Source organism: Candidatus Saccharibacteria bacterium oral taxon 955 (assembly GCA_010202265.1).
GTDB lineage: Bacteria > Patescibacteriota > Saccharimonadia > Saccharimonadales > Saccharimonadaceae > Saccharimonas.
Genome location: CP047918.1, coordinates 115,344 through 173,014, shown reverse-complemented (window position 1 = coordinate 173,014; position 57,671 = coordinate 115,344). Strand labels below are relative to the sequence as shown.

General features: G+C 46.4%; 52 protein-coding genes, 3 tRNA genes, 3 rRNA genes, 2 other RNA genes and 1 pseudogene (2 of these 61 cut by a window edge). 14 read left to right on the top strand and 47 right to left on the bottom strand.

Translation table 11 applies throughout. From position 1 onward, the window contains the following. The 21 genes from GWK75_00910 to GWK75_00810 form a co-directional block, all read right to left on the bottom strand. Nucleotides 1-612 carry the 5' portion of an AAA family ATPase gene (locus tag GWK75_00910; GenBank protein ID QHU91022.1) on the bottom strand. 153 nt of this gene lie to the left of the window's left edge, so 612 of the gene's 765 nt are visible here — the first part of the coding sequence; its start codon is at nucleotides 610-612; its stop codon lies beyond the left edge, outside the window. 89 nt (nucleotides 613-701) lie between these two features. After that, complete coding sequence (rplU, locus tag GWK75_00905) at nucleotides 702-1,007, bottom strand: 50S ribosomal protein L21 (GenBank protein QHU91021.1); 306 nt, start codon at nucleotides 1,005-1,007, stop codon at nucleotides 702-704. 68 nt (nucleotides 1,008-1,075) lie between these two features. Beyond that, a complete protein-coding gene (locus GWK75_00900; GenBank protein ID QHU91020.1) occupies nucleotides 1,076-1,321 on the bottom strand; it encodes a hypothetical protein in 246 nt (81 codons plus the stop codon). A gap of 143 nt (nucleotides 1,322-1,464) precedes the next feature. After that, entirely contained in the window at nucleotides 1,465-1,635 is a 171-nt protein-coding gene (locus tag GWK75_00895; GenBank protein ID QHU91019.1) for a PspC domain-containing protein, read from the bottom strand. A gap of 50 nt (nucleotides 1,636-1,685) precedes the next feature. After that, entirely contained in the window at nucleotides 1,686-2,846 is a 1,161-nt protein-coding gene (locus GWK75_00890) for a hypothetical protein (protein QHU91018.1), read from the bottom strand. A gap of 62 nt (nucleotides 2,847-2,908) precedes the next feature. Then, nucleotides 2,909-5,785 (bottom strand): isoleucine--tRNA ligase, encoded by a 2,877-nt coding sequence (locus tag GWK75_00885; GenBank protein QHU91017.1) that lies wholly within the window; start codon nucleotides 5,783-5,785, stop codon nucleotides 2,909-2,911. Between the two features lie 83 nt (nucleotides 5,786-5,868). Next, nucleotides 5,869-6,708 (bottom strand): glutamate racemase, encoded by an 840-nt coding sequence (murI, locus tag GWK75_00880; GenBank protein QHU91016.1) that lies wholly within the window; start codon nucleotides 6,706-6,708, stop codon nucleotides 5,869-5,871. A gap of 274 nt (nucleotides 6,709-6,982) precedes the next feature. Then, nucleotides 6,983-7,591 carry a vitamin K epoxide reductase gene (locus GWK75_00875; protein ID QHU91015.1) on the bottom strand — a complete coding sequence of 203 codons (609 nt, stop codon included), beginning with the start codon at nucleotides 7,589-7,591 and terminating at the stop codon, nucleotides 6,983-6,985. Beyond that, entirely contained in the window at nucleotides 7,575-7,850 is a 276-nt protein-coding gene (locus GWK75_00870; protein QHU91014.1) for a hypothetical protein, read from the bottom strand. Before GWK75_00870 ends, GWK75_00875 begins: the two co-directional genes overlap by 17 nt. A 6-nt stretch (nucleotides 7,851-7,856) precedes the next feature. Beyond that, on the bottom strand, nucleotides 7,857-8,306 hold the full coding sequence (nrdR, locus tag GWK75_00865; GenBank protein QHU91013.1) for a transcriptional repressor NrdR: 450 nt from the start codon (nucleotides 8,304-8,306) through the stop codon (nucleotides 7,857-7,859). A gap of 25 nt (nucleotides 8,307-8,331) precedes the next feature. Continuing rightward, entirely contained in the window at nucleotides 8,332-9,525 is a 1,194-nt protein-coding gene (ftsZ, locus tag GWK75_00860; GenBank protein ID QHU91012.1) for a cell division protein FtsZ, read from the bottom strand. Between the two features lie 77 nt (nucleotides 9,526-9,602). Then, nucleotides 9,603-10,838 carry a cell division protein FtsA gene (ftsA, locus tag GWK75_00855; GenBank protein ID QHU91011.1) on the bottom strand — a complete coding sequence of 412 codons (1,236 nt, stop codon included), beginning with the start codon at nucleotides 10,836-10,838 and terminating at the stop codon, nucleotides 9,603-9,605. Between the two features lie 35 nt (nucleotides 10,839-10,873). Continuing rightward, nucleotides 10,874-11,638: a type I methionyl aminopeptidase gene (map, locus tag GWK75_00850; protein QHU91010.1), complete on the bottom strand. Its 765-nt coding sequence runs from the start codon at nucleotides 11,636-11,638 to the stop codon at nucleotides 10,874-10,876. Beyond that, nucleotides 11,626-12,177 carry an AAA family ATPase gene (locus GWK75_00845; protein ID QHU91009.1) on the bottom strand — a complete coding sequence of 184 codons (552 nt, stop codon included), beginning with the start codon at nucleotides 12,175-12,177 and terminating at the stop codon, nucleotides 11,626-11,628. Before GWK75_00845 ends, map begins: the two co-directional genes overlap by 13 nt. 19 nt (nucleotides 12,178-12,196) lie before the next feature. After that, complete coding sequence (locus GWK75_00840; GenBank protein QHU91008.1) at nucleotides 12,197-12,652, bottom strand: GatB/YqeY domain-containing protein; 456 nt, start codon at nucleotides 12,650-12,652, stop codon at nucleotides 12,197-12,199. Between the two features lie 3 nt (nucleotides 12,653-12,655). After that, complete coding sequence (locus GWK75_00835) at nucleotides 12,656-12,871, bottom strand: 30S ribosomal protein S21 (GenBank protein QHU91007.1); 216 nt, start codon at nucleotides 12,869-12,871, stop codon at nucleotides 12,656-12,658. 104 nt (nucleotides 12,872-12,975) lie between these two features. Then, the gene (locus GWK75_00830) at nucleotides 12,976-13,353 is read right to left on the bottom strand and encodes a hypothetical protein (protein QHU91006.1); all 378 of its coding nucleotides are present in this window, start codon (nucleotides 13,351-13,353) and stop codon (nucleotides 12,976-12,978) included. Between the two features lie 278 nt (nucleotides 13,354-13,631). After that, on the bottom strand, nucleotides 13,632-13,967 hold the full coding sequence (locus GWK75_00825) for a hypothetical protein (protein ID QHU91005.1): 336 nt from the start codon (nucleotides 13,965-13,967) through the stop codon (nucleotides 13,632-13,634). 94 nt (nucleotides 13,968-14,061) lie between these two features. After that, nucleotides 14,062-15,747 (bottom strand): single-stranded-DNA-specific exonuclease RecJ, encoded by a 1,686-nt coding sequence (gene recJ, locus GWK75_00820; GenBank protein QHU91004.1) that lies wholly within the window; start codon nucleotides 15,745-15,747, stop codon nucleotides 14,062-14,064. After that, nucleotides 15,747-16,058, bottom strand: coding sequence for an ArsR family transcriptional regulator (locus GWK75_00815; GenBank protein ID QHU91003.1), 312 nt, complete (start codon nucleotides 16,056-16,058; stop codon nucleotides 15,747-15,749). Before GWK75_00815 ends, recJ begins: the two co-directional genes overlap by 1 nt. A gap of 90 nt (nucleotides 16,059-16,148) precedes the next feature. Next, nucleotides 16,149-16,805, bottom strand: coding sequence for a hypothetical protein (locus tag GWK75_00810; GenBank protein ID QHU91002.1), 657 nt, complete (start codon nucleotides 16,803-16,805; stop codon nucleotides 16,149-16,151). Nucleotides 16,806-16,856: 51 nt separating this feature from the next. Here GWK75_00810 and priA point away from each other — a divergent pair, with 51 nt between their 5' ends. From priA to fmt, 3 genes are read left to right on the top strand one after another with little or no spacing between them, the layout of a single operon-like run. Next, a complete protein-coding gene (gene priA, locus GWK75_00805) occupies nucleotides 16,857-18,797 on the top strand; it encodes a primosomal protein N' (GenBank protein ID QHU91001.1) in 1,941 nt (646 codons plus the stop codon). A 28-nt stretch (nucleotides 18,798-18,825) separates the two neighbouring features. After that, a complete protein-coding gene (gene def / locus GWK75_00800) occupies nucleotides 18,826-19,401 on the top strand; it encodes a peptide deformylase (GenBank protein QHU91000.1) in 576 nt (191 codons plus the stop codon). A gap of 2 nt (nucleotides 19,402-19,403) precedes the next feature. Continuing rightward, on the top strand, nucleotides 19,404-20,279 hold the full coding sequence (fmt, locus tag GWK75_00795; GenBank protein ID QHU90999.1) for a methionyl-tRNA formyltransferase: 876 nt from the start codon (nucleotides 19,404-19,406) through the stop codon (nucleotides 20,277-20,279). Between the two features lie 50 nt (nucleotides 20,280-20,329). Here the strand turns inward: fmt and GWK75_00790 are convergent, their stop codons facing one another. The 7 genes from GWK75_00790 to GWK75_00760 form a co-directional block, all read right to left on the bottom strand. Beyond that, the gene (locus GWK75_00790) at nucleotides 20,330-20,776 is read right to left on the bottom strand and encodes a hypothetical protein (GenBank protein QHU90998.1); all 447 of its coding nucleotides are present in this window, start codon (nucleotides 20,774-20,776) and stop codon (nucleotides 20,330-20,332) included. Between the two features lie 28 nt (nucleotides 20,777-20,804). After that, nucleotides 20,805-21,107, bottom strand: coding sequence for a hypothetical protein (locus GWK75_00785; protein QHU90997.1), 303 nt, complete (start codon nucleotides 21,105-21,107; stop codon nucleotides 20,805-20,807). A 31-nt stretch (nucleotides 21,108-21,138) separates the two neighbouring features. Beyond that, entirely contained in the window at nucleotides 21,139-25,836 is a 4,698-nt protein-coding gene (locus GWK75_00780) for a hypothetical protein (protein QHU90996.1), read from the bottom strand. Nucleotides 25,837-25,844: 8 nt separating this feature from the next. Beyond that, a complete protein-coding gene (locus GWK75_00775; GenBank protein QHU90995.1) occupies nucleotides 25,845-26,156 on the bottom strand; it encodes a hypothetical protein in 312 nt (103 codons plus the stop codon). A gap of 99 nt (nucleotides 26,157-26,255) precedes the next feature. Then, entirely contained in the window at nucleotides 26,256-28,034 is a 1,779-nt protein-coding gene (locus GWK75_00770; GenBank protein QHU90994.1) for a translation initiation factor IF-2, read from the bottom strand. 59 nt (nucleotides 28,035-28,093) lie between these two features. Continuing rightward, entirely contained in the window at nucleotides 28,094-29,161 is a 1,068-nt protein-coding gene (locus tag GWK75_00765; protein ID QHU90993.1) for a S1 RNA-binding domain-containing protein, read from the bottom strand. Nucleotides 29,162-29,300: 139 nt separating this feature from the next. Further along, the gene (locus GWK75_00760) at nucleotides 29,301-29,783 is read right to left on the bottom strand and encodes a hypothetical protein (protein ID QHU90992.1); all 483 of its coding nucleotides are present in this window, start codon (nucleotides 29,781-29,783) and stop codon (nucleotides 29,301-29,303) included. A 91-nt stretch (nucleotides 29,784-29,874) separates the two neighbouring features. On the opposite strand from GWK75_00760, the gene GWK75_00755 reads away from it, so the two are divergent. Together GWK75_00755 and GWK75_00750 are read left to right on the top strand one after the other, a co-directional pair. Further along, complete coding sequence (locus tag GWK75_00755; GenBank protein QHU90991.1) at nucleotides 29,875-30,702, top strand: ROK family protein; 828 nt, start codon at nucleotides 29,875-29,877, stop codon at nucleotides 30,700-30,702. Beyond that, nucleotides 30,662-31,150, top strand: coding sequence for a hypothetical protein (locus GWK75_00750; GenBank protein ID QHU90990.1), 489 nt, complete (start codon nucleotides 30,662-30,664; stop codon nucleotides 31,148-31,150). Before GWK75_00755 ends, GWK75_00750 begins: the two co-directional genes overlap by 41 nt. Before the next feature lie 31 nt (nucleotides 31,151-31,181). Here the strand turns inward: GWK75_00750 and GWK75_00745 are convergent, their stop codons facing one another. The 6 genes from GWK75_00745 to GWK75_00720 all read right to left on the bottom strand — a co-directional run bounded on the left by GWK75_00745 (nucleotide 31,182) and on the right by GWK75_00720 (nucleotide 36,167). After that, nucleotides 31,182-31,379 (bottom strand): hypothetical protein, encoded by a 198-nt coding sequence (locus tag GWK75_00745; GenBank protein QHU90989.1) that lies wholly within the window; start codon nucleotides 31,377-31,379, stop codon nucleotides 31,182-31,184. A 471-nt stretch (nucleotides 31,380-31,850) separates the two neighbouring features. Further along, nucleotides 31,851-31,960 (bottom strand): 5S ribosomal RNA (rrf, locus tag GWK75_00740). Nucleotides 31,961-32,133: 173 nt separating this feature from the next. After that, a 23S ribosomal RNA gene (locus tag GWK75_00735) occupies nucleotides 32,134-35,350 on the bottom strand. A gap of 446 nt (nucleotides 35,351-35,796) precedes the next feature. Then, nucleotides 35,797-35,873: transfer RNA gene (locus tag GWK75_00730), tRNA-Ile, on the bottom strand. A gap of 32 nt (nucleotides 35,874-35,905) precedes the next feature. Then, nucleotides 35,906-35,982: transfer RNA gene (locus GWK75_00725), tRNA-Val, on the bottom strand. Between the two features lie 108 nt (nucleotides 35,983-36,090). Next, nucleotides 36,091-36,167 (bottom strand) — tRNA-Ala (locus GWK75_00720). A gap of 97 nt (nucleotides 36,168-36,264) precedes the next feature. Here GWK75_00720 and GWK75_00715 point away from each other — a divergent pair. Then, nucleotides 36,265-36,501 carry a hypothetical protein gene (locus GWK75_00715; GenBank protein QHU90988.1) on the top strand — a complete coding sequence of 79 codons (237 nt, stop codon included), beginning with the start codon at nucleotides 36,265-36,267 and terminating at the stop codon, nucleotides 36,499-36,501. Nucleotides 36,502-36,739: 238 nt separating this feature from the next. Here GWK75_00715 and GWK75_00710 read toward each other — a convergent pair. From GWK75_00710 to gyrB, 4 genes are all read right to left on the bottom strand, one after another. Further along, nucleotides 36,740-38,216 (bottom strand): 16S ribosomal RNA (locus tag GWK75_00710). The 16S, 23S and 5S rRNA genes sit together here with 3 tRNA genes alongside, the layout of an rRNA operon. A 219-nt stretch (nucleotides 38,217-38,435) precedes the next feature. Beyond that, nucleotides 38,436-38,873, bottom strand: a complete 438-nt coding sequence (locus GWK75_00705; GenBank protein ID QHU90987.1) for a divergent PAP2 family protein — start codon at nucleotides 38,871-38,873, stop codon at nucleotides 38,436-38,438. Nucleotides 38,874-38,879: 6 nt separating this feature from the next. Beyond that, nucleotides 38,880-41,417, bottom strand: coding sequence for a DNA gyrase subunit A (gene gyrA / locus GWK75_00700; protein ID QHU90986.1), 2,538 nt, complete (start codon nucleotides 41,415-41,417; stop codon nucleotides 38,880-38,882). Next, nucleotides 41,410-43,398 carry a DNA topoisomerase (ATP-hydrolyzing) subunit B gene (gyrB, locus tag GWK75_00695; GenBank protein QHU90985.1) on the bottom strand — a complete coding sequence of 663 codons (1,989 nt, stop codon included), beginning with the start codon at nucleotides 43,396-43,398 and terminating at the stop codon, nucleotides 41,410-41,412. Before gyrB ends, gyrA begins: the two co-directional genes overlap by 8 nt. 155 nt (nucleotides 43,399-43,553) lie before the next feature. Between gyrB and GWK75_00690 the strand changes: the two genes are divergently transcribed. Together GWK75_00690 and GWK75_00685 are read left to right on the top strand one after the other, a co-directional pair. Further along, nucleotides 43,554-45,197: a DUF11 domain-containing protein gene (locus tag GWK75_00690; protein QHU90984.1), complete on the top strand. Its 1,644-nt coding sequence runs from the start codon at nucleotides 43,554-43,556 to the stop codon at nucleotides 45,195-45,197. 16 nt (nucleotides 45,198-45,213) lie between these two features. After that, a complete protein-coding gene (locus tag GWK75_00685) occupies nucleotides 45,214-45,783 on the top strand; it encodes a hypothetical protein (GenBank protein ID QHU90983.1) in 570 nt (189 codons plus the stop codon). 35 nt (nucleotides 45,784-45,818) lie between these two features. Here the strand turns inward: GWK75_00685 and GWK75_00680 are convergent, their stop codons facing one another. The 3 genes from GWK75_00680 to GWK75_00670 are packed head-to-tail and all read right to left on the bottom strand — an operon-like array spanning nucleotide 45,819 to nucleotide 49,518. Beyond that, complete coding sequence (locus GWK75_00680; GenBank protein QHU90982.1) at nucleotides 45,819-48,698, bottom strand: TraM recognition domain-containing protein; 2,880 nt, start codon at nucleotides 48,696-48,698, stop codon at nucleotides 45,819-45,821. Nucleotide 48,699: 1 nt separating this feature from the next. Further along, nucleotides 48,700-49,110: a hypothetical protein gene (locus GWK75_00675; protein ID QHU90981.1), complete on the bottom strand. Its 411-nt coding sequence runs from the start codon at nucleotides 49,108-49,110 to the stop codon at nucleotides 48,700-48,702. Between the two features lie 42 nt (nucleotides 49,111-49,152). Further along, nucleotides 49,153-49,518 (bottom strand): hypothetical protein, encoded by a 366-nt coding sequence (locus GWK75_00670; GenBank protein ID QHU90980.1) that lies wholly within the window; start codon nucleotides 49,516-49,518, stop codon nucleotides 49,153-49,155. 933 nt (nucleotides 49,519-50,451) lie between these two features. Between GWK75_00670 and GWK75_00665 the strand changes: the two are divergent. Continuing rightward, a pseudogene (locus GWK75_00665) lies at nucleotides 50,452-50,664 on the top strand (RND transporter). A gap of 575 nt (nucleotides 50,665-51,239) precedes the next feature. Here GWK75_00665 and ssrA read toward each other — a convergent pair. Further along, nucleotides 51,240-51,634, bottom strand: a transfer-messenger RNA (tmRNA) gene (ssrA, locus tag GWK75_00660). 66 nt (nucleotides 51,635-51,700) lie between these two features. Between ssrA and GWK75_00655 the strand changes: the two genes are divergently transcribed. The 4 genes from GWK75_00655 to rplT all read left to right on the top strand — a co-directional run bounded on the left by GWK75_00655 (nucleotide 51,701) and on the right by rplT (nucleotide 54,349). After that, on the top strand, nucleotides 51,701-53,221 hold the full coding sequence (locus tag GWK75_00655) for a YifB family Mg chelatase-like AAA ATPase (protein QHU90979.1): 1,521 nt from the start codon (nucleotides 51,701-51,703) through the stop codon (nucleotides 53,219-53,221). A 78-nt stretch (nucleotides 53,222-53,299) separates the two neighbouring features. Further along, nucleotides 53,300-53,806 (top strand): translation initiation factor IF-3, encoded by a 507-nt coding sequence (locus GWK75_00650; GenBank protein QHU91697.1) that lies wholly within the window; start codon nucleotides 53,300-53,302, stop codon nucleotides 53,804-53,806. Further along, nucleotides 53,806-54,000 (top strand): 50S ribosomal protein L35, encoded by a 195-nt coding sequence (gene rpmI, locus GWK75_00645; GenBank protein QHU90978.1) that lies wholly within the window; start codon nucleotides 53,806-53,808, stop codon nucleotides 53,998-54,000. Before GWK75_00650 ends, rpmI begins: the two co-directional genes overlap by 1 nt. A 4-nt stretch (nucleotides 54,001-54,004) precedes the next feature. Continuing rightward, complete coding sequence (gene rplT / locus GWK75_00640) at nucleotides 54,005-54,349, top strand: 50S ribosomal protein L20 (GenBank protein QHU90977.1); 345 nt, start codon at nucleotides 54,005-54,007, stop codon at nucleotides 54,347-54,349. Between the two features lie 46 nt (nucleotides 54,350-54,395). Here the strand turns inward: rplT and rnpB are convergent. Next, nucleotides 54,396-54,751: RNase P RNA component class A (gene rnpB, locus GWK75_00635), an RNA gene on the bottom strand. Nucleotides 54,752-54,959: 208 nt separating this feature from the next. Beyond that, nucleotides 54,960-55,610, bottom strand: coding sequence for a site-2 protease family protein (locus GWK75_00630; GenBank protein ID QHU90976.1), 651 nt, complete (start codon nucleotides 55,608-55,610; stop codon nucleotides 54,960-54,962). Between the two features lie 93 nt (nucleotides 55,611-55,703). Here GWK75_00630 and rpmB point away from each other — a divergent pair, with 93 nt between their 5' ends. Continuing rightward, nucleotides 55,704-55,907: a 50S ribosomal protein L28 gene (gene rpmB / locus GWK75_00625; GenBank protein ID QHU90975.1), complete on the top strand. Its 204-nt coding sequence runs from the start codon at nucleotides 55,704-55,706 to the stop codon at nucleotides 55,905-55,907. 75 nt (nucleotides 55,908-55,982) lie between these two features. On the opposite strand, the gene GWK75_00620 is transcribed toward rpmB, so the two are convergent. The 3 genes in view from GWK75_00620 to GWK75_00610 are tightly spaced (at most 32 nt apart) and all read right to left on the bottom strand, a layout consistent with a single transcriptional unit that may run on beyond the window. Beyond that, on the bottom strand, nucleotides 55,983-56,618 hold the full coding sequence (locus GWK75_00620; protein QHU90974.1) for a Zn-dependent hydrolase: 636 nt from the start codon (nucleotides 56,616-56,618) through the stop codon (nucleotides 55,983-55,985). A 13-nt stretch (nucleotides 56,619-56,631) separates the two neighbouring features. Then, on the bottom strand, nucleotides 56,632-57,231 hold the full coding sequence (locus GWK75_00615) for a transcriptional regulator (GenBank protein QHU90973.1): 600 nt from the start codon (nucleotides 57,229-57,231) through the stop codon (nucleotides 56,632-56,634). A 32-nt stretch (nucleotides 57,232-57,263) separates the two neighbouring features. Beyond that, nucleotides 57,264-57,671, bottom strand: partial view of a tRNA (adenosine(37)-N6)-dimethylallyltransferase MiaA gene (locus GWK75_00610; GenBank protein ID QHU90972.1) — the 3' portion only. It continues 474 nt past the right edge of the window; the window shows 408 of its 882 coding nt (coding positions 475-882); its start codon lies off the right edge, out of view; it ends in the stop codon at nucleotides 57,264-57,266.

The window sequence follows — 57,671 nt, the reverse complement described above, 5'->3', positions numbered from 1 at the left end:
AAAATGCTTCTGGATCTCAGCCAGTACCTGACCAGACAGAGACGTACGATTATCAACCATCGTTGCAAGCACGCCGACGAGATCGAGTGTTGGATTGAGCTTCTGGCGCACTAATTTCATCGTTTCAAGCAGCTGCCCAAGCCCTTCAAGAGCATAAAACTCTGCCTGAACTGGCAGGAGCACGTATCTAGCTACGATTAGCGCGTTAACCGTCAAGAGACTAAGGCTCGGCGGACAGTCAATAATAATATAGTCATACTCTGTTTGTAGCGCCTGAACCGCATACTTTAGGCGACTAAACCGATGTTCAGCCTGCGCCAACTCCACCTCAGTGTTGGCCAGTGTTGGTGTAGCTGGCGCGATTCGTAGGTTCTTAAATTCGGTATCAACAATTACCTCGGCTAACTTCTTCTTGCCTAAAATAACTTCCGCCATCGTAAAATCAAGGCCCTGCTTATCTATACCAAGCCCACTTGTAGCATTACCTTGCGGATCAAAGTCGATTAGTAGCGTGCGATTTCCAAACTTTGACAGATAATAAGCTATGTTGATAGATGACGTCGTCTTACCAACGCCACCTTTTTGGTTTGTGACAGCAATGATATGGGTCATTTTCTATGTTTATTCCCTCTCTTGTCCTGACCCTACTATACCACAACCGCTATAATAAATCCTCCGCTTCTTGCGGAGGATTTATTGGTTTACTTGATCGAAGCGATCTGGATGCGACTGTATTTCTGGCGGTGGCCTGTCTGTGTATTGACTCGCTTCTTTGACTTATAGCGGATCACCCGAACTTTCTTGCCGGCAACCTTTTCATCTACCACCTTGGCCTTCACCTTGACACCCTTGACCAGTGGCGCACCGACTATCGTCTTATCACCATCAATCACAAGTAGTGCGTCGAGATCGAGCTCTTTTGTGCCTTCAGGGAGGAGGTCCACCATGAGGGTCTCTTTTTCGGCGACCAGATACTGCTTGCCACCGATTTTCACGACTGCTTTCATTGAATTTCCTTATAGATTTACTAGTTCAGTGAGCCATTATAACAGAGAGGGTGAGTCTTTTCAAGTGCCTAATCATCAGCAAACGAAAACCAGCTCGGATCTTTTCTTAGGTCCTCAGTAACACCCGTCCAGAACTCATCAAGCTGCCTAACGTCAGGCGTACTGGTCAACTGCCAGCACGCCTCTCCTCGAGACGCCTCGATAGCTTGAATTAGCTCGTCATGCTCTGAGCGAACAGGGCTAAATGCAAGCTTACGACCTGAATGTGCGAGAAAAGAAATACTGAAATTATGTGAACGATTAAGTTTTAGCATTTGTTTGTATTTATGTTATAGGGTTTATACTTATATTTAAGCACAACCTGAATAAAAAGTCAAGCACCTAAAAACCAGCGCGTCCGTGTTACCCACTTAACGTGACACGCTATAGCTTGGCCATACCCCACCAAATTGCAACTCTATTTACCCTCTTCTGGTATCACTAGACACAGCAGAAAGTATAACACCGCCGCCCAGCAAACAAGGAATATAACACGCAGTATTGTCGGATCAATTCCGAGGTATTCACCAATTCCACCACAAACACCAGCAATTTTTCTATCTTTTCGACTACGATACAACTTCTTCATAGCCCTTTATTGTAACATCTATGTAGCTTGGATAAAAATTAGCGCTTACCCTATTTCTTGCCAGCTATGACGTACGTTGGCTTTTTATAGCCGTTTACCACCGTAATAGCAAGACCGCCGACACCAAGTACGTGTACCGCAACAAATGTTAACACACAGACAAATGGAATAGCCATCATGACCGCAACTAATATTGCACCAGCAAGCATCACTAGAATACTGTGCCTTACAGCACCGGCAAATACCCATCGCCCGACATAGTAAGCCACAAACGAGAACGAGAGAAGATGAAGCATTACGCCCATCAGAACTACCAGCAGACCCAGAGGCAAAAGAACCCCAGTTAGCATAAGTGTCAATGCCACAAACGGGATACCGAGAAATGATACACAGCCAATCAGTACAACATAGCCAATTTTTTTATTAATTATCCTAAATGACCGCTCATAGTATCGAGGGGCAATCGCTATGAGCACGACAGATGAAACGACACTCGCAAACAGTATTAAGCCAACAAACGACACCGCAATAAAGCCAAACAACATACCACGGTCTGCGTTGCCACCTGCCGTATAGGCTACCGATCCAACGACCCGACTCTTATCTATGTCTAGCTCAGAGACACTGCTATACGAAAGACTACCACGCACCGAGGAAGAACCGGTCAGCTCTAGTCTACCAACACTAGCCTGTACATCGCCTTTGACCTGCCCAGCAATCATTAAATCTCTAGCACCAACCGTAACGTCTTTTTCGATTGTACCGCGCACGATAAGACGCTGGCTCACACCATTCACACCACCCTTTACGACCGCCTCGTTAGCAACTGCTGTTCGCTGGCTGAGCGATGAAACTGATCCGCCTACTGTGCCATTTATATCAAGATCCTGTCCTGCGATACGTACATCACCCCTAACTGTACCGCTAACCGTTACGCGCTGTCCAGCACAGATAACATCACCATTGACGGTTCCGTTGATGAAAACGTCTTGAGCCACACAGTAGACATCACCATTGACGGTTCCGTCAATTGTCACGGTCTGCGCAAACGCATAGTAAGAACCATCGTTCGTCTGGTCCTTTGCCACCATCGCCGAACCACGGAAAATGTCTCGATTGACCACACTAGTTGACGCCGCTGAGGCTGTCGAGGCAAGTATACCGAAACTAAGCAACCCAACGACTGCTATTAGCGCTAATATTCGTTTCATATACCCTCCTAGTTAGTCTGCAACCTACTCTTATGCTAAACAGTGGAAGGTACTTTTGCAAGTTATGCTTTTTTTAGGGTGATGTTAAGCGACTTACCCTCCACTAGAGCGACCACCTCATACCCATCTTTTATGCTATCGAGAATTATTGCGAGCGTCTCCTGCCTTATAGCCCCCGCATGCTCATCAATTGCCTGAGTCAACTCATCGTCGTCAGTCGTGAGCGACAGTTCAATACGATCATCAACATTCAGTCCGGCAGACTTACGAGCATTTTGGACAAAACGAACCACCTCACGAGCTAGACCTTCTCGCTTTAACTCTGGAGTCAAAGTCACATCTAGCTGGACCTCGCAATCATCAGAACACCTATGTGCAACCTGCTTGACATTAACCTCTTCAGCGATAATTTGCTCATAGTAGCTATCAAGCTTTTTGTATGTATAAGTCAATGACGGAATTGGCTGGCGGACCTTGATACCAACACTAGCACGCTGGCTCAAGCCTTCGTTAATAATCTCACGAGCAATTCGCATCCGCTCAATTTCACTCTCGTCAACCGCGTAGTTAGTCGGCCAACTCAACAAGTGCACTGACTCTTCTCCGCCGCCCAACTTCTGATATAGCTCCTCTGCCAAAAATGGGACAAAAGGCGCTAATATAACCGATAGCTTCAGCAAGACATAGTGAAGCGTGCGGTAGGCGTCACTTTTATCATTGTCGTCCTCAGACTTCCAAAATCGACGACGACTACGACGAACATACCAGTTTGAAGCGTCATCTAGAAACGGCACAATCGGACGCGTCGCTCCCTGCAGGTCATACGCCTCCATGTGTCGATCGATCTCTCCAGCCAGCTCATGCACGCGACTGACAATCCATTTATCAAGTGGGTTGCTCAGATCATCTGGGTAAAGAGTAAACGGACGTTTTGAGTCAAACTCCCAGCCGTCTACCTCTGCGTACATCGTAAAGAAATCATACATATTCCAAATCATACTGAGCTTACGGGCTATATTACCGACATCTTTATCAACAAGCGCAAAATTCTCACCATTTGTCAGCGGGCTAGACAGCATAAGCATGCGAAAACTATCTGCCGAATACTGATCCATCAACTCCATCGGGTCAGTGTAGTTTTTCAGCTTTTTACTCATTTTTTTGCCATCAGCCGCGTTGATGAAACCTGTACAGATAAGGTTCTTCCATGGTGCCCTACCAAACAAACCAACATTTACCGCCATCAGACTATAGAACCAACCGCGCGTTTGATCAATCGCCTCAATAATAAAGTCGGCCGGAAAACTCTTCTCAAATTTCTCCTTATTTTCAAAAGGATAGTGGAACTGCGCAAACGGCATAGATCCACTCTCAAACCAACAGTCAAGCACCTTACCAATATGACGCATTGTCACACCATCTAGCTCAAATGTTACATTTATCACCTCTGGTAAGTGATAGTCATCTAGCTCTCTGCCAGTTAGCTCCGCAAACTCTTTATAACTACCAATTACCTTCACCAATTCGGTGCCATCATTTCTCACGCCCTTCCATACTGGAATTGGTGTCGCCCAATAGCGATCGCGGGACAGATTCCAGTCTGGTGCCTGTTCAATAATATTTTTGAATCGTCCAGTCCGTAAATTATCCGGTGTCCAGCGCGTTTCTTCGTTAGCCTTTAGCATCTCGTCTTTCTGGCTCTGGATATCCATGAACCAGCTTGGGTGTGCCCTATACATGAGCTTGGTACCACAACGATGACAGTGCGGATACTCGTGGCGAATATATTCGATCTTAAGAGCACGACCCTCCTCGACGAGCGACTTGGCGATTTCCTTATTAACCTCCCAGATATTTCTCCCTAGCCATGGGCCCTCCGTATAATTCCCGTTACCGTCAACGATTGACTCTACTGGCACTCCGTTAGCTTTGCATAGTTCATAGTCATCCTCACCATAGGCTGGGGCTTGGTGAACGATTCCTGTACCGTCATCGGTTGTGACAAACTCAGCTCTTAGCACACGGTGCGCCTCTGGGCCACGATTGATGAATAGGGGTTCATAACGCCGGCCAATAAGCTCGCCACCTTTGATTCTTTTGATCACCGTGTAGTCAAGCGGTTGGTGCTTGGCATCCTGCATAACACGGCTCAGCGCCTTGCTTGCTACATAAAACTTCTTGTCGCCATACTCAATCAGGGAGTACTCTGCCTCAGGATTAATTGCCACCGACGTGTTTGCTGGAAGCGTCCATGGTGTAGTTGTCCAGGCAAGCATGTACTCATCACAATCCTCTAGCTTGAAGTAGACAAAAACACTCGGATCAGTATCCATTTGGTAGCTATTCTCCATCGCTACTTCAGATTTACTAATCGGTGTTGCGTCTTTTGTGCAATAAACTAGAATCTTCTCCCCTTCGTAGATTTTTCCTTTTTCATAAAGCGTCTTAAACGCCCACCAAACACTTTCCATGAACTCTTTGTCCATAGTCTTATATGCGCCCTTGAACTCTACCCAACGACCAAGACGATCGATCGTGTCCTCCCACTCAGTGCCAGTTTTGACCATCGCCGTGCGACATTCGCGAACATAATCTTCTATACTAATCTTTGTGCCAATTTCTTTCTTATTGGCAATTCCTAGTTGCTTTTCAACAAACACCTCCGCAGGCAAACCATGGCAGTCCCAACCCCAGCGACGCTCGACACGCTGACCGCGCATCGTATGGAATCGCCCCATCGCATCTTTTACCGTGCTGACGAGTAGATGTCCGTGATGCGGCGTACCTGTCAAAAACGGTGGCCCATCATAAAACACCCATTGCCTGTCGGCTGGACGTTGTTTCACGGACTTTTCAAAAGTTTTGTCTTTTGACCACCTCTTTGCCCAGTCCTTTTCATACTCAAGTGCTCGTCGTCGGCTATTAGCTTGGAATTTCATCGATGCATCTCCTTTTTCACTTCATAAAATTTGGTTGATGGTGCAGATTCTGATGCGCCCCTCTTAACTTCAGTTTTAGTGTTCTATTCACCCTCCTCTGTTGATATTCCACAGAGCCTATCTAACCGTTTAATTTCAGCTTTATCACACAAAATCTCACCAGAATAACAGTACTCAACGCTCAAACCAGAATTACCACATAAACTATTTCTCAATAACACTGCCTTTAGATTATCTGCCGTACCACAGCTACCATCAAAAATCTGTATATTCTCTGGAAAAATACTGCGAAAAACAGATTTAAAAAACGAAAAGTGCGAACAACCCAAAACTAGCGACGAGTAAGCACTCAGATCATACCCTTGCAACAACTCTCTTATATACTGCTTAACTTCAGTCGAATCAAACATGCTAGCTTCTGCAAATTCTACTAGTCTTGGTGCTTCTAGTAGATCAACCCTATCCGCTTCACCCGACTTATTAAGTAGCTTTTTAAGCCTACCACTTCTTATGGTTACGGGTGTGGCCATCAGCAACACTCTTTTATCAGTCATCAGAGCTGGCTTTATGGCTGGCTCCATACCTATAATCGGTACGCTATACTTTGCACGTAGTTCGTCTATAGCCACGCTAGTCGCTGTGTTGCAGGCAATCACAACGGCCTTCACCCCAAGATCAACCATAAATTCAACTGCATCATCGACAAGTGATTTCACTATCCCTTCGGGTTTTTCACCATAGGGAGCATTTTTTTCATCAGCATAATACACATATCTCTCGTTGGGTAGTATCCTTACTAGCTCTCTGAGAACATTCAGCCCACCAATACCCGAGTCTAGGACTCCAATAGTAAGATCAGGACTGCCGCCAACACCCCGCGCGGCTAATCGTAAGCTGTCAGTACAATCTCTATCGTTCGCCATATTTTTCCTAATAAAAATCTCCTTTTGTTATCGAGAACCCTCAAAAAGGGCGGTACCATCTCGATTCCAAAAGAAGCAATCATACTTTTTTGGCGCTTAATTCGCTCTTTACGCAAGCTAACGGCGGGTTCTAGTCTCGTGATACGATTTCTTCCCACGACTCGTGGTTGATAGCCACTCAGACGTCTTGACAATTATTATACTCCACTTTTTTTCGGAAACAAAATATCATACGTCTATGTACGACTTACGATACCCGGAAAAAACTAAATCTCTAAAAAAGCTGACTTCCGTATTTCAGGATAATCGCCGATATAGCGAGTACGGCAATTGATAAAAATATAAACGCATCGTAATTTTTCTGAACTATATTTTTTATAAACACCTCAACACGACCCTTAAGGCATAGATTATCGGTTAGTGCGTTATAGCGAATCAAAGCATATACAATCAGCAAAAAGGCGACATCCATCACCAAACACCACGGGCAAAGCGCCCCAATAACAACGTAACTCATGTAGAACATCCAGCCCAAACACAGCAAACTAAATATCGCCCCCAGTTGCGCCGCCTTCAGGAACCATCGTGGGAAAATAGTCCCACTAATCCCGGCCACTGCAATCGTCACAAATACTGGCATAGCTAGCATACCGATGAAACTGTTTGGAATCCCGAAAATATATGCCGATGCATGCCTCGCTACCGCGCCACAACTTACTACCGAATTAAGATCACAGCTAAGTACAGCGTTTGCCTCACGCGCCAAAACTATGGCCTCGTGCGACAGTACAAGTGACGCAAGTGTCCCCAAAAGGCTTCCAGCCAGCAATATACTATATATAGTTCTTCGCTGCTTGTCAGTAATCTCAGTTTTGCGAGGCATAGTAATTCACCTCATTTATCGTAGGCAGTAGCGCACCAGACCATATATGCTGCACGACTTCCATGCCGCCGACATTACCAAGAGCGACAACAGATGGATATTGCAAAATATCATGCGCACGACAAAATGACTCTCCCTCTGGCGTTTCTGGGTCAAGCACTTCAAGCACGCGACCCGTCTGCCGAGAAAAATCCTCTAAAAAAGTTTCCACCGTACGTGCGTAGTCAGTCTGAGCCTTGGTTACCACTACTACCCTCATATGAAACTACCCCCTCCTGCGCTGTTCAAGGATTTTCACGAAATCGTCAAGTGTTTTGAACTTATGAAACACGCTGGCAAACCGCACATAAGCAACTTCATTCTTCGCCGCGAGCTCATCGAGAACGAACTCTCCAATTTGAGCCGATGGTATTTCATTTTCACCTAGGCCGTATAAACGCTCTTCTACGTGATTTATAATCTCTTCGATTTCAATCTCAGACTTAAAAAACTTGCCAACCGAACGACGAATTGCACCAGCCAACTTCTCTCGGTCAAACAATTCTCTAGATCCACCTTGTTTTATTACGGCAAGGTTAGGGTGTTCGATACGTTCATAGGTAGTAAATCGGTATTTTCCATCCATCGTCTCACGTCGCCGACGAATCGTAATGCCATCGGCCGACTCACGAGACTCCAAGACGCGACTATCACCTATTTTGTAGTTATGCGCCATTAGATTAACAAACTCTCCTTAAATCTTAAAGCTCATCTGTTGAATTATGCTTTTTGCGACGACGCAGGAATGCTGGCGTATCATCATCCTCATCTTCGGTAGGCTGATTCCAGATATCATTGGTCGTCTCGCTAGCAAAATGCTCCGCCGCTTCAGTGTGACTAAGATCCATATCAATCGACTGAACGGCGTTATCGATTGTGTCTATATGCTTCTCCTCATCAGACGTCTTGTCAAACTCTGCCGCCTGCTGATGGAAGTAGGCGCTATCAAACCCCGTAGCAATTACTGTGATAATCAGCTCATCCTCAAGTTCAGGCTTGAGCGTAGCACCAAAGATAATGTTTGCATCTGGAGAAACTGCACTCGTGATAATCTCTGCCGCCTCTTGAATCTCAGACATACTCATGTCGTAGCCACCAGTTACATTGAAAAGGACACCCTTTGCTCCATCAATCGAAACCTCGATCAACGGACTCTCAATCGCCTGCTGGGCAGCTTGTGCTGCGCGACCATCTCCGCTAGCTCGCCCAATACCCATTAGAGCACTACCAGCATTGCTCATAATTGCCTTGACGTCCGCAAAGTCGAGGTTAATCAAGCCATGTTCAGTAATAAGCTCAGAGATTCCCTGAACGCCCTGACGGAGGACGTCATCAGCAATCTTGAAAGTCTCTAGAAGGGGCGTACGTCGATCGATCGTCTGAAGCAGGCGGTCATTCGGGATTGTGATAAGTGTATCGACTTGCTTACCAAGCTGTGCAATCGCCCACTCAGCATTAGTTCGACGCTTCTCTCCTTCGAAACTAAATGGCTTGGTTGCGACTCCAACGCAAAGGATGCCTAGATCGCGAGCTACTTCAGCAACTACGTGACCAGCCCCAGAGCCCGTGCCACCACCAGCACCGATCGTCACAAACACCATATCAGCACCTTCAATTGCGTCACGAATCTCATCAATCGATTCACGCGCAGCAGCCTCGCCAACACTAGGGTCGGCACCGGCACCGAGACCGTTTGTTGTATTGTGTCCTAGATGGATTTTGATGTCTGCCTTGGAGTTGTGGAGCGCCTGGGCATCGGTATTCATTGCAATAAACTGAACGCCGACAAGACCAGCGTCTTTCATACGGTTAACAGCAGAGCCACCCGCACCGCCGACACCAACAACCTTGATGCTAGCGAATGTCTGAATTTCACTCGGTTTTACTTCTGGCATCGTTTCCTCTACTCCCCTTTACTCATGACGAATAACTATCTTATCCCAGTATACCATTGTTGTTCACGAGAGAACAATTAGGATTTAAATCGCTTCAAGAAATTACTAAATATACCGCCGGCACCCTTGATCGCACCGCCCCCTTTGCTGGGTTGCTTATTTTTGCTTACCGCCGTACGCTCAGCATCAATTAGCATTAAACCCACAGCAGTAGCATACTGAGGCTTATCTATATCGTCGGCAACACCACCAAAACCAGTCGCCTTACCCACACGAGCGGCCACCCCGAGCTGCTTCTTGGCAAACTCAGCAATACCTTTGATGTTTGACGTACCACCAACTAGAACAACTCCGCTTGGCAGCCTGCCAGCCCGACCAGCTTTCTTAAGCTCACGATTAACAGATTCAAAAATCTCCTCAAGACGAGCTTCAACAATCTCGTCAATATCACGCGTCATGAAAGACAAGGTCTCTTTATCTTGCTCTATACTCACGCTCTCATTATCGGCATGTCCGACCGCTACAGCATATTTGAGCTTGACCTTCTCAGCAACCTCTGGATCAGTTTTAAGTCCAATTGCAAGGTCATTTGTAATATTAATGCCCCCCATAGGGACCACACCAACATACTGAAGATCGCCCTCCTCGAACACGGCTACGCCCGTCGTGGAGCCACCAATATCAATTACCGCGACACCGCTCTCTATCTGCGACTCACCCAGTACTGCCTTTGCTGACGCTGTTGCAGATGGGATAATCTCATTGGTAGATACAGTCGCCATTTCCGCAGCTTTTTGTAGATTAGATACATATGGCGCCATTGCTGATATAACGTTAGCACTAATCTCTAGACGAGTTCCGCTCATTCCTATCGGGTCTTTAATGCCACCCTGGCCATCAAGGGTGTAGCTAAATGGCACAACCTCTAGAATCTTGCGATTTGCTGGCAGCTTTCCAGTCGTCGCCACTTCTTCAATACGCCCGAGATCTTCATCGTTGATCTCGTGATCGGCCATGCCAACTGCAATCATTCCATCGGTTTTTGTACTCGTAATGTGCGAACCATTGATACTAACCGTAGCATCATCTACCTGATGTCCGCTCATCCTCTCCGCTTCGAGAAGTGCTTGATCGATAGCATGTGCAGGACCGCTCAGATTAGCCACTGTCCCTTTTCGCATACCGGTATTTGGAGCTTGCCCGACACCGACAATCGTTGGGGTGCCAGTCGCCGGATCGACATGCCCCACCACACAACGAATCATCGTTGTACCGACATCAATTCCGACTGCGTATCGAGATTGTTCTTGCATATAGGGCTATTATAGCATAACCCTTGTGGTTGCAGTTACGCCTTAGTGATAATTTCTGCACCGCTTTCGGTGATTAATACGGTGTGCTCAAAGTGTGCCGCCAGACTGTCGTCGCGCGTAGCATAAGTCCAACCATCGTCAAGCTCAATAATACCCTCACCACCGAGAGTTGCCATTGGCTCAATAGCAATTGTGTCACCTGGCTTGAGTAAAACACCAGTCCCCTTGCGCCCATAGTTTGGTATATCGGGTGGCATATGCATCTTGAGACCTACACCGTGTCCAACAAGCTCACGAACAATCCCTAGTTTCGCGTCTTTTAGCACCCTTTCAATTGCCGCGCCGATATCTCCCGTATAAACCGGCCCTTTAATCGCATCAATCCCAGCGTACAGACTACGCTCTGTTGCCGAAAGAAGATGCTTCACTGCACCCTTTGGTTGTTCATCGACAACCATCGTAAATGCTGAATCAGTCTTCATGTCCTTGTATGTGATCACCAGATCAAAACTAACTACATCGCCCTTACGTAGTACGTAACTACTAGGCACCCCGTGAACAATCTCATCATTCGTACTGATACAAATTGCACCAGGGAAGTTCACTTCACTAGTCTTATATGTAGCACTTGCGCCATACTCTTTGATCTTTGTGTCAACAAATTTATCAATATCCTGTTCGGTCAGCCCAGATCGAACATATCCTCTAATGTCATCAAATATCTGAGCAAGTATCTTGCCCCCCTCGCGCATTGCCTGCATCTGCTCAGGCGTCTTCTCCCCAGTGATTAGCCCTGACATGCCGCAGTAACCTCGTCAAAGATGCGGTCGTGTACCTCACCTGCCGTACCAGTACCATCTAGATGAACGATCTTTACACCTGCTTCAGCAAAAGTGCCGAGCACTGGATACATTTTTTGTCGGTAGATAGTCATGCGCCTTGCAATTGTCTCTGGCGTGTCCTCCATACGATGGCGCTTTTCGAGACGCGCCATAATCTCTGCCTCAGGTACTTCAAGTACGACAACGACGTCAATTTTCTCGTTCATCTCCTCCATATATTGGTCAAGCCACGCCGCCTGCTCTTTGGTGCGAGGAAATCCGTCGATAATTATATTTGGGTATTTCTTATCACGCGCATCCTGAACAGCCGACTCAAATACATGATAGGTAAGCTCGTCGCTAACGAGCTCGCCCGATTTGAGAGTTTCTATCACCTCCGGGTCAGTGCTCTGTCGAAGCATCTCTCCGGTAGAAAGCCACTTCCAGCCCTGTCGGACGGCCAACATTTGACCCTGCATGCTTTTTCCTGCACCTGTTGGACCAAACAAAAGAATCATATTAGTTTCCTCTCAAAAATTATTTAGATAGTGTATTTTTTACAATATTAGCTAGTGTCGCGCCGTCAGCTTTATTACCAACCTCTGCTTTTATCGCACCAATCACCTGGCCTATAGCCTGCGAGCCAGAGACACCAAGCTCAGCGATCTTTTGCTCGACAAGCGTCGTCAGCTCATCCTCAGTCAGCTGAGTTGGTAGATATACCTTTAGCACCTCGATCTCTCGCTCTTCTGGCTCCGCCAACTCAGGACGGCCATTGTCGCGATATATCTTGGCGCTTTCTGTACGTTTTTTAACCTCACGAGCAACAACCTTCTCAACACCCGAGTCGTCCAGGCCCTCATCACGCCTGCCTGTAGCCACCTCTTCATTGAGAATTGCCGCTTTGAGATTACGCAAAACCTCTCCCGCAAAACGATTGCCGCCAAGAAGGGCGGCTTTCATTTCGTCGTTGATTCGTTCTTTAAGCGTCATTGACTAGCGGATTCCGAGGCGCATTTTCGCTACTTTATCTGCTTTTCGTTCCTTGCGGATGATTGCCATTTGACGACGCTCAGTTTTGCTCAGTGGCTTAGAAAAACGCATCGAAGCCCTCGCTTTTGCAAGTACGCCACTCTGCAATACTTTACGATTGAAGCGACGAATGATATTCTCGTTCGCTTCACGTTCATCTTTTCGTGTAACTTGTACCATATCGGCACTATTGTAACAGATGGAGCGACGATTTGCAAATACCACGCTCTATGAAATTGAGCCCGACCCAGAAGGAGCAGGCTCAACTTCTAGTTCAGGCTCGATCAGAGACGGGAGCTAGCGAGGGCCATATAGGCACCTCCCTTGTGAACAACCACTTTATAGCCCAGGTATTCAGTCCTAGCTATACATTGCCCGAATGACGAGCTCCTAGAGACAAACTCGTGAGAGCCTCGAAAAGAATACTTGTTTCTTTTCGTGTTACACTTAACCTCCAACACTCGATGGAGGGTCAGCGTGTGGTAGTCAACTTCTTTTATAGCACCCTCATTAATACGGGTGTATAAATAGCCAACCTCGACACCTAGCCCCTTCTTATACGCCCTTATTACCTCCTCGAGAGGGGGGTATGTTATCAGGGATTCGATTGTTACGATGCCGGGACATTTAAGTCCCTCAACCTTAATGTCAAGCCCCTTCATGTAGGGCCTCCCTTCAAACTACGGTCACGAAGTTTTCGTGAGACAACCGTTGTTATGGTAGTGATAGTAAATTATATATAGGCTTTTTGCAACTTTAAGCATTTTCCAAATGAGATAGGGCTAAACTGCAGATCGCCCTAGGCCCGCAGATGAAAAAATTAGGTAAACACCCTAAAGCTTTGCCAACAAGCTCGGGAGGGCATATAGCAGCAACCTGATCACGACATATGAAATTGAGCCCGACCCAGAAGGAGCAGGCTCAACTTCTGGGTCAGGCTCTATTTAGAAAACATATACGCCCTGTCTTTATCTATATAGACGACGACTTGGAATCTTCTAACAGTACGAACCAACAATGATGTACCCTCAAAGGAATAAGTTCTCTCCTTCAAGTCATAATTTACATTTGCTATTTCTTGAAGCCTAATACTATAGCATTCGAGCCTGGAAATAGCCCCTCTATTGATACGAAGCCAGAGAGACCTTATTGTTACGCTCAAGCCCCTGTTACGGGCGTTCAGTACCTCTTCAAACGTGGGGTACTCCACGACCACCTCGCCCGCCTTGTCGACGATATCTTCCAGACCCTCAACCTTAATGTCAAACCCCTTCATGAGGGCCTCCCTTCAAACTACGGTCACGAAGTTTTCGTGAGACAACCGTTGTTATATTAGGGATAATAAACTAAGTATAGACTTTTTTGCAATCTTAAGCATTTTCTAGATACACTAATCGCCCTTCGACACTTCGACGGCCATTCCATTCGTTGATATTAGGCTGAAACCAAATATTCACATAGTCGCCCGGCTCGACAAACCATTCTTCTGGTGCCGAAAAGGCTAGCAATGCCAGCTCTTTTCCGTCCCTATCTTGTACAAATAATTTCAAATGCTGAGCCTCTGCACCCATTCGACGTACGCCACTTACCAAAACTTTATTTATTCGTAGAATTGGCTCTGGGTTACCGTTACCAAATGGCTCCATCTTGGCTATATCACCAATTAGCCCCTCGTCTACCTCCAAAAAACTATCTATCGTAACATCAGCTTTTGGTAAAAGGAGAGGCTGTTGTGGCCGTAAATTAAGTGACAAGAAATAATCATTAACCCTCTTACGAAACGCCTCAATATTTTCCGTCGGCAGAGTTACTCCAGCCGCAAGCTTATGCCCCCCGCCCTTCGTGATGATATCGTCACTTGCCCGAATCGCATCAGCCGCGCTAAAATCTCCATAGCTACGTGCCGACCCCTTGCTCTCCTCGCCCATCTCCTGCAAAACATAGGTTGGCTTCTTATATTTTTCGAGGATCTTTGCCGCGACAATCCCGATAATACCATGGCTCCAGCTAGGGTCGCTTAATACCAGCACAGGATCTCTCAGATACCTCTCAGCCTGCACAATCGCCCCCTTAAAAATCTCATCTTGGGCCATACGACGCGCCTGATTCATTTCGTCGAGCTTTTGTGCAAGCTCAAGTGCTCTTGTAGTGTCTCTGGTCAGCAACATATCCTGTGCATATTTTGCCGTCTCTAATCTACCGGCCGCATTCATACGAGGTCCGAGTGCAAAACCAAGTGCACGTGCGTCAATATTCTCGGGATCAATACCTGCCACCGCCATCAGGGCCTTTATGCCAGGCCGCCTAGTCTTAGAAAGCACCCTTAGGCCCCAAAAAACATGCATACGATTTTCGTCAACTAGCGTCACAACATCGCAAACCGTACCAAGTGCAACCAGATCTAATAACCACTTCTCTTGACCAACGGAAAGCCCCTCAAGTCGAGTTTGCATCGCCTGCACTAGCTTAAAAGCTACACCCACACCTGGCAAATCAAGAAATGGATAATATTTCCCTGCACTACTTCTTTTCGTCAAAATGAAATCAGTGTAGTCTTTTGGGCGATCCTGCAATAAGCGTTTTGGGTTGATGACTGCAATCGCCGGAGGCTGAACAGGCGCAACGTTATGGTGGTCAGTCACAATCACGTCCACCCCCAGCTCATTAGCCCTCTTGATCGGCTCCTCGCTTAGACTACCGCAGTCCACCGTTACGATAAGAGTCGCACCCGTATTGGCGATACGCTCTACCGCTTCTACCGTCATGCCATAACCTTCAACAAATCGATTTGGTATAAATGTCTCCACAAACCTAAATCCAAAGCTTGCAAACGCATCAACCAGTACAGTCGTAGCCGTCAGCCCATCAATATCATAATCACCATAGATAGTAACGTGCTCCTGAGACTCGCGCGCCAACACCAGCCTATCAACCGCCGCCTTCATGTCGGGAAGCAAAAACGGATCGTGGCCGGCTTCGTATTGTGGACTCAAAAACAACTCGCGTGCCTCGCCGACCAGTCCACGCGATTGCATTATTTGATCAAAAAGACGCATTATGACTGAATGTCAGTTGTTGTTCGCTTCGGCCTACCCGCACCCGAATGTTGCTGTGACTTGATCACGATACTCTGCAACTCTTTAAATATAGGGAATTGTTTATTCGTCGAGTAAATCTTCGTGTTACCCTGCTTCTCGGCAGAGAGAAACCCTACCTTTTCCAGTCGTTTTAGCTCACGCTGGATATTGCCTGGATCTTCTTTGATAAGCTTTGCCAGACCGCGAACGTGGGTATGAAAATCAGGATACTTTGCGTAGACGACTACAATTTTTCTACGGACACGCGATGTAATAAAAACGTCTAGCACGCTGAACCCTTTCTGTTCACATTCCAATAATACTGTTGCTTTTTATTCTACATTTAATAGACGTCATTTGCAAGGCTCTTGTCGCGCAATTTAACGCCAATTAAGTATGATTTGGTTAATTTTTGCTACCGCCTCCTCGCGCGTAGGAACCGTGTTATCAGTATAATAATGGTCAACTCCCATAAAATTCTCCTTTACATCTAAGATATGAAGCTCATCCGCTATCACGTGTAGCTTGTCTACAACGGATACAGTTGCGACGGGTGCCACAATAACAAGCTTTTGAATCCGAATCGGTTTGAGAAAATCAAGCGCCACGCTGATAATCGCCGCATCAGAAAATCCATCCGACACCAGTATAACGATACGATCCCTCAACATATCCTTGCTAATAACGCCACCATCGCCGACTAGTCGATTTATACGACTAAATGCTTGCCTCTTCTGGTCATCAAGGTAACCATGAAACTCACTAGCATACTCATTAATTTCTCCTGCAGTAAATTCGCTATTGTAAGTAAAGTTACCCGCCTGAGATACAGCGCCTATACTGACGCTCTCGCCTGGCACCTCAATCTCTTCAGTAACAAGCATAGTTAAAACACAATGAAGTTGGGCAGCAATCTGTTCTCCAACCAACACGCCACCCACACTAAGTGCAACGACGGCACAGTTCTCGTATCGATATTGCTCGCCTATCTGAGCCGCTATAATCTGGCCAGCCTGCGCCCTATCCTCAAAATACATATGTTTATAGTATCAGCTCATATCAGCCAATCGCAAGGTATAATATAGGTCGTGTATTACTATGAGGTTGCGCCAACAAGGATAATTCGTGCGTCAAGTGCGGCTTTTACTTACGCATCAAATCAGCTAGTCAATATTGGCCAACTTGTTATCATACCTGTTGGTAAACAGACACACATTGGACTAGTCCTAAAAAAGGTCACCAAACCAACATACGACACTCGAGACATCATAGAATTACTCCCCATTTCGCCACTACCGATACCGCTCATAGAAACAACTCTATGGATAAGCAAGTACTACGCAACCCACCTAGCGGTCGTACTGCAAACTATTTTGCCAAAAGGAATCGCAAAAAAGCGTCGCAAGCAAAAAAACGCTCTTCCCCTACCAACCAGAGATAGAACAAGTTTTTTGCTCAATAAGCATCAAATTGAAGCTGTCGACAACCTCAAACAAATGCCCCCAGGGACGGTAGTCCTACATGGCGTTACTGGCAGCGGTAAGACTGCTGTTTATATCGAATACGCAAAATCAATCATCGCAAACGGTCAGTCGGTTATAGTACTTGTTCCAGAGATAGCCCTCACGTCTCAACTAGTTAGCGAGTTTCAACAGCATTTTGAAGACATCATCTTGACGCACTCTCGTCAAACCGAGGCAGAACGACACCTGGCGTGGCTAGACGCCTTAAACAGCACCGCTCCTCGTGTCGCGATAGGACCGCGCTCAGCCCTATTTCTCCCTCTCTCATCCATTGGGGCAATTATTATTGACGAAGCCCACGAGCCAAGCTTCAAGCAAGATCAGTCGCCTCGTTACTCTGCCCTGAGGGTAGCGAGTATTCTCGGGTCACATCATCAGAGTCGTGTCATACAAGGTTCAGCTACTCCACTCGTATCAGAGTACTACCTAGCCCTAAAGATGAATAAATCAATTATTCACCTACCCCACCCAGCTCGACAAGATACAACACCTCCAAATATAGCAGTTGTTGACATGACAAAAAAAACCAACTTCATCCAACACCGTTTCTTCTCAGACAAGCTGCTTCAGTCTCTCACCGACCAATTAAACGCCGGCAAGCAGTCTCTCATTTTTCACAATCGCAGGGGCAGCGCCAGCACCACACTGTGTGAAACATGTGGCTGGACGGGTGTATGTCCACGCTGCTACGTCCCCCTAACCCTTCACGCTGACCTCCATCGTCTACAGTGTCACATTTGCGCCCATAGGGAACGAGTGCCGACCTCATGCCCTATATGCCAGTCAACCGAGATTATCCACAAAGGTATAGGTACAAAACTCATTGAAAGTGAACTTAAAAAAATCTTTCCGACCGCACGTATCGCGCGATTCGATGGCGATACAGACGGTACCGAGACCGTTGAATATCGCTATCAATCTATGTATGACGGGACTATTGATATCATTATCGGCACCCAAGTAGTTGCAAAAGGGCTTGATCTACCTCACCTCCGTACCGTTGGTGTAATTCAGGCAGATGCTGGTCTATCTATACCCGACTACACCTCAAGCGAGCGCACTTTTCAACTCCTTGCTCAAGTTGTCGGTCGAGTGGGTCGCTCTCGCCACAACACTTCAGTGATAGTCCAATCATACCAACCTGAAGCACCAGCAATACGCGATGGAATTAGACAAGATTTTGACAGCTTCTACCAAAACACCATAAACGAAAGGCGGCGAGCAAAGTTTCCTCCATTTACTTACCTGCTTAAATTAACTTGCGTATACAAAACAGAGGCTGCATCGATTCGTAATGCGACCTCTCTAGCAAAAGTAATTCGCTCAAAATATACAGATATGACAATATTTGGGCCGACCCCGTCCTTCTATGAGCGACAACACGGCACCTATCGCTGGCAAATTATAATTAAGTCAACCGATCGCAACAAGCTACGCTACATCATTGATAACGACTTACCATCAGCTCACTGGCAATACGACCTCGATCCTATGAGCCTACTATAGTTGGCCTCTATCTGATATACTGTTGGAAGTGAAAAAAGAAGATATTATAACCCTGCCAAACCCCCACCTGCGCAAAAAGTCAGCAAAAGTTCATGTTATAACCGACGCTACGCGTAAGCTAGTCAAGGACATGGTTGACGCTAGTCTCGACTGGGAGGACTCTCGACCGCACGAAATCAGTGCCGCACTTGCAGCAGTCCAGGTCGATACGCTCGAGAGAGTGGTTATTGTCAGAAGTGACTTTGATGACAAATCTATACGTGAGTTTACGCCACTTATTAATCCAGAGATTGTGAAGTATGAGGGGGAGCTAATCTCGGATTACGAAGGATGTTTAAGCGTAAACGGCTTCTATGGCAAAGTCCCTCGTTATTCCAAAGTTAGAGTCAAGGCACTGAATATAGACGGTAACGAGGTTCGAATCAAGGCAGAGGGCTTTCTTGCTCGCGTCCTTCAGCACGAGATCGACCATACAAATGGCCTTGTTTTTGTTGACCGCATACACGACAGACAAGATACATTTTATCGCCTAAACAGTCAGGGCGAGCTTGAGCCTCTAGATTACAATCTCTACGTCAAAGACAATCACGAACTTTGGGGCTAGCAATGAAACCGATCGTATTTTTTGGCACAGAGCATCATAGCCTTGTCGTACTTAAGGCCCTAGTAGAGTCAGGCTACTTAATTGCCGCCGTCGTCACTAAACCAGACTCTATCAAAGGACGACATAAAAAGCTCTTGCCGCCAGCCGTAAAACAGTTTGCCGTGGAACACAAGATACCAGTGTGGCAGCCAAAAAATCTCAGAGATATCATCGATAATATTCGCCAACTTGGAGAACCCGTAGGCATACTGGCCAGTTACGGCAAAATTATTCCTCAATCTGTCTTGGAGCTATTTTCACCCGGTATCATTAATCTACACCCCTCGCTACTCCCTCTATACCGGGGGCCGTCTCCGATAGAGTCTGCTATTGCAAATCGTGACAGAAAAACTGGTGTCACGATCATAAAACTCGATCAGGCCATGGACGCAGGGCCAATCTACACACAAGTCCCCTACGCACTTGATTTTACCGAAACAAAGCCTGAACTATACGACATCTTATTTTCACTTGGCGCCAACCTGCTAGTCCAAATCTTGCCTCGCATTGTAAGCGGTGAACTACAACCAACACCACAAGACGACGATCTCGCCACCTACTGTTCACTATTAGATAAGTCAGAGAGTCGACTAGACCTCTCGCACCTCACTCCCGGTGAGGCCGAAGCACGCATACGTGCTCACCTAGGCTACCCCCGATCACGAGTTAATATAGGTACATACGACTTGATCGTCACGAAAGCACACGGCGTCATGACCAAGCAATCACCTATGGACATTGAGTGCTCCAATGGAGCTTTTCTATCAATCGATGAGGTTATTGCTCCTAGCGGAAAAACTATGTCGCGCGATGACTTCTTGAGGGGCCATCCTCTATAAAACACCTACGGTATAGCGCTGACGCGTGTTTTTCATAAAGAGACAAGCCACTATACGGCTGCTGACGCTTGGCCCGAATCGACACCCAGAATTGCATCGCGATTCGCGACAATTTCGTCTTTGAGCTCAGCGATGGTTTGTGTAACTACATCTTTGTAGTCTGGTCGGTTTATCCCTAGCCACTTGAGAGACGCATACTCAGCAAGTATGACATTTTGAGGAATATTCTCTGGCGCGCCAGATCTTAACTGCTGATAAATCTTGTCATTTTGATAATCAGGTGCATTTTCAGCCAGCCAAGCATTCACTACGTCATCCTTACGTTCAATGAATGCCTCAAATTGCTCAATCTGGTCACCGCTGAGACCATCCGAAAGACGCGTACCAACCCTCAGCTCTAGCTGTTCTCGAAAATGAGCGAGAAACATTGCTTTTTGGTCTTCTGGCAAATCACCAAGCCCCACCTCTTGTAGAAATTTATCATCTAATTGAAACATATTTACTCCTTATTGATAATTATATCACCTAGGAGCTTTTCGTCTGCTCAGAAGAGGAGTTTACCTCAATCGAAGTGTTGTCCAACTGATCAATATCCGCTTCTATCTCACCCAAAAGATCATAGAGCGCCATACGCTTTTCCTCAGCATCCTCTATAGAGTTCGCTACTTCAAAAGCTTTATCATACAGATCATCTGTTCCTGCTCCCGCCCGAATTGCTGAAATAATCAACGAGAATCGCTCAGTTGGCTCACCTTCACCGTTCATAATTAACGGTAGCAGCAAGTCTAATACTTGCTGTCTCATCGCTACTAAATGTTCTCTATTCATATGTATTTACCTCTTAAATTATTTACGTTAACTAAGATTGTTTTGGACGGGTAAGTGGCGCCTGTTGCCTTGATCGACGAGTCCACCCACCGTAGTACTTCCTTTCTAACTGTTTTCCAAGTGAGCGATTACGCCCCTTATCATCTCTAATCATACTTCGCTTCAGCTGACTAATCCCGGCGTTAGTAAAATGAAACTCTACCCTACCACCAGACATTCTACGCAACTTCCACATCTCTTTAGGCTTCTCTACACTACGGTCACTAGGATGAAGCACCGACAATGTAAGTGACGCGAGGCTCATGTCGCCACCATACCAACGATTTATATATTCTGTGTATTGCTGCTCAATACGCTCACGAATTGACTCAAAGTCTCTACCTATGTCCTCATCGGGCACCATAGTACTCTCGTCGGAGGATCCGCCGTCACGAGCCACCTGCTGATTAAAGTTCCTCCAAGCGTCTGGCATAAACTTTCCTTCGCGATAGCCCTGGTTAAGCAGCCTCTCTGGCGCACTATCAATTTCAGCACCCGCCACCGGACAGATAACTCGCCTTGAATGTCTAGAAGTCGATTGCTCGTCACCATTTCGTGCGGCCCAGAGCCTGTAACCCAGGACAGAATCAGCGCCAACTCCCATATCATTTTGGTCTTCACATCCACCAATAGCCGCATACGCCTTAACGCGAAAGGCCGAGTTTGGGCCAATCGTTGCTGGAGGCGTCTTAAAGCCGCGTGCCCCAGTAGAAAGCTCGTTGGCAAGTTGCTGATATCTTTGTGCGTAGTAGTACCCAGGATACTTCTCTGCCGCCTCAAGTCCCCAATGAATCCGCCCGATAAACCCATCTGAGCGCGGAGATCGATCCATCTGCTTAATATAGCGTCCTAGGTAATTCTTACTCATCCCCCTGGCGTCAGCATCATTGGTGATCATCAGAACCTCTTGGTCTTTAGGCATACGACCCTCCTTAATAGCACGACGGACACTAAATGCTGCAGTATCATAAAGCGTTTTTATAATTTCACCATACATTGCTTTATGGCGTACGTTTTCGTACCAATCATTAGACCACTCCTTAGTAAATTGTGCGATCTTTACCTCAGGGTGATCGTCCTTGAACCGCTCAATCTCATCAAGTGTCTTTTGTATACCTGCCGCTTTTTCTGGGTTATCTTTCTCACGATCAATCCAGTTCAGATTCATCAGAATAACTGATTGTGATTTCGACTCTTCATCCTGTTGGGAATAGAGAGATAGTGTTTTATAAATATTATTGCTCTCTTCACTGGCATGAACAGGCATTACGACTATCGCTCGGGTATTTTTATCCATATCTCGTAGAACTTCATTGTCATCAATACGCTCATCAATTTCTGCTATATACTCTTTGCCGCGACTATTGATTTGTTGATTATAGTAAAAATCAAGCTCTTCCCCAGTCTCAAGTTCTGCATCCGGATCCTGCTGTAGACGAGGAGACCTCTCTTGATACCATCGACCACGCTTATTAGGATTATTATGGTTAAGATTTCCATAACCCGCACTGTCACTATCATGATTTGTACTATTAGGTCTCAAAATGGATTCCCGAAGCCTTCTGAGCCTTTCTTTGACGGAGTCATCATAATCAGGTAGTCTCGATGCAGTCCTCTGGGTACGCTCCAGCGATCGACGCGGAACAAACCCAGGCGCACCAAATCCTTCAACCTCTTTCTCTGAGATCAAATGTTCTACTGCGGGTGGCGTTAGCTTGAGGCGTGGAACGTGTTCTACGGTTGTCTCTGTCGTCTCGGTCGCAATCGCCTTTATTGAGTTAGATCCTACCTCCGTAGCTAGAGGCCTAATGTGTGTTACACCTTCTCTGGTCTCATGAACTTCAGCCAACTCGGCATACGCACCACGAAACTCGGTCTGACCGCTAGCATCCACCGAGAAGAACTTTGCAGCAGGACTATCAGCAGGAATATCGATTGTACCATCTGGATTAACATCTACCATATACACCATGCTCTGCGTATCGCGAGAGGCGGAAATAGCAAGTTTTATCTTGCCCTCCTGCGCAGACTCAGACCAAGAAACATTGTGGCCATTATAGCGTGATCCGCCTTCGGTCAGTGAGCTGACACTCATCTGAATTCCACCTTCTGGGCCCACGCCATTACCATTTGTGCCACCCCACCAAAGACCAAGCTCATTTTTGTCATACGGCGAAGTGCTATTATCATACCAAAAGTCACGCTTAACATGCGTAAGATCCTTTGCATGCTGTTGGTTATATTCATCAACAGACACCTCTTTTGTCACAGTTGAGGCATGTTCGATAACTTGGCCTAGATCAGTTGAAACAACACCCTTTTCTCGAAGCGCTTCTAAGCTTGAGGGTGTCAAATGGCCCCGATCGTCAAGCGTAAGACCGTCAGCAAGACGACTACCATCGGGTGCTTCAATACTAATTGTTCCATCAGTATTTTCCGCTACGCTGTATCCCCTAGGAATTTCGATCTGACCTCCAGATGAACCAATCATATGACTTTCATATACAGCAGAAGGTTCTGTGCGTTCTATAGAGCCAGGTTGTGCATTTACCAGCCCTTCCAAAAGTGTTTGCCGACCATCCGTAGACGACGTCTCAGGATCCACAACACGCTCTAAGATACCGTCGTAGCTCGGATCGGCAAAGGCAGCTGCCTCTTGTATACCAACCCCGACAGCAAGGCTTGTTGCTGCGCCGACTGCGGCAGCCTTTGCGACTCGACGACGACGCAAACTGCGAAATGCCCTATCTTTTGCGTCAATATCACTGTTAAGCTCAACCACTGGACCAGTAAACTGCTCGAGCGCCTCATCAACCGACATCTCCTCTGTGATACCCAGCTGATCACAATACTCCTTAGAAAGATTATCGATACGAGAGCCCAACATGATCTTAGCCCTTGCACGTGCAACATCAAGCCGCTGCCTCTCTAGCTCAATCTCCGTCACAGATGAATAAGAAATGAGGTCAATATTTCTCTTATCTGAAAGTTGGATACGCGCCTCCACCGATGCAATTGTCTCATACGCATTTTGTGCATTTTCTGCCCCCTCTTCATCTGACTCGTTAACGACCAGAAGATCCTCCAGCATCCTACTCAACGCATTCGCCTCTATCGTCTCATACCGCGTCGCCTCCATCTCCTCACGACGCACACCCAACTCATATCTCTTGCCCTGCGCCATCTCGCGAGAGTGAATAGTCCTCTCTTGCTTTACCCTTGCATGTTCACGAAAAGCTGAAAATATTCCGCCAAGCACCCCCGGAGCCAGAGTCACACCTGCAGCGCGCATTAAGGTGCCACGTCCGGCTCGCGCCATACCAAGCGCAACCGCGGCAGATAAGCCAATTACCTCTGGACTCACTAAGCTACCGACTTTAGTTCGCTTCAAGCGCTCTATCACACGCTCAGTCTTACTTAGCTCCGACTCAGAGCGGACATTAGAGCGCGATTCACCGACATACACATTCATACCCCCAAGAACACGATCAAGACTCTCGCCATGATCAACCATGGCCTTTACCTGCTCAGAAATATCAAGCAAGTTATCAATTCGAACCTTGCCCTCACCGATAGCTTCCTTACCCTCAGAGTCACTTAACTCCTGGAGTAAGCGACCCCTCTCCTCTTCAAGCGCCTCAGGGTCTGTGATTTCATCCTCTACGTAGCGTCTTATAAGATCCTTCACTCCACCCGAAAACTTTGAGCTATCATCAAGCTTAGTACGCCTCTCACCAGCATCGGTATGAATAGACTCCTCATATTCTGACTGAAACCGATAAATTGTCGCTAGTTGAGCCTGTCTACGTCCGTCCTCGTCTGATACATGCGCCAATACATCATTCTCTTGGGAGATCGTCTCAAGCGCCTCTTTCTTATACTTCTCTAAATAGTATGCCCCGAAAACACCATTTTCACCCATCCAGATTCTCTTTAGAAATCGTTTTAAACGACCACCCTCCTGGAGCTCATCTCGTCTTCTAGACTCAGCGGCATCGCGAGCTGCGGCAATTGCATCATGAGTCTGATCTATAAACGTCAAAGTCAGGTCATGCTCTAGAGGCCGAGCTCCCCGCGTAGCTATTCGTCTACCTGGACCCGAGACACTAGGTGTAATATTGCCGCCAGCTGACTGTCCGCTATTCTGATTATTAACCTGACTTGAGGTATTGCCCCCCGCCGTCGTCTGTTCATCATCAGCCGACTGGCTACCTTGACTCTCATTTGCCTCGATCTCCTCAAGCTCTTTCCTAGCATCGGCAAGAAAATGATCGATGTCAGAGATATTCATATCATATATAGTCCTAAAACCAAGCAGGTCAGAAAGTGCCGTTCGCTTATCAGCATAAGTTAACTTGCTGTCTACGGCATCTAGTATATGCTGCAGCTCTTGTTTACGCGCATTACGTTGCGCTAAATGACGTGCCTCTAGCGTCTCGCGCGCCGAAGAAGCTATCGCTCTTAGCTCTAGGTTATTTGTATTATACTTTGAGGTAAAATCAAACAATTTACTCTGTGACATAGCCTCACAGAGATCTGCCATAGGAGTATTGCTATTCCTTAGATCATCCCAGGCTCCAGCAATCATCTCTAGCTGCTCGTCCGACAAAGATTCGGCCGTCAGCTTTTTATTTGCCTCTTTTCCGTCATTGGGCTGACGAACATCCTGCCTATTAGCATCATCTACCATAGCGTCCTCTACCTACCTTTTGAGCCCAGGTACAGATCGCGAAACCGTAACATTGTCTCCAGCGTAATACGACGTACATCAACGCCACAATCGGCAATATAACGCTGGACTTCCTCATCTGGGGCCTCTCGGTCTAACAACCCATTCAACCCATCTATACGATCTTCGGGCATCGCCTCAATAACCGATCGATTTACCTGATCAGTTAGACGATTTTTTAGGTCACTTTCCAGCTGTCTGCGTACGTCACCATCAACCGCAGTGTTCCACTGCTTTGCGTTTAACATATCTTTGATAAATGTGTCAAACGAATCATCCACGGTACTTTTCCTCTTATTTTTGCTTTTTGATGACATACATACTGTATTCTACAGTAAAGCATACCATAAGCGTTATACCGCTGCAAATAGTAAGAAAGACTAGCTAAGCGTACGCTTAACAAGCTCGCGGGTAAAGAACTCCAACTTATCACCCTCTTCAACGATAAGCTTCTTGACAGTCTTCAGACTGAGGCCACACATTTCTCCCTCAAATACCTCTTTTGCCTCTTGCTGCTGTCTCTGGACATTAGTCACTTCCACCTCGGCAATCTGCTCTCCACCCCTCAGAACACGAGCAAGCACATTAGGCATCACCTTTCCAGATGTAACCTCACCACCACATATAACCTCTTCTTTCATCGTGCGGAAAACGCCTTTTACCGTAAGTTTTCCAACCTCTGTTTCTACAACCTCTGGTGCAAGCATCTGCTCCATACTCTGGCGTGCGTCATCAAGTAGTTCGTAGATAACACGATAAAGCCTAATCTGAACCTTGTCACGCATCGCGAGACGCTTAACTGCTGGAGGAAGTTCGATATTAAATCCATATATGATAGCATCTGAACTCTCCGCAAGCCGCACGTCGCTTTCATTTACATTACCAACTCCGCTACCGATAATTCGAAGCGTGATCTGGCCCTTGGTGTCAACCAACCGAAGACTGTCCATTACTGATGTAAGAGAGCCTTGTACGTCCGCCTTTACGATGACATTTAGATCTTGCGTATCGTGTTTTTGCGTCATCATCTTAAGGATATCTGCGCCCGTGACATTGGTACTGGCCGCATTTCTCTCTGCCTCTATCTTTGTACGCTCAACCATCAATCGAGCCTCTTTTTCATTTTTCACAATAGTAAACACATCACCAAACTGAGGCAACTCCTTGAATCCCGTCACAGTCACTGGCGTCGACGGCCCCGCCTCCTTTAGTGTCTTACCGGCAAAATCAACTAGCGTGCGCACCTTGCCATATGCCGTACCAGCAACAAGAAAGTGCCCCGGCTTAAGCATGCCCTGCTCAACAAGGAGATTTACAACTGACCCCTTGCCTTTTTCCATGTGCGCTTCAATCACCAGTCCCTCAGCTGGCACATCAGTATCGGCTTTTAGCTCTTCCATATCGGCCACGAGCAGAACCATATCAAGCAGCTTATCAATTCCCTCGTTCATCTTAGCGCTAATCGGCACCATAATAGTATCACCACCCCATTCTTCTGGATTAAGCTGATGCTCACTAGCAAGCTGAGCCTTGACCATGTCTGGATTAGCTCCCTCTTTATCCATCTTGTTGATCGCGACAACAATACGCGCATTTGCACTGCGGGCAAAACGAATCGCCTCAACTGTCTGTGGCATCACTCCATCATCAGCTGCCACGACAATTATTACCACGTCTGTTAGTGCTGCACCATGCTGGCGAAGAGCCGCGAACGCTTCATGCCCAGGCGTATCCAGTAACGTGATCGGTCGACCATTGCGAATAGTTTGGTACGCACTAATATGCTGAGTGATCCCCCCAGCCTCACCGGTTACCGTTTTTGTACCAAGAATCGTATCAAGTAGAGTCGTCTTACCATGGTCAACGTGACCCATCACCGCAACGATTGGAGGCCTTTCAGATGCAGCCTCCGAAGGCTTGTGAAGTCTCTGTATAGATGCAGTTTCCGCTTCCTTACGCCTCAACTCTACGTCAAGCCCAAGCTCCTCCACGATAATCTCTGCCGTTTCAAAATCAATTCGTTGATTAATCGTCGCCACGATACCGTTCTTGAATAATTCCCCGACAAGCTGCGTCACTGGAAGGTTGAGTGTCTCAGCGAGCTCACCGACAGTAATCGAATCTGCGATAACCAGTACTTTCTTTTCTGCCTGACTCATCTGATTACTCCTTTCTCCCGACAGCTTGCCGGATCAACTATTCACGAATTAACGCGTGTCTATTTCTTTTTGTCAGCTAAACTGAGGCTGATTTTGCGATTTTCCTTGTCGATGTCTAGGACAACAAACTCTTTACGTTCGTTCAGGGTAAAGACTTTCTCTGGATCAACGTCATTACCGCTACCAAGCTCAGAGATATGGACCAACGCCTCAACCGCTGGACTAATCTGGACAAATGCACCAAACGGCGTGATACGCGTTACGGTTCCCTCAACCTTTTCGCCCTTTTTAAACTTCTCGACTTCATCAAGCCACGGGTCTTGAGTAAGCTGCTTCATACTAAGGCTGAGACGTTCCTTATCAATGCTAATGATTTTCGCCTCCACGGTCTGGCCAACCTTAACGTAATCGCTTGGATTATTAACACGCTCCCAACTAATCTCTGAGATATGTACAAGCCCTTCAATTCCATCGACATTAACAAATGCACCAAAGTCGACCACTCCCGTAACAATACCGCTAACCGTATCACCGACCTTAAGTTGCTCAAATCGCTCTGCTAGACCGTCTTTTACTGCCTCTTTTTCGCTAAAGATCAACTTATTAGCCTTGCGATCGCAATCAAGAATACGGACCTTGAGCGTCTGACCTACCAACGCATTCAGTCGAGCAAGAATCTCATCCTTGTCAGCACTGCCGACACGTGGATAGTGTTCAGCAGAAAGCTGTGAAACTGGCAAGAAACCTCGTACACCTTCGTATTCAACAAGCATACCGCCGCGATTTGCGTCATAAGGTGCAACCTCAATGATCTCAGCAGCATCCATCTTCGCCTGGACTTCTTCCCAACCGCGATCTTTTGCAGCTTTGCGAAGGCTCAAAAGACTGTATCCGTTCTCAAGTTCTGTATCAACAACGCTTGCCGTCACTTCATCACCAACGTTCAGCTGACGGCCAAGGCCGACCTCACGACGCGGAACATATCCGACGCCCTGTGCTCCTAGGTCGATTAATACTTCGTGTTTTTTCACGCTCAAAACGTGACCGGTGACAACCTCACCTGCAACAATCTGCTTAACGCTATCACTAGCGAGCAGTTCGTCCATTGTAATTGTGGCTTTTGCCATATAAGTTTATCGGCAAGCTAGTGCAAGTAATAACACTTAAACTCGCCAAAACTCCTCTCTTAAATTTGATATTTCTTGGCGCACTCAAATAGAATGAGCCCAGACTAACGTCTATTGTACACTAGTAGACGTATTTAGTCTATACAAGACGGCGAGATTGCCTGTAGGCCAGAACAACACCGACCAGAGAGGTAGCTCCGACTATAGGTATTACTACATCGCCAGGACCGGTCGCAGGAAGCGTCGACGAGACCGCAGGAGAATTAGCTGGCAGTGTCTCACCGGTAGATGCTGGCGCAGTAGCCTTTGTCGCCGAGGATGCCTCTTGGGCGGCACGCTGCTCCTGAGCCTTCTTTTCCTCGGCTGCCTGTTGCGTAGAAAGTGCATCTTTTAACTTATCGCCATTTGATGAGCCGGCTTTTTCTGATTGATTTGGTTGTTTTTTATCCGACGACGACGCCTCGGGCGTTGACGGAGCCTCTGCGTTCGACGCCATATCACCGTTACTATTATTTGTCAGTTGGTTACGGGCAAACCAAACCCCACCTACCAACAAGGTAGCTAAAACTGCTCCCACCAGCACAAATCCAAGTACGTTTCCCTGTTCACTTCGACGTGCCATTATAACTCTACTTTCCTCTCAAATTACTTACTTGATATTATAACCCTTTTCACCCCAGAAATCAATTCACAGTATGTGATAACATAGGGGCATGATAGTTACAATTGATACTGGTGGTACAAAAACGCTTGTATCGTCATTCGGAGTGAATGGCAAAATAGGCGAATCAATTAAGTTCCCCACTCCCAAAGATCCAGATGAGTACGTCAAACAATTGAAAGAGGTCGTCGGCTCACAATTTAGGAATAAAGAAGTTGATGTAATTGTTCTCGCCATTCCCGGCGTCATCAATCACGGCGTAGTCAAGTGGTGTGGCAACTTACCGTGGCGCAATATTGATTTCGGAAGACGCCTCAAAGACATGATCCCAGGCGTGCCAATTTTTATAGAAAACGACGCCAAGCTTGCGGCTCTCGGCGAGACGCGAATCCTCCCAACAACTCCCGTGTCATCACTCTACGTAACCATCAGCACGGGTATTGGCGGTGGACTAGTCGTCAATGGGCAAATTGATCGCGGCCTACGCTTTAGTGAAATAGGCCATATACCTCTTGAGTTTGATGGCAAAGTCCGCATATGGGAGTCATTTGCAAGCGGTCGCGCAATAGTTGATGTTTACAAAAAATTTGCCCGCGACATCACCAGTCCTCGCACCTGGAGACAGATTGCCGATCGTATGAGTCGAGGATTCCTGGTCATTATCCCGACGATCCAGCCCGATGTGATTATTATTGGCGGCAGTGTCGGCACATATTTTGATAGATACGCCGATTTTTTACGAGATACCCTGCGTGAACGCCTCCCAGAACATATCGAGTTGCCAAAAATTATTCAGGCACGTCACCCAGAAGAAGCAGTTGTTTACGGCTGTTACTACTATGGAAAAGATTACCTTTCTAGTAAAAAAGCTGCAAAGTAGCGCCTCCAGCAACCCTAATTTGACCGACCTGGTATTCCTAAAAGGAGAGTTTTTTAGTTGGGACCACACCACCCACACGATAACCTTCAATCCTTCCGATCCACTTGCAAACGCCTACTTATTACATGAATTTGGCCATGCCCTGCTCGACCACGCTGACTACAGCAATGACATTGAGCTACTTCAGATAGAGCGAGCCGCCTGGGACAAGGCTGTCAAAATTGCCGAAGAATACGAAGTCAGCCTAGACAGCGACACGGTGGAGGACTCGCTTGACACCTACCGAGACTGGCTCCATGATCGTTCGCTGTGCCCAAAGTGTAGCGCGACAGGCATCCAAATTGGCGCTCTGGCATATCGATGCGTTGCCTGCAATGCATCGTGGCGGGTTAACGAAGCCCGTAATTGCGCACTTCGACGCTACTCTACTAAAAAACGCTCCCTATAGGGAGCGTTTTTTAAAATACCTCGTTGATCGCCTATTTGTCGGCTTTTTTTGTTCGGCGTGAGATACGACCACCCTTTGCGCCTGCAATACGCGCAAGCTCAGGATTGGCAGCGAAACCGCCAGTATGACCATTACGGCCACCTTTTGCGCCGATCTTCGCATAAAAATTTGGGTCTTTTTGAAGGTTCTTTTGTGCAGCCTTAAGGCCGCCCGCTTTTGTTCCTGCCATTACTAGCATTCTCCCTGCTCTTTTAGAGCTTAATAAAAAGGGTTCAGTTCATCTACCGACAGTAGGTGAACCGGGACCCTCTCTGTTACCTCACATATGCTATGTGTATGGTTTTATATTAGCACAAACATAACAAAATGTCAATGGTTACAATCATCATTATTATGGTATAAAAAGTATTGCACTTATGCATTCTGTGCGATAATATAGATATGCACCTGTTTGAACTCTTTTAAAAAATTACGAGTTCACCACAAAAATAATTCTCGTTTTCTGCGAGATCCGAGAATATATCATAAATCTGCCTCACTAGAGGCAGATTTATTTAGAGTCAGTAGCTAAACTTGTATAGCTCAAAACAGCAAGCTGCGCCTATTCACAAAATCTTTGCAAAAATCACCATATAGCTATTTAGGAAGTAGGCGTATTCAGACAAAATAAAAACCCTCCTATTCGGAGGGCTTTTATATAATTCGGCACCGTGCTAGTTTCCCACTTGTGGCAGTATAATCGCCGCTGATGAGCTTGACTTCTGTGTTCGGAATGAGAACAGGTATTTCCTCATCGCCATGGGCACCGAAGGAGGGGGTTTAAAGCGCTTGGTCCCGTATAAATCTCCACGGTGGGCCAAACCCCTTTCTTCGATGTCGATGGCAGCACGTCCTTGAAAAGATCAACGATCTTGGTGTAATGAACACCAATCACTAGTTAAGTCTACCTTATTTTGCGCTACTATCATAGTGATATTGACACAAAATAAGAACATAAAAAGGCAATGGGACTATTAGTATGCTTCGGCTCCATACGTTACCGCACTTCCACCTTGCACCTATCAAACAGATAGTCTCTCTGTGTCCTCATAGGGAAATCTAATCTTGAGGCTAGTTTCGCGCTTAATATGCTTTCAGCGCTTATCTATTCCGTACATAGCTACCGGACAATGCAGCAGGTGGCCACAATCCGTACACCAGAGGTACGTTCACCCCGGTCCTCTCGTACTAGGGGCAAATCCTCTCAAATTTCCTGACGTCCATACCGGATATAAACCGAACTGTCTCACGACGTTCTGAACCCAGCTCGCGTACCACTTTAATCGGCGAACAGCCGAACCCTTGGAAGGTGCTCCCCCTCCAGGATGTGATGAGCCGACATCGAGGTGCCAAACAGCGCCGTCTATGTGAACTATTGGGCGCTATAAGCCTGTTATCCCCAGGGTAACTTTTATCCGTGTGCGCTGTCGATCCCACATTCATTGAACAAAGTTCTATACAGCGGGTCACTTGCTCCGACTTTCGTCTCTGATTGGATTGTAGTCCTCACAGTCAAGCTGGCTTATGCGCATACACTATCACTTCGATTTCCATCCGAAGTTAGCCAACCTTTGAACGCCTCCGCTACTCTTTAGGAGGCAACCGCCCCAGTTAAACTACCCATCATACACGGTCCTCTTACCGGATAACGGCAAAAGTGAGATCAAGACTACAACAAGGTTGGTATTTCACCTGTGGCTCCACAAATACTGGCGTATCTGCTTCAAAGCCTCCCAACTATGCTACACATGTTGCAACCCGGATCAATGTAAAACTGTAGTAAAGCTCCATGGGGTCTTCTCGTCCTGGTATGGACAGACGGCATCTTTACCGCCAATGCACTTTCACCGAGTCCTTCGCTGAGACAGTGCCCACATGATTACTCCATTCGTGCGGGTCAGAACTTACCTGACAAGGAATTTCGCTACCTTAGGACGGTTATAGTTACCGCCGCCGTTCACTGGGGCTTCAGTTCGCACCGTGAAGCACTCCCCTTAACCTTCCAGCACCGGGCAGGAGTCAGCCCCTATACATCCACTTTCGTGTTAGCAGAGACCTGTGTTTTTGATAAACAGTTCCGTGGGCTCTTTTGCTGCGGCCCCCACATCGTTAGATACGAAGGACTCGCGTACAAAAAAGCATCCGATTCTATTGAAAATCATTTGCTCTATCTCAGTAAAAAATATTGGTTATAAAAAGGTTTTTCAATTACATATTCGGATTTGAATATGCAACGTACTCGCTTGCAAGTCATTACACTTACATTAAATTTAACCGTTTCGTTCAATACTCTCGCTGAGGAGTACGCGGCTTTATATCCACCGAAGTGGGGGCAGACCTTATCCCGAAGTTACGGTCGCTGTATTGCCGAGTTCCTTAGCGAAGGTTCTCTCGTAAGCCTTAGTCTACTCGACTCGAGCACCTGTGTTGGTTTGCGGTACGGGCGGACATAATCACGCGTACACCTGCTTTTCTAGCCAGAGCCTTTTCCAAAATCGTCACTTCGAAAAGTAACTTTCACTCCCTTTGGGTTCCCCCTCGGTTGGACGGATAAACCATGAATCCGCTTCGAATATCTCTCCGTGAACAGTGTACAAATTACGCCGGTTCAGGAATATCAACCTGATGTCCATCGCCTACGCTCTACGCCTCGGCTTAGGCCCGACTAACCCTGAGATGATTACCATAGCTCAGGAAACCTTGCTCTTACGGCCGACAGGATTCTCACCTGTCTTATGGTTACTCATTCCAGCATTCTCACTTCCTAACGCTCCACTGTACCTTACAGTCCAGCTTCACCGCAGATAGGAACGCTCCTCTACCGCCCATGCTAATGCATAGACCCATGTCTTCGGTATTACGTTTAGCCCCGTTACATTTTCCACGCAAGATCTCTTGACTAGTGAGCTGTTACGCACTCTTTAAATGAATGGCTGCTTCTAAGCCAACATCCTAGCTGTTTAAGAAATCTCACCTTGTTTCCCACTTAACGTAAATTTAGGGACCTTAGACGATGGTCTGGGCTGTTTCCCTTTTGAGCGACGAACTTAGCTCCGCCGTTCTAACTGCCATGATTCCACAGTCGGTATTCGTAGTTTGTTAAGGGTGGGTAGGATCGCTCCCCCCAGTCCTTTACAGAGCTCTACCCCCGACTGCTACCACATGACGCCAGTCCTAAAACTGTTTCGAGGAGAACCAGCTATCTCCGAGTTCGATTGGCATTTCACCGCTAACCACAAGTCATCCAAGCACTTTGCTGCGTACCCTGGTTCGGCCCTCCACTACCTGTTACAGTAGCTTCAGCCTGCTCATGGTTAGGTCACCCGGTTTCGGGTCTAATCCTATCAACTAAACGCCCTATTCAGGCTCGCTTTCACTGTGGCTCCATCAATTGACTTAACCTTGCTGATAAAATTAACTCGCTGGATCGTTCTACAAAAAGCACGCCGTCACCGGACAAGCCGGCTCCGACTCCTTGTAGGCACTAAATTTCAGGATCTATTTCACTCCCCTCCCGGGGTTCTTTTCACCTTTCCATCACTGTACTAGTTCGCTATCGATCGTATATTATATTTAGCCTTGGCTGGTGGTCCAGCCAGATTCAGACAGGGTTTCTCGTGCCCCGCCCTACTCGATAAAACACATATAAGGTCAGCGTCGTTTTCGCGTACACGGCTTTCACGCTCTTTGGCTAGTCATTCAAACTATTCTGCTAACCACGCCGATTTTTTACCTCACCGACAATTGATAGCTTGTCGTCGCAAACCAGATTCCTCGAATCACTTCAAGTTCTCTGGCTTGGTCTTGTGTAATATCACAACCCCTTATAAGTATTCGCCTATCAGCTTATTCAACTGCCAGTAAACTGACAGATGAAAACTTGTAAGGTTTGGGCTCATGCGATTTCGCTCGCCACTACTTTCGCAATCGTTATTTACTTTCTTTTCCTCAACCTACTAAGATGTTTCAGTTCAGTTGGTTCCCGTTCATACAGCCTATGTGTTCAGCTGTAGACAACATGACACTACTCATGCTGGGTTCCCCCATTCGGAAATCTCCGGATCAAAGCTTGTTGACAGCTACCCGAAGCTTATCGCAGTCTTCCACGTCCTTCATCGGTAATATACGTCTAGGCATCCATTTAGTGCCCTTGAGTACCTTTTTATGCATTGACTTAACTAGTAATTGTTATTCATTACCGAAATCCAACTACTCGCCGTCAATCTTTTCTTTCTTACATCAATCAAATTGTTAAATAACTGTACTCCCATCTTGAGCGCACATTTTATCACATCTTACCTATTATCTGATGTAATGTCGTCTGCGTTCAAGACGTGGTGGCTTTATCTCACACCATCGTACCACTCATACAACACCTTGTCTAGAGTGACTTTGTTGTGATTTTTGCGATAAAAAACGAACCTCCACGATTTGTCTCCTATCACTTAAATCGCCAGAGGTTCCCTAGGAACATTCGCTTCACTAATATGCCATTATACACTGTTGCGATAAAAAAACAAGGATTTTTAATGACATTTACTTAATAAATACCAGCCAAATACTTAGCATGCTAGCAAAAGTGCCTATAAAAATAAAACACCGTTTATTGGTGGGCGATGAGGGACTTGAACCTCCGACCTCGTCATTATCAGTGACGCACTCTAACCAGCTGAGCTAATCGCCCGTCCATAGACGGTGTTTTTCGAAATAAATCCATGGTGGGCGCTGAGGGGCTCGAACCCCCGACCCTCTCGGTGTAAACGAGATGCTCTAGCCAACTGAGCTAAGCGCCCATGGTGGAGTGACTAGAGATAGAAACCTCAATCACCCCATACTAAAGGTACAGGCTCCTGATAAAGAACCAAGATCTACTTCCCATCTATCAGATGCGGACCAGGTCTTGGTGGAGGCACAGGGACTCAAACCCTGGACCCCCTGCTTGCAAAGCAGGTGCTCTAATCAACTGAGCTATGCCCCCATAGGAGTGTCAGATTGTTAAAATTCACAAATAATGTTGTGAACTTAATCCATTTTACCCTACTCGAATAGAAATAACAAGTGGTATACTAAAGTATATGGAATACACATTTAGCTGGGGTGCTTTTATATTCGGCCTTCTTATCCTACTCGGCGGTGGAGCGTTTACTCTATGGTATAGACAAATTGCCGACGCTCTAGGTAGTGGTGTGGTAAGCTATAATCGCTATCTCCTATATGGATTGATTGCCTGCAGTGTAGGTATACTTATTATGCTTAACCTGCATGCATTCATACTACATCTTATTCTCTCCCAGTTCTTTGGCCGAAGCTAACAAGTTAGATCAAAGATACCCTCCAAGAGATTGTGATAAAAGCAAGAAAAAACAGCCCTTAACAGGCTGTTAATTTCTTATTTAACAATCTGGTTGTGCAATATCTCATCAGACTATCGAGGTATTTTGAACTTTGTCTTTCCCCGAAGGGATACTTGGTAAGTAAGCTCATCTTACCAAAAGACCGACCTAGCTTCAGCAGAGGATTTCTCCATAGATCTGCTGGCATAACTCTCCCTAGAAAGGAGGTAATCCATCCGCACCTTCCGGTACGGATACCTTGTTACGACTTAACCCCAATCATGCCCCCACCTTAGGCCGACGAATCGGACTTCGGGTGTTGGTCACTTTCATGGTTTGACGGGCGGTGTGTACAAGACCCGGGAACGTATTCACCGCAACTTGCTGATTTGCGATTACTAGCGATTCCGACTTCATGGAGGCGAGTTTCAGCCTCCAATCCGAACTGGGACTAGCTTTGATGCGATTTGCTCCACCTCGCGGCTTCGCTGCGCATTGTACTAGCCATTGTATCGTGTTTCTAGCCCAGGACGTAAGGGAAATACTGACCTGACATCATCCCCTCCTTCCTCCCCGTTACCGGGGCAGTCTGAATAGAAAAATCCAACTATTCACAAGGGTTGCGCTCGTTGATGGACTTAACCAAACATCTCACGACACGAGCTGACGACGGCCATGCATCACCTGTCACAGGGTTCCAAAAGGCACTAATTGGTTTCCCAAAAATTCCCTGGATGTCAAGCCCTGGTAAGGTTCTTCGTTTAGCATCGAATTAAAGAACACGATCCACCGCTTGTGCGGGTCCCCGTCAATTCCTTTATGTTTTAGTCTTGCGACCGTACTCCACAGGCGGGATACTTAACGCGTTAGCTTCGCTACTGAAGGGGTCGATACCTCCAACAGCTAGTATCCATCGTTTACGGCGTGGACTACCCGGGTATCTAATCCGGTTCGCTCCCCACGCTTTCGTGCCTTAGTGTCAGAAATGGTCCAGTTACCTGCCTACGCCATTGGTGTTCCTTCTAATATCTACGGATTTCACTCCTACACTAGAAATTCCAGTAACCTCTACCACTCTCGAGTTAGTGAGTTCGAATAATAGCCTGTACGGTTGAGCCGCCAGATTTCACTATTCGCTTTACTAACCACCTACGCAACTCTTTACGCCCAGTCACTCCGGATAACGCTCGGATCCTACGTATGACCGCGGCTGCTGGCACGTAGTTAGCCGATCCTTATTCATAAGTTACCGTCATATTCCTCACTTATAAAAGCAGTTTACAACCCGAAGGCCTTCATCCTGCACGCGGCGTTGCTCCATCAGGGTTGCCCCCATTGTGGAAGATTCCTCACTGCTGCCTCCCGTAGGAGTCTGGACCGTGTCTCAGTTCCAGTCTGGCTGGTCATCCTCTCAGACCAGCTACGGATCGTCGGCTTGGTAGGCCATTACCCTACCAACAACCTAATCCGACGCGGGCCGCTCCCAAAGCGCATAAAGCTTTAATCCGAAGATCATATGCGGTATTAGCACACCTTTCGGTGCGTTATCCCTCACTTTAGGGCACGTTCCCACGCGTTACTCAGCCGTTCGCCGCTCGCCGACAGGGTGCAAGCACCCCTCGCTGCCGCTCGACTTGCATGTGTTAGGCACGCCGCCAGCGTTCATCCTGAGCCAGGATCAAACTCTCCATAAAAATATGGCATTAACTACATCAAAAATGATAGTAATTAAGCACCATAAAGTGTTCGCTTTTTAGCGAACGCCTACTCAAAAAGACTGACGATGATTATTGCACAACCAAATTGTTAAATTACACAAAAAATCTAACTGCTCAATCTGTTTCTCTACCTATCTCGCAACCAGACTATCGACCATTGTATCTGAAATGATAGATATCGTCAACACTATTTTTTTAACATTTAGTAGTGATAAAAACAACATAGCCAATGACAATGCCAATAACCGCCCCAACCAACACTTCGAGAGGGGTGTGCCCCTTGGCAGACCGGGGAATTACCACCCTGCCACTATTTTTCGTAGCTTTTATCAACTCCTGAATCGCAATCCCCTGCTCGCCTACAGATCTTCGCACCATGATCGCGTCATACATAACTACACCAGCCATCATCAGAGAAAGCCCGAAGAGCGCTGAGTCTAGACCCTCAGTTAGGCCTATTATAGTCGCCATAGACACAACCGTTGCACTATGCGCGCTTGGCATATTGCCCGACAAATATAGGTGTCGAAATCCGCTAAAGCTACGATCTTTTATGGCGATGATGAGATACTTTGCACCCTGTGCAACCACCCAGCTTGCCGCAATCGTTATAAGATATGGCGACAAATTCATATACCTCTACTTACTCCCTTCTACTGAAGTCGTATCTTCGCTCCTATTTGACGCCTCCATGAGGCCAATCGAAGACACAGCGTCTCCATCCGACAATCTCATTATGGTTACCCCTTGAGTCGTCCGTCCCAAAAGCTTAATGTCATCCAGCCCAAGTCGAATAGTTTGTCCATTTTTTGAAACAAGAATCGCTTCTGCCATAGACGGATCTATCGTCTGGACTGAGATAATAGGACCAGTTTTTGTGGTGACCACTGCAGCTTTTATACCCACGCCTCCACGCTTATGACTCGGAAAGTTTGCGACCTTTGTCTTTTTGCCAAAACCCTTCTCACTGATAACAAGCAGGGTCTGCTCATCATCATTCACAACATCCATACCCACTACCGAATCATTTGGACGTAGACGTACACCACGCACACCACGCGCCGCTCGCCCCATCGGTCGACACTCTTGCTCGTTAAACCTAACAGCCTGTCCAGCAGATGTTGATATAATAACATCATTATCACCAGTTGTCTGCTTTATCCAACGTAGCTCATCACCTGAATCTAGATTAATCGTAATTAACCCGTTAGTTCGAATATTGGCGTAATCTTTTAGAGGCGTCTTTTTGACCGTTCCCTTGATAGTAGCCATGAATAGATATCCGTCATCCTTTGCATCCTTGCCGAGACCAATGATTGACGTGATCTTCTCCTCGGGCTGCAGCTGGAGCAGATTTACAGCCGCCACACCCTTAGCCGCAAGACTTGCAGCGGGCACTTCATAAGCCTTGAGCCTGAACACTCGTCCCTTATTAGTAAAGAATAACAACCAGTCGTGTGTGTTGGCAGGCACGATTTGATCAATAACATCCTCCTCCTTGGTTGTCATCCCTCGTTTACCCTTACCCCCTCGGTTCTGGCGACGATAGTCAGTAAGCAGTGTACGCTTGATATAGTTTTCTGTAGTTAAAAGAACAACGGTATCTTCTTCTGGGATAAGCTCTTCATCGCTAAACTTGCCAAGCTCGTGATTAATAATCTTGGTCCTACGCTCATCGCCGTATTTCTCTTTCATCTCGAGAAGTTCAGTTTTGATAATTGCCAAAATCTCTTTTTCATCAGCAAGGATGGCTTCTAGCTTACTGATGAGTGCGCGAAGCTCATTCAGCTCATTTTCTATAGCCTCACGCTCTAAGCCAGTCAAACGACGGAGTTGCATCGCCAAAATAGCTTTTGCCTGAATCTCACTCAAGGCAAACTTCTCTATAAGTGCCGCTTCAGCCTCATCTTGGGTCTTGCTTGCACGAATAGTCTTAATCACTTCATCTATGTGATCAAGTGCGATCTTATATCCCTCGAGAATATGCGCCCGCTCCTTTGCTTTGCGCAACTCATACTCTGTTCGTCGACGGACAACCTGCTGACGGTGCTTAATAAACTCGCTCAAAATATCATGCAGGCCCAGTATTCGAGGCTGAATACCGTCAATCAGCGCAAGCATATTATAGTGGAACGTTGTCTGAAGGGCCGTAAGCTTGTACAGCTGATTAAGCACCTTCTTTGGATAAGCGTCCTTTTTGAGTTCAATAACAACTCGCACGTTCCCACGAGCGCTCTCGTCACGCAGGTCACTAATAGTTGTCAGCTTCTTATCCTTAACAAGATCGGCGATTTTTTCAATTAGGTTAGCTTTATTAACCGCGTACGGCATCTCAGTTACAACGATCTGATGACGGCCTTTTTTAGCCTCTTCAATCGTCGCAACAGCACGAATTGTGACGCTCCCTCTACCTGTCATATAGGCCTGCCTCATAGGATCACCGCCGTAGACAACGGCGCCAGTTGGAAAATCTGGGCCTTTAACATACCCGAGAAGGTCATCAACGGTTGCGTCAGGATTATCAATCAGCTCAACCGTTGCATCAACAAGCTCGCCAAGGTTGTGTGTCGGTATGCTTGTTGCCATACCAACCGCAATACCTACCTGTCCGTTGAGGAGCAGATTGGGAAGTTTGGCAGGAAGAACTACCGGCTCTTGCTCGGAACCATCGTAGTTATCACGAAAATCAACCGTCTCTTTGTCGAGATCAGTCAATAACTCATTTCCAGCACGACCCAATCGGGCCTCCGTGTATCGGCTCGCCGCCGCAGGATCGCCATCCATAGATCCGAAGTTTCCCTGCCCCTGAACTAGCGGATACCTCATCACCCAGTCCTGAGCAAGGCGAACCATGGAGTCATAAATACTCGAATCACCGTGAGGGTGATACTTACCCATAACATCACCTGCAATACGAGCCGACTTTGCAAACCTTCCGCCCGGCCTTAGTCCTTGCTCACCCATTGTATAAAGAATTCGTCTGTGCACAGGCTTCATTCCATCGCGAACATCTGGAAGAGCGCGATCAATGATTACACTCATCGAATATCGAAGGAAGCTGTCTTCCATAACATCTTCCACCGTACGATGCTCAAGAACTTTTGAGTGTGTTTGCTCCGGCTCAACTACTTCGCCCTCTAGGGGTGTATTTACTTTTTCGTCATCCATATTAGACATCTAACTCCTCTAGGCTAACATCTTTTGCACGAGTTTGAATAAAGCTTTTACGCAGGCTAACTTCGTCGCCCATTAATTTTGTAAATATCGCATCCGCACGCTCGGCATCTTCAATCTTCACCTGGACAAGCACACGATTCTCTGGATTCATAGTAGTGTCCCAAAGCTGGCTAGCGTCCATCTCACCAAGACCCTTGTATCGCTGTAGAGATGACTCATTTAGCCCGGCCTGCTTTACTAGCGATTCGCTCTCGTCAACACTAGCCCCGCGGGCCTTTCGCTCTTCGATCATTGCTCGCAACTTATTATCCAGTTCCTCTTCGTTATAAGCATACTCACGCTTATTACCGCCCATTTTTATGAGAAATAGAGGTGGTTTTGCAAGGTAGATATGACCCCCCTCGACAACCTCTTTCATGTAGCGGAAAAAGAATGTCATCAAAAGTGTCGCGATATGGCTTCCATCAACATCGGCGTCAGTCATGATAATAATCCTGTCATAGCGAAGACCATTGATATCAAACTGATCCCCAATGCCGACGCCCATACCCTTGATTAGGCTAACGATTTCATTATTAGCCAGCATTCGGTCGAGGCGTGCCCTCTCCGTGTTAAGAACCTTACCTCTTAACGGAAGAATTGCTTGAGTCTTACTATCGCGGCCGCTCTTTGCAGACCCACCAGCCGAGTCACCCTCCACGATATATAGCTCACATTCAGCGGGATTCTTGCTCGAGCAATCAGCTAGCTTACCCGGAAGGCTTGCCCCGTCCAATACACCCTTCCGAATAACACTATCTCGAGCCGCACGAGCAGCTTTGCGAGCACGCGCAGCAAGAAGCGCCTTACCAACGATCTTTTTCGCTGTAGCAGGATTTTCGTCGAGAAAGTACGCAAAATACTCATTCATTACCTGTTCGACATATCGACGCACCTCAGGATTGCCTAGTTTATTCTTGGTTTGACCTTCAAATTGTGGATCTGGAAGTTTAACAAGGATTACGGCAGTGAGCCCCTCGCGAATATCATCACCACTTAAGTTATCTTCTTTCTCCTTTAGGAGACTATTCTTTCGTGCGTAATCATTAATAGCTCTGGTAAGAGCAGCACGAAACCCTACCAGATGAGTCCCCCCATCTGGTGTCAGCACGTTATTGGCGAACGGTCGTACCGTTTCTATGTATGAGTCGTTGTATTGGATAGCTACCTCTACCATAGAGTCATCGACCCGCTTCTCGACATAGAACACCTCATCACCTAAAGTCTCTTTTCCTACATTGAGATTTTTTACATAGCTTTTAATGCCCCCCTCAAAATAAAAGGCCTGGCGCTCTTTTGTTCGCTCGTCGTATACCGTACCATACAACCCCTTAGTCAGATATGCCTGATGACGAAGGTAACTAACAACCCATTTATAATCAAACGTGACAGTTTCTTTAAATATTTCCGGATCTGGGTAAAAAGTAATCCGCGTACCACGACTACGATCTGTCTTGCCTACTTTTTTGAACGGTACCGACGTCTTCCCTCGCTCAAATTCCACTCGGTACAGTTCACCATTTTTTACAACCTCAGCGATCATACGTGCAGAGAGAGCGTTGACAACACTTGAACCGACACCGTGCAATCCGGACGAGACCTTGTATCCCCCTCCACCAAACTTACCGCCGGCATGAAGGACAGTAAGCACCGTCTCTAGTGTGCTCAAGCCTGTTTTTGGATGCTTATCGACAGGGATACCCCGTCCGTCATCAGTTACCTCAAGACCTCCATCCTCAAGAATACGAATATCAACTCGCGTGCCATGTCCTGCAATTGCCTCGTCAACCGAGTTGTCGGCAATCTCCTTAATAAGATGATGAACGCCTTCATATCCAGTGCTCCCAATATACATTCCCGGGCGTTTACGAACAGGATCAAGCCCCTCTAGGACCTGGATTTGCGAGCCATCATAAGAGCTGTCGTCTTTGTGTTTAGCCATTGTCCCCTCATTTCGGTAAATAGTTCAGCTTTTTATTAAGAATGTAGCCATTATACCATAAAAAAAATTGTTCATTCAACCTGTTGCAGTGAACATAATTCTTATGCTAAAATGCCAACTGAGAGGTATAAAATTAAACAAAAATAAGTAGCTCTATGTTTAGAAAACTCGTATCAAACCTCGCGTTTAGCCCCGCTCTCGTTGGACAGCTTGGGTTCTACGCGAAACGCCTCCGAAAAGAAGAGGCAACTCGTCGTATCGGTCTTATTTTTACAGCACTAGCCCTGGTAGTGCAATCATTTGCCGTATTTTCACCACCCGAGTCGGCAAACGCCGCAAGCCCCAACAATATACTTTATGGTGGCTGTGCAACAAAAGAGTGTATCTTATCCGCGTGGGACAATAATCGCCAAGATTTCCGTAGCTTCATGAGCTACTTTGGTATCACACGCTCGGAGCTGGCCGCAGGGACCTGGAGAGGATACAACAGCAGTTATCAGATCAAAGGTTCAGACTGGCCTATTAGCTTTGGCCGACAATCAAGCAAGCAGCGCGATGGTTCAGTTACAGTAAATGGTACTTCATACTACCATGGACCTCTCTCAGCCTGGGGCGGAAATAGTTGGTATGCGGGCTTAAGGGGTTATTCTGCTAGCGCTGGTGAGTTCGCCATTATGGCCGTATGCGGCAACCTACTACTCAAGAGGCTTCCTCCCCCAAAGGTGTGCCCTCCTGGAACTATAGGGACATACCCGAACTGCACAACACCTCCAAAGATGTGTACCGTACCAGGCAAAGGCCACTTAAGGGCAGACGACCCTAGATGCAAACCAGACCCTGTCGCAAAGTGCGAAAGCCTAAAGATCACAAAGCTACTGGACAACTATCAAATGTCCGCCACTAGTAGTGTGGCCAATGGCGCGACAGTTACAGGATATATATACACTATCAAGAAAGATGGCGTTGTAGTCAAGACGGAAACGATAAAATCAAACAAAACTACTGACTCATATACATACACTACCAAGGCACAGGGGTCCTACACCGTAGAGCTGACTGTGAAAACATCGCTCGGTGACAAAACCGACAGCAACTGCGTAAAAACATTCAACGTCCCCGCCCCAGAGATGTGTCCACAAAATCCAAAGCTCACAAAAGATAGTCCAGAGTGTCAGCCTTGTCCAGGCGATCCGACCCTATGGATAAAGGATGAAAAATGTTCAGCAAGTATTGTACAGACCAAAACGGCGGTAAATATTACCCAGGGTAACGTCAACGCCTCAACGACAACCGCCAAAGCCTCAGACAAGATTATGTACACTCTAGAGGTTGTAAACCGTGGTAAGGCACCTGCCAACGTAGATATTGTCGAAGATCTCTCAGATATCACAGACTACGCAAGCGTAACTGAAACTGGCGGAGGCACCTACAATGCTGATAAAAAAACTTTAACATGGCCATCGTTCAAGCTAGAGCCAGGTAAGTCACAAACTCGTATGTTTACCGTACAAATGGCAAACCCTATACCTGCCATGGGCGCCAACGTAAGCGATGGTAAATCATACGACTGTCGCATGGATAATGTATTTGGTAATACGGTGTCAATCAACGTAGGTTGCCCTATTCAAAAACGGTTCGTTGAACGTACCGTCTCAGAACTCCCGCATACTGGACCAACCGAGAATATGATTTTTGCAGGCGCAACACTAGCAATAGTCGCCTACTTCTACGCACGCTCGCGCCAGATGAAAAAAGAAGTCCGGCTCATTCGTCGCGATTTCAACGCAGGTACAATATAAATATTAAGGGGTGGTCATGAGTAAAGAGAAAGATGCATTCAGCAATCACGAACAATCCTTTGACCAAGAAAGGCTAAGGGAGATCGCCAATGAGCGCTACAAGGAGCTCGCAAACGAGCGAGAGAAAACTATTGAAAAAAAAGAAAATATCGACAGCGTACGCAATGAAGCCCTCGAACAAGCCACCAGCAAAGAGAAGCCACATAAAATAGATAATTCGAGAGAAACCTCTCCTAGGAAAAAACTAGGTCCTGTATCAAAGCGTGAACGGAATGCGAGTTTCAACGCAACTATGGACGAGGTACGCTCACACATGTCAGCGCCGAGCCGTGCTTTCAGCAAGGTTATTCATAACCCTACAGTAGAAAAAATAAGCGACGTGGTTGGAGGTACGGTCGCACGTCCAAACGCCATACTCTCTGGATCAGTATTCGCCTTTCTATTCACCTTGGTCATCTACCTAATCGCTCGGTACTATGGTTACGCCCTTTCTGGCGGCGAGACGATCGCTTCTTTTGCCGCTGGATGGATATTGGGCCTAGTATTTGACTACTTTAGGGCTCTTATTTTCGGAAAGAGCAAGTAATATCCCGTTTGCTTCAGCAGACAAAAACCGCACATCTAGTGCAGTTTTATCGACACCTCATCACTAGATCCCTGCCCTCGAAGAGTTAGCTTATTAGAGTCCTCCCTAAGCTCCTTCTCCATCTCCTCCTGGAGAGACGGCTGTGGGCTATACATAGTTGGGCGCTTTGTGCCGACAGAAGAAGACGATGGCATGGCGGTATCAGGCGAAGCCTGCGCCGAAACATTTGCATGCTGGCGAGGTACTCCGCTCTGACCAGGAGTCATCGCCTGAGCCTGTACTGGCGCCACGGGCTGCTGCCCGCTCGCGACACCCGACCCAGCCTGCTGAAGGCCTGTAGATGTCGTCGGCACACCGACCCCACCTGTCATCCGCTTTCGCTTTGCTAACCATTCATCGAGAAAAGATGAACCCGAAGAGTTAGCCGCAGATCGCCAAGGGGCGCGAGATCCAGATGCGGCTTCCCCTAATGAGAGACGCTGGGCTATCTCCTGCTCTACCTGACTACGAGGACGACCGTATTTGGCCGCAGACAAGCGCTTCAGGGCATCACTAAGCTGCTGATTAGATTGCCCCATAGGAGGAATCCAACTCATACTAAATGGCGCCGAGGGCACACCCTCAATCTGCGCAACCACAACCGACTCATAATTAGGCAGTTTAGTCAGATCCTCGGCATCAAAAACTGGAGTATAACGCTTTACCATAATCTCTGCATCAGTGATACCAATTCGGCCCGTAATAGTAGTACCTACGTTACCAATGATAGCCTCCCTCAGCTCTTCCTTTAACTGAGTCATGAACTGATTTCCGAGGACAAGACTCAGTCGATATTTACGAGCCTCCGACAGGATCGTCTCAAAGCTGTCAGTAGCAAAATTCTGAAACTCATCAACATATAGTGTGAAGTCTTTTCTTTCCTCTTCTGGCATATTAGCCCTAGCCATTGCCGCAGCCTGAAACTTCATCACAAATATGATACCAAGCAGCTTAGAGTTAAGGTCGCCCATCTTACCTTTTGAAAGATTCACAAGTAAAATCTTGTTGTTATTCATAACATCAGCAAGGTTAATCCCGCTTTTTTGCTGACCTATAATATTTCGCATGGTATCGTTGTTGACGAACGGACCAAACTTAGCACTAACCCAGCTAATGACTTCGCCAGCTTCACTGGAGCGTTGACTTGCCGGAAACTCTTTAGTCCAAAAATCAAGAACCTGCCGATCAGTCACATATTTTAGTTTGCTTTTCATAAACTCTTCGTCTACCAGCAACTTTGGAATGTCAACAAACGTTCCCCCCTTAGGGTCACTCATAAGGAGTAGTGCACAGTTACGGAAAATATGCTCCAAACGCGGGCCAACTATCCCCGTGTGGCCCGGATCATAGAGACCATAAAGCATACTAATCGCCTCCTGAATAAGAAAGTCTTTCTGGTCCGGATGATCAAACTCAAACATATTGAGCCCAATTGGGTTACTCATATCGCTTGGATTAAAGTACACCACATCCTCAACACGCTCTTTAGGTATCTTGGAGAGCAGCGCCTCTACAGAGTCACCATGCGGATCGACAAAAGCAAATCCACGGCCATCCATCATATCCTGATAAGCGAGATTCTCCTGCAAAACAGACTTCCCGACACCCGTCTGACCAATAATATGCACGTGTCGTCGTCGATCTTTAATTCCAAGTCTAATTGGCTTCTTTACCCCTCGAAACTCGTTATAGCCGAGCAATAGACCCTCATCCATAACCTGCGTCGGACCATCAACCTGCTTGCTCATCTGCCTCTTAACCTGGGACGTAGGAATGCTGTTCTGATCAGGCAAATGGAATATCGTAGCAAGCTCAACACTGTTTAAGATATTCTGATTAATCTGCTGAGGGAAAAAACGGAATATATAAGAAGACGCCAGTTCCTCTATATTTTTCGAAAGATTAAACCTGAAACCATTGTACGTAGGCGAGTCAAATAGAGCAAAAGCAGCTACGATATTTTTTAGAAGAGCCTGAGAGCGAGCAGCAGTATTCGAGGAAACCACAACACGTACGAGCACCTCGTACCCTGGGTATCTAGTTTTTTCCTGAATAGCCTCAATAGTAGACTGCTCGACAGCGTTCAACTGCTTTTCGTCGGCCTTTTTCTCGTCTTCTTCTGGCGGTTTCCAAAGTGCCTCCATTATTTCCCTCGGAGAGACCATGCCAGAGAACACCCCTGTTTTTTTTACCCCTTTATCTTTAGTAATCTTATCAGCAAGATTAAGCGAAGACTTAGTCCAACCCTCACTAGCTGGTCGTATAAGTATCTGCAGACCCACACCATCTTCTCGACCAGCGGCAGATATAGCATTCAGAAGAGCCCTAGAGGCATCGCGCTTTGACTCTAGGTATGTGGCAATTGGATAAGAGAAGCTTTTCTTCAGCGTAAATTCACCACCTATTGTGCCACTTGTCTTACCAACACGACTAAATACCGTATGCTCAGTAACTTCCTCAAGCCGAGCTGCAGGATAAGCGGCTGCGATAGCTTGTCGAACCACATCAGTTAAAACTGTCGGCACGACCGCATAGTAATATATCAATCCATCACGAGCAACAATCTCAAACGATAAGTGCCTCTGTCCATATATCTTACTCTTAAATCCCTTTGTGGCAGTGCTTGCAATAATGTTGTACATTACTTGCGCCTGAGACAATACCTCCTCAGTAAGGTCTCGCTTGTCACGATTTTCGTCAGCAATATCCTCGCTAGCCGGAGGAAGGTGAATTAGGATAGGCACCATTTTTAGTCCGCGTTCATAGTTCTTCGCCTCACGTAGCGTCCTACGGTAAAAAATAAAAATAACCGTCGTTCCACCCACAATAAGAGCTGTTACGATAAATAACGTAATAAATGCACTCACCCCACCCATACTAGTCTCCAGAGTCACCTATCTCACGACCATACCGACGTCGAATATACTCAATTTGAAGTTTACTGACTTCCCTCTCGCGACGATATGGATCATCTTTCGTCTCCGCAATAATTTTCTTTGCTTTATCGACCCACTCCTTCTCAATCAAATCATCATCGTTCGCCACTATAGGCACATCATCAGTAGCTACACCTTGAGCAGTATTGGTCGACGGAACAACTGGCGTAGGCAGCGCCGGCATAGCAATCTGTGCAGCCTCAGCCTGAACTTCACCGACCTCTGGCCTACCCTGAGCGCCCACCTCTGGATTATCTTTTGGCCTCTCTAACGAGTTTGCGACACTATATTCAACATGTCGCGGTGGTGCTTGCTCAACCCCTCTAGTTAGTCCTTCTTGCCTGGGCTCCATATCTGTAAATTATACCATAACTGTTTCAAAATAAATATATACTTAACGCTGTCTAGATATATAAAAACAGGCTACAACCTCAAAGATGATCACGAGAAAAACCTCATAAACGTTGGCGCGACCAATCGACCTCATACCGATCAACATAACTGGCGCCAGGGCCAATACAGATGCGTAAAAATAAGCGTTTTTTAAGGATATCTTTATAGGCCGACGCCACAACCTACCTATAATATTTACCGCACTGTAGACAAAAAAAGACAGCACACCAAGTGCTAGCATATAAATTAAAATAAATGCCGCAAGAATGCCTATCGGATGAATGGTAGACGGAGACGTAGAATGCATCAGTGCTGAAAGCAGAACAAACGCTGCAAGTGTGGATAATGCTAATACTTTCCCAAGCATGTCATTATCATAACACTATAACAAGATTCTGGAGCCATAGCGACGAGCGAATAAATAAGCGAAACACCTGTACAAACAACTATTAGGGTCGCCCGCTACGCCGCTATAGGCTACTGACCGCTCGCGAAACGCGAGCATAGGTCCCTGCGAATACTTCACTCCACGCTTGGTAGAGACTTCATCAGCAAAATAACTGCTGAGGTTTAACCAAGCGTGAGCTACTGCTTCGCGCGCTACAACGCCAAGACTATTCACATTTGAATATTCAATTGGCGGAGCATAGGCAACGCCACACATGATTGGTACTTAAAGTGAGGTGCGTAATTCGTTCGACGAATTATTGTGTCATACCTGTGTCGATGCCTACTTTCCGTCAACTATGCCGCGGAACTGTTGGTTTAAGTTGTTAAGGTTTTTGTTTTGTTTGCTGTGGCTTTTATTGTTTGTTTCTGTAAAAGCTTGTTTTCAGAATAGCACAAGCATAATAATTTGTCAACTATTGTACCGAAAACATTGTTGTGATTATTGCATAATTGACTATACAACACTTGTAGATGTCTATTAAGTTGTGAAATTATCAATGTTGATTTTTTGTAATATGTTTATATACAATTCACCTAGAGCTTATCTCACCTACGCAAAAAATAGACATATTTACATCAAATGAAGCACTAGTTATATTTTCTACAACATTAAACATCCGCCCCACATAAGTAGCTACAAACACACTAGGCCGACGCAGTCACCCAGAAACCCGAGACTACCATAGACCTAAAAATAACTCTCAATCCACAAAAAAATTACTACACCAAAACAGGTGGCCAACCACCCTGACACCGCGTCGCACACGAACCAACACTCGTAAAAACTGAGTCGCATCAATCAAACGCAACAAGGCAAAAAAATGAATCAGTAAACGTGTGGATACTTTTAATTGATATTTCAACCAACCAACCAACCAACCAACCAACCAACCAACCAACCAACCAACCAACCAACCAACCAACCAACCAACCAACCAACCAACCAACCAACCAACAACCAACCAACCAACCAACCAACCAACCAACCAACCAACCAACCAACCAACCAACCAACCAACCAACCAACCAACCAACCAACCAACCAACCAACCAACCAACCAACCAACCAACAACCAACCAACCAACCAACCAACCACCAACCAACCAACCAACCAACCAACCAACCAACCAACCAACCAACCAACCAACCAACTAACTAACTAACTAACTAACTAACTAACTAACTAACTAACTAACTAACTAACTAACTAACTAACTAACTAACTAACTAACTAACTAACTAACTAACTAACTAACTAACTAACTAACTAACTAACTAACTTTGACATACTCGAGGGCAGCTATTTAGCGCATAACTCTGGGCACCTACAGCTCCTGCACTATATTCGTAGAAGTTAGCTATCAAACCGCACCAACAAGGTTGATTTTTGTTCACATTTTGTAGTATTTTTTACTAGAAAAATAATTGATAATCATATTGACATTAGCGTTACATCAGCTTATTATAGGGGTAGTTCCTGAGTAAAAAAATTATACAGGAACCAAAAATAAACATTATTCGAAAAACTCCACAATAAAAACAAGCACTACTCGCAGGTGCTTGTTTTTTACTCCAAACCGTCACTACTATCTCATAGACAAACAAAATAACTCGACCAAGTAGTCGAGTTATTTTGTTGGTGGAGCTGCCGGGTACCGCCCCCGGGTCCACTAGGCAACCTACCGTCCGTCTACACACATAGTCTTATTCGAGAAATGGCTAAACGTGCGCTAAAAATAAGACAAACATACGAACGTCTAGGTCGCAAAATTTTAAGAGTTCGCCGATGCGACATCGACAAAAACCGATCCTGCTAAATATGACACCTCGTGACTATAGCAGAAATCTAGTCCGAAGCGGTTCGGCGACTTAGGCCAGAACTGGTGCAGTACGCATGCCTGCGAGAATATCGCGGACATCACGGAACTGCGCTGCAAGTTTTTGAGTTGCAATTATTAATTCTGATTACGTCAGAAGTCGGTGTGCTGGTACGGTCTGTTAAAGTCCTAGTGTCGAAAGCTATATCAGCCCCTCGTATTTACAGAGGTATAGTAGCACAGTTTACAGCCGGAGGCTAGTATGATTAACTAACGTTATCATGGGAACTGTAAGGAAAGTCTTTTCAGTGGCACCAATCGGCTTTGATGGCCACCTAGTAGAGGTAGAGAGCGACATTACAAAAGGACTACCAGGCTTACAGATCGTTGGCCTGGGTAATAAAGCAATTGACGAAGCGAAAGAGCGTGTCAGGTCTGCTATAGCAAATTCTCTCCTTGAGTACCCCGCAAAACGAGTCACAATCAACTTAGCTCCTGCCGAACTCCCAAAAGATGGTACCCACTACGACCTGCCTATTGCCCTAGCTATACTGGCGTCAAGCGGTCAAATACAGCAACACGAGCTTGATTGTGCCGTTTTTGCTGGGGAGTTGGCCCTTGATGGCAGCGTCCGCCCTATTAGCGGAGTAATCACAATTGCCGAGACTGCTCGTCAGTATGGCTATAAGACTGTTTACCTACCAACCGCTAACCTCAAACAGGCGACACTCGTCAACGGCATCTCTATAATAGGCGTGTCATCTCTAAAAGAGCTATTTCTCCATCTAAAAAACGAGAAAGCCCTTCTGCCGTACGCACCCCAAGACGTATCGACAGAAACAGCACGGAGCGTAGCAGGACCAGTACTGGATGATATATATGGTCAAGAATCCGCTAAAAGAGCACTTATCATTGCGGCGGCAGGGCATCACAATATTCTACTCACGGGCACACCTGGCGCAGGCAAAACAATGCTTGCAAAAACTCTAACATCTCTACTTCCTCCCCTATCAAGCAACGAACAGCTTGCCGTCACCAAGCTATATAGCCTAGCAGGAGAACTTATCAACGACACCATATCTGACAGACCATTCCGCTCTCCACATCACACCTCCAGCCAGGTTGCGCTTGTTGGCGGTGGAGCTCGACCAAAGCCCGGTGAGATAAGCCTAGCTCACCTGGGTGTACTCTTTCTTGATGAAATCCCAGAGTATCCTCGTCACGTCATAGAGACCCTTCGCCAACCCCTTGAGGACCGTAAAATAGCTGTAACCCGAGCAAACGGAAAGGCTATTTATCCAGCAGATTTTATGCTTGTTGCGACGATGAATCCATGCCCGTGCGGCTATTACGGTGACCCTGAACACGATTGTACTTGTTCCACAAATCAAATTATTGCATACCAAAAGCGTCTTTCCGGCCCGCTACTCGACCGAATCGACATGATAGTCCCAGTTTCTCGTATTCCGAATGATCAGCTATTGTCAGTAGAATCAATGTCTTTATCACAACACGAAAAAGCTAAAAATGCTATTGCTTACGCAAAAAAAGTTCAGTCTGACAGATATGGCCGTAGTGATAAACGCAACAGTTCTTTGACGAGTGCTGAAATTCGCTCACACATCCCTCTTTCTAGTAAATCGAAGCTGTTTCTAGATAATGCTGCTACAAAATTAAAATTGAGTACACGAGGATACTTCAAGATACTTCGAGTCGCACGCACTATCGCAGACCTAGACCATAGTCAGACTGTAGAAATCCCCCACCTTGCTGAAGCCCTGCAGTATAGACAAAATACTTGATCACAGACGCATCATCTGTTAGAATATCACCTGAGTTATCGCTAACTTATTTAAGCAACTCGTGTAAAGGAGAGTGGCATCAATACATCAATTCGCATAAACGAAGCAATTCGCGCACGCGAACTTCGTGTCATCGGTACAAGCGGTGAACAGCTCGGAATCATGTCTCGGCAAGAGGCTCTTAGGGTAGCCGAAGAGGCTGGTGTTGACCTGGTAGAAATATCGCCCAACGCCAACCCGCCAGTAGCCAAGGTTGTAGACTGGGGAAAATTCCAGTACCAAAAGATGAAAGAGCAGCAAAAAAACCGTCGCAACAACAAGGCTACGGAGCTCAAGCAGATGCGTTTTGGCTTAAAGATTGGCGCCAATGACTTAGAGATAAAACTACGGAAAATCCGCAACTTTCTCTCAGAAGGTAACAAGGTGAAAATTCTGATCTTCTTTCGCGGACGCGAAATGGCTCACCGTGAGCTCGGGTATGGACTAATCGATAAGGTTATGTCTCAACTCGAAGACGAAGCGATCCTCGAGCAGAAACCAGTGATGGCAGGCAAAAACCTGAGCATCGTAATAAGGAGCAAGTAATGCCAAAAATGAAGACCCACAAGGGCACTGCTAAGCGAGTTAAGCTAACCAGTACCGGCAAACTTACCCGTCGCCGTGCGTTCGGGAATCACATGCTTTCAAAGAAGAGTAAGTCACGAAAGCGGAACATCAACACCACTGCAGTTATAAAAGGCAGTATGGCAAAAAACGTTAAACGAGCCCTAGGAGTATAAAACTATGCGAGTAAAACGAGGAGTCTCTGCACGCGCCCGACATAACAAAGTGCTAAAAGCGGCAAAGGGCATGCAACACAACCGTACTCGTAGCTTTCGACTAGCCCGCCAAGCAGTTGTACGAGCCCTCCAGTATGCCTACCGTGATCGTCGCAATAAAAAACGTGATCTGCGCAGTCTGTGGATCACCCGCATAAATGCTGCTGCACGCGAAAACGGTACGACCTATGGTAAATTTATTGCAAACCTAAAGGCGTCAGGCGTGGAGCTAGATCGTAAGGTACTCGCCGACATTGCCGTAAATGACCCAAAGGCATTTACAGCAATAGTTAAAAGCGTTACAAAATAAACAATCCTGTCTCACCAAAAAATACCCGCTCTTTAAGCGGGTATTTTTTGACAGCCAATCTATAAGCCGGGTTCTGTTGAAAGTGATCATCTATCTAGGCATAGTGTTGCCACTATGCTCAAGCGGATATTGATCGACACGAGCGGACTACCATCATGCGTCGATCCCTTGCAGCCGACAGGGTTTACCTCCTCCGCACGTTACCATACGTCGCTGTGAGCTCTTACCTCACTCATTTCACCCTTACCGTCAGTCGCCCAAATAAGCTTGAGACGGCGGTTTAGTTTCTGTGGCACTTTCCCTAGGGTTACCCCCGGCCGCCGTTAGCGGCTGTCGCGTCCTATGCTGCCCGGACTTTCCTCTAGCCTCCTTAGTGAGACGAGCGATCACTCAATAGGCTGTCTCACCTATTATACAAAAAAGTACCGACTACGGCACCTAAAAAGCCCTAGGCTTCATGACGCTTGATATTCCCCGCATAAATGCAAGGTGGGTTTTCTCATGCCACTCCCACGGGAGCGAAGAATATTGAAATCCCAAATGTATGATGTTAGGAAAATCATACACGTCCAAGGAAGCCATAGGACCACTTTGAGTATACTATTTTTTATTACGTAATTCCAGTAATTCGTGAGAATAATTGAATAATAAACGTAATAGATACAGACATAAATTGCAGTATCACGCTATTCATCAGAATCACAACAGCAAACACTAATACTGTTCCATACCTCTCAACCAAATCCATAGCCTGACGTACAAAATCAGGTGCAATTGCGTACACGGCCCTAGAACCATCTAACGGGGGTATCGGCAAGATATTAAATACAAAGAAACCTAGATTAACCTGGACGACGATTTCAAGCACGTGCCTAAACATCGACCCAGTCGCAGCACCACTGAACCCAAGTATGCAAAATGCAATAAATGCTATAAAAAGATTAGCAAAAGGCCCCGCTAGTGCAATCAGCGCAACCCCCCACTCACCATGACGAACATTTGACGGATTAAATGGAACTGGCTTTGCCCCACCAAAAATTGGGGCTTGCGATCCCGTCAAAGCGTTTGCTGTAACAATCATTATGGGCAAAATGACAGTCATTACTGGATCAATGTGCTTGAGAGGATTAAATGTCAGCCTACCTAGCAATCGCGCTGTTTCATCTCCTAGTCTAAGCGCCACAAAACCGTGCATCAGTTCGTGCAGCATCATAGACACAAGAATTACTCCGAGAACAGTCAAAATATCAATGACACCCATAGCTATAATTGTACCACGAGCCACCTCTTGACGGAAAAGTCACAAAAGAGTATACTAGAACGGATTGTTAAATAGTAAGTGGAAGAAACAATAATGGCATCACGATGTGAACTCACCGGTAAAGGCAAACAATTTGGCCACAATGTTAGCTTCTCTCTACACCGCACTAAGCGCGTGTTCAAGCCGAATCTCCAGAGGAAAACCCTAGTTGTAAACGGCCAGAAGATAACAATGACCCTTTCTACGCAGGCAATTCGAACCCTCAAGAAAAAGGGAATACTTACGACCGCTAAATAGTAAGTCAAACCTTATATAATTAAACCCCCTCATTGAGGGGGTTTAATTATATACCCTAATACACTATAGTCTACTCTACGACCGCGACAGCTCCATTACCGTCAACGTCTGCGGTAATGAAGAAGCTGACTTAATCTTTAACTTAGGGAGCTGTTCAACTGGTGCACCCAACTCTTTAATAAATACATCTAGAGTATCTTGAGGCACTTCATAGCTTATTCCCGCCTCAGCATAGTGGACTGGTATAACAACTTTTGGCTCTATATTTCGGACTAATGACGATGCGCTCGTTGCATCAAGCGTATATCCACCTCCACCTACAGGTAGCAGCAGCACATCAACAACACCTATACCTTCCATTTGCTCATCAGTTAGTTTGGGGCCTATATTACCGATAATCGCTACCCTAACATCCCCACATTCAATCTGATAAATAGTGGAAAGCTTCTCCTGATCCGAAGTATCAACATGTCGAGTAGCCGCAATACCGCGAATCGTAAAATCACCCACCTCGTATTCCCCTGGTGAGTCGATAGTGATACGAGCACCAGAATCATCTACCCTAAATCTACCCTCTGTCACAAGCTCAATCGCATCTTTTGTTTTGAGGTCCTTAAGCCCAATAAGCGAGAGTCGCGGATCCACAACGATTGAAGCACCCTTGCTCGTCAAGATAATCCCGTTGCCACCTTTATATTCTATATCAAACATGCCAGACCTCCTTTTAAGCCTCTTTCAGTATATTATCCGTATCAAGTATAACGACGTGCTTGTTAGCTAAAACAGATGTTAAAAACTTATCACGCACACTCAAGCGATAGTAAAACTCTTCATAAGGAAAGATTGTGTAGCTCAATTCCCTCCCCTCATAATCTTCAATCTGTGATACAATATCCAGCACCTTCTTCTTCGATACATCTCCTACAACGACCAAATCCACGTTGCTTGCTGAGCCCTTCACCAAAACTCCAGCCGCAACAACTAATCTTGCGCCGCCAAGAGAGCTCAATATCTTTTGCCACTGACCAATACGCGTATCACCCTCCATGCGTGCCGCCTTCTCAACTTTTTGATCGGTAAACATAGCTCTAAATGGAAGATAGTGTTCATAACGCTGGTTTACTTCATAATACAACCTGTTATCAGTATTTTGGCTCGTAATTATGCCCACCTCAAGCATATTTGCAAGCTCTCTACGCACAGAATTAATTTGCTCATCAATCAACCTGGTGATTTCACGCACATAAAACGCTTTACCAGGATTATTTAAGAATAGATGAAGCAACTTCACTCGCGTTTTTGAACCAAACAATGAGTCAATCATCTTTTTTCCTTTTCATTTCTTGTTCAATTTTATCACGATTTATTCACAGCCACCAAGCGTTGCGCAAGATAGGTATACGCCTGGTCTAAAGTCATCCACCGTATGTGTTCGTCTCGCTTCAACCAAGTCAACTGACGCTTAGCCAGTCGCCAATCAAGCACTTCGAATCTTCGCTTCGCCTCATCTAAAGATATCTCCCCCTCTATGAACCGCCTTATGACCGGGTATATGTTACCGGTCATAGCCTCGCTATCCCAGCCCCATTTATGTGCCGCCCTACGGGCCTCTTCAATTACACCACTGTCAAATATAACCTCTGCACGCTCATGTATGCGCTTAGCGAGAATATCTTTTTTCGTTGTAATTCCTACAATTACACAATTATCTATAGGCCCGTCCCTTCTCTTTGCGGTGTGTCCATTCCGTAGAATAGCGTTAAT

Coding starts and splice junctions, on each gene's coding strand:
- GWK75_00705 (QHU90987.1), bottom strand. CDS start 38,873: ATGAATTTGTCGCCATATCTTATAACGATTGCGGCAAGCTGGGTGGTT.
- GWK75_00745 (QHU90989.1), bottom strand. CDS start 31,379: ATGGCAGGAACAAAAGCGGGCGGCCTTAAGGCTGCACAAAAGAACCTT.
- GWK75_00900 (QHU91020.1), bottom strand. CDS start 1,321: ATGCTAAAACTTAATCGTTCACATAATTTCAGTATTTCTTTTCTCGCA.
- GWK75_00790 (QHU90998.1), bottom strand. CDS start 20,776: ATGTTTCAATTAGATGATAAATTTCTACAAGAGGTGGGGCTTGGTGAT.
- GWK75_00630 (QHU90976.1), bottom strand. CDS start 55,610: ATGGGTGTCATTGATATTTTGACTGTTCTCGGAGTAATTCTTGTGTCT.
- GWK75_00785 (QHU90997.1), bottom strand. CDS start 21,107: ATGAATAGAGAACATTTAGTAGCGATGAGACAGCAAGTATTAGACTTG.
- gyrA (QHU90986.1), bottom strand. CDS start 41,417: ATGTCTAATATGGATGACGAAAAAGTAAATACACCCCTAGAGGGCGAA.
- murI (QHU91016.1), bottom strand. CDS start 6,708: ATGGCGAACGATAGAGATTGTACTGACAGCTTACGATTAGCCGCGCGG.
- GWK75_00875 (QHU91015.1), bottom strand. CDS start 7,591: ATGCCTCGCAAAACTGAGATTACTGACAAGCAGCGAAGAACTATATAT.
- rplT (QHU90977.1), top strand. CDS start 54,005: ATGCGAGTAAAACGAGGAGTCTCTGCACGCGCCCGACATAACAAAGTG.
- GWK75_00845 (QHU91009.1), bottom strand. CDS start 12,177: ATGATTCTTTTGTTTGGTCCAACAGGTGCAGGAAAAAGCATGCAGGGT.
- GWK75_00895 (QHU91019.1), bottom strand. CDS start 1,635: ATGAAGAAGTTGTATCGTAGTCGAAAAGATAGAAAAATTGCTGGTGTT.
- fmt (QHU90999.1), top strand. CDS start 19,404: ATGAAACCGATCGTATTTTTTGGCACAGAGCATCATAGCCTTGTCGTA.
- GWK75_00825 (QHU91005.1), bottom strand. CDS start 13,967: ATGAAGGGGTTTGACATTAAGGTTGAGGGTCTGGAAGATATCGTCGAC.
- GWK75_00750 (QHU90990.1), top strand. CDS start 30,662: ATGGAAAAGATTACCTTTCTAGTAAAAAAGCTGCAAAGTAGCGCCTCC.
- GWK75_00655 (QHU90979.1), top strand. CDS start 51,701: ATGGGAACTGTAAGGAAAGTCTTTTCAGTGGCACCAATCGGCTTTGAT.
- GWK75_00680 (QHU90982.1), bottom strand. CDS start 48,698: ATGGGTGGGGTGAGTGCATTTATTACGTTATTTATCGTAACAGCTCTT.
- rpmI (QHU90978.1), top strand. CDS start 53,806: ATGCCAAAAATGAAGACCCACAAGGGCACTGCTAAGCGAGTTAAGCTA.
- nrdR (QHU91013.1), bottom strand. CDS start 8,306: ATGGCGCATAACTACAAAATAGGTGATAGTCGCGTCTTGGAGTCTCGT.
- ftsZ (QHU91012.1), bottom strand. CDS start 9,525: ATGCCAGAAGTAAAACCGAGTGAAATTCAGACATTCGCTAGCATCAAG.
- GWK75_00835 (QHU91007.1), bottom strand. CDS start 12,871: ATGGTACAAGTTACACGAAAAGATGAACGTGAAGCGAACGAGAATATC.
- GWK75_00765 (QHU90993.1), bottom strand. CDS start 29,161: ATGGCAAAAGCCACAATTACAATGGACGAACTGCTCGCTAGTGATAGC.
- GWK75_00620 (QHU90974.1), bottom strand. CDS start 56,618: ATGTTTGATATAGAATATAAAGGTGGCAACGGGATTATCTTGACGAGC.
- GWK75_00675 (QHU90981.1), bottom strand. CDS start 49,110: ATGGAGCCCAGGCAAGAAGGACTAACTAGAGGGGTTGAGCAAGCACCA.
- GWK75_00615 (QHU90973.1), bottom strand. CDS start 57,231: ATGATTGACTCATTGTTTGGTTCAAAAACGCGAGTGAAGTTGCTTCAT.
- GWK75_00760 (QHU90992.1), bottom strand. CDS start 29,783: ATGGCACGTCGAAGTGAACAGGGAAACGTACTTGGATTTGTGCTGGTG.
- GWK75_00830 (QHU91006.1), bottom strand. CDS start 13,353: ATGAAGGGGCTTGACATTAAGGTTGAGGGACTTAAATGTCCCGGCATC.
- GWK75_00755 (QHU90991.1), top strand. CDS start 29,875: ATGATAGTTACAATTGATACTGGTGGTACAAAAACGCTTGTATCGTCA.
- recJ (QHU91004.1), bottom strand. CDS start 15,747: ATGCGTCTTTTTGATCAAATAATGCAATCGCGTGGACTGGTCGGCGAG.
- GWK75_00840 (QHU91008.1), bottom strand. CDS start 12,652: ATGACGCTTAAAGAACGAATCAACGACGAAATGAAAGCCGCCCTTCTT.
- rpmB (QHU90975.1), top strand. CDS start 55,704: ATGGCATCACGATGTGAACTCACCGGTAAAGGCAAACAATTTGGCCAC.
- GWK75_00885 (QHU91017.1), bottom strand. CDS start 5,785: ATGAAATTCCAAGCTAATAGCCGACGACGAGCACTTGAGTATGAAAAG.
- ftsA (QHU91011.1), bottom strand. CDS start 10,838: ATGCAAGAACAATCTCGATACGCAGTCGGAATTGATGTCGGTACAACG.
- GWK75_00810 (QHU91002.1), bottom strand. CDS start 16,805: ATGTATTTTGAGGATAGGGCGCAGGCTGGCCAGATTATAGCGGCTCAG.
- map (QHU91010.1), bottom strand. CDS start 11,638: ATGTCAGGGCTAATCACTGGGGAGAAGACGCCTGAGCAGATGCAGGCA.
- rplU (QHU91021.1), bottom strand. CDS start 1,007: ATGAAAGCAGTCGTGAAAATCGGTGGCAAGCAGTATCTGGTCGCCGAA.
- GWK75_00780 (QHU90996.1), bottom strand. CDS start 25,836: ATGGTAGATGATGCTAATAGGCAGGATGTTCGTCAGCCCAATGACGGA.
- GWK75_00870 (QHU91014.1), bottom strand. CDS start 7,850: ATGAGGGTAGTAGTGGTAACCAAGGCTCAGACTGACTACGCACGTACG.
- GWK75_00685 (QHU90983.1), top strand. CDS start 45,214: ATGAGTAAAGAGAAAGATGCATTCAGCAATCACGAACAATCCTTTGAC.
- GWK75_00890 (QHU91018.1), bottom strand. CDS start 2,846: ATGAAACGAATATTAGCGCTAATAGCAGTCGTTGGGTTGCTTAGTTTC.
- GWK75_00670 (QHU90980.1), bottom strand. CDS start 49,518: ATGCTTGGGAAAGTATTAGCATTATCCACACTTGCAGCGTTTGTTCTG.
- GWK75_00715 (QHU90988.1), top strand. CDS start 36,265: ATGGAATACACATTTAGCTGGGGTGCTTTTATATTCGGCCTTCTTATC.
- GWK75_00770 (QHU90994.1), bottom strand. CDS start 28,034: ATGAGTCAGGCAGAAAAGAAAGTACTGGTTATCGCAGATTCGATTACT.
- gyrB (QHU90985.1), bottom strand. CDS start 43,398: ATGGCTAAACACAAAGACGACAGCTCTTATGATGGCTCGCAAATCCAG.
- GWK75_00690 (QHU90984.1), top strand. CDS start 43,554: ATGTTTAGAAAACTCGTATCAAACCTCGCGTTTAGCCCCGCTCTCGTT.